The sequence below is a fragment of the Shewanella sp. AC91-MNA-CIBAN-0169 genome (genome assembly GCF_040310165.1).
Lineage (GTDB): Bacteria > Pseudomonadota > Gammaproteobacteria > Enterobacterales > Shewanellaceae > Shewanella.
Genome location: NZ_JBEOPM010000030.1, coordinates 1 through 55,525 on the forward strand (window position 1 = coordinate 1; position 55,525 = coordinate 55,525).

Here is a 55,525-nt window from a genome sequence, read left to right on the forward strand (position 1 = left end):
AAGTAACTGTGCGGTTCAACAACAGTTTGGCGCATTGACGCCGTATTAGGGAGCGTCCATCTCATCATCCATGGCCACCGAAAGCTAGCCTGACGTCCTGTCAGGCTAGCTCTATTTTCTTCAACGTCCTCAAGTTCTGAGTTGAATCACACCAATCGCGAGCAAGGTATGCAAATCATTTATGCCCCATTACTTGTTAGAGAATATCCAATTTAAACTATGCTTGAACATAGTTATCGCTAGTTTATGAAAGCACCATTTTGAGGTAAATCTATCTACGATAAACATCATAAAAAGCTTTTCGATTGTACACTGTCTTTTTATACAGTTATAATTCATTTGTGTTAAAACAACAGTGTTGTTTCTCGTTATGTAATTGCGAAAATTCTCGGTTTTACCTAAAGAATAATGCTATCTAGTGGTTCTTCGCAATCAAATCTAGCGATTAGCTTAAGGCTACGAATATCCCGCCAGTGCCGTTTATTTCCGTTTTTTGATTCACCGCCAAAACGAGTTAACGCTCTGGCTGCCAGATAGCAAGTAAAATCAAAGGATTATTTATATTCGCTATGCTTAATGCTATAAATAACCTTTGTTTTAGTTTTAAGCGTTATACGCTTAAATGGAGAGTCGAGTGAAGTCGAAGCCAGGAATCCTATATTTAGTTGTTGTTGCCTTAATTGCTGTGGCCACTGCTATTGCCCATATGTCTTGTATATTCCTAGGGCCTGAATGTTTTTCTGCTCAAATGGCTCCCCCTCAAGTTATTGAATCCGCTAAAAATGGGACTTGGTTAGCGCCAGTTGGAACCATATTTATATCGGCCATCTTCTTGGTTGTCGGGCTATATGCGTTATCTGGTGCAGGCATTATTAGAAAGTTACCTTTGCTAAAGCTTGGTATTTATACAATTTCAACACTTTGTATTATTCGTGGAGTATTACCTTTACAGCTTTGGATACGTCACCCAGAGAAGGTTAATTCAATTGTTTTTTACACTGGTGTAATTTGGTTAGTGACAGGTTTGTTATTTTTATTTGGCTATCTTTTAGTGCAAAAGTCAGCGTATAACAAACAAATTATGGCAGGGACGCGCAAACAACGCGCGCCCCATATTTGAAGCGTTATAAGCCTTTAGGATACCGATGAAACTTTTCGAGTTTTTAGCTCAAATGAAAGAAGAAAAATTTCCACTTCGCATAGATTACCGTGAAAATATCGGGTGCGTTGATGTGGAAGTGGAAGCATTTTCAGAACGTTGGGTTGTCTCCTTCGATGAAGACGGTTTCGTTGATTTTGTCATTTATAAAGATATAAATGCACCCGACAATGAAAATGCTGATTTACTAGAATCTTTGTTTAATCGTCCCCAGCAAGCTTGGATAAATGCAGCAAAAGACTTGGGTATAGAATTTATATCGCCATACGAGTTTATTGGCTCAGATGGTGAAGAATATCAAATTACAGGTTTACTCCCCCAGTTTGGTGGTAAAAACGGTACATTGATTACATCTCGTAAAGATGATGATGAAGCTTGTTTTGAAGCAAGCAAATTAGATGGCTTTCAAGGCACGGGACTTAATCCTACATACTACGATAAATATGATCGTGACAATGTCATTGAAACTTTGCGAGACTGGGCATGGAACTCGAAAGAATCAAAACCAGAATGGTATGGTGAATAGGCTTATAATTTATTGGAATCAGGGTAAACTTTTATAAAAAGTAAATTGAAACACTGGCTTTTCTAAATCATTTCTGTCCACAAACGAGTTAGTAACGCTTGCAAAAGTCTAAACTCAACTCTGAACTTGAGGCCGTTGAAGAAAATAGCGTGAAGCACACATGGATGTGAGCTTAGCTTTCGCGGTACAGGATGTACCATCGGAAGCGTTAGCATTTTCGAATAAGGCCGAGGCAAGATTAAAAAGAGGCCAAAAGCTGGATTCAACCACGTCGCGAAATTACCGCTTTTCAGATAATTTTGATGTGGCGGCTGGGAGTTCCAAGAGGGAGCAGCCGTTGGTTTCCTCTTGGTCTGGTGTGGGTGAAGCGCCACGACTTTAGTGGCCGCAGGCCATAAAACCTAAATCAAAATCATAAAAAACAGCTGGATTCCGGCTCACAAGCATTACCGGAAAGACGTAAAATAGAAAAATAGAAAAATAGAAAAATAGAAAAACTAACTGCTCACATTCAAAAGCTAAAAAACAAAAAACGAACAACAAAAAAGCGAATCCGAAGATTCGCTTTTTTAGCCAATACCACTAATTACTTGTGGTATTTACCAGACAACTCATGCACAGAATTGATAAATGCACCAGCATGTTCAGGATCAACATGTTGATGAATACCATGGCCTAAGTTAAATACATGGCCAGTACCTTCACCGTAACTCGCTAGAATTTGATCAACTTCTTGATGAATACGCTCTGGCGTAGCATACAACATTGATGGGTCCATGTTGCCTTGTAACGCCACTTTATGACCTACGCGACGACGAGCATCACCAATATCAACAGTCCAATCTAAACCTAATGCATCACAGCCTGTTTCAGCCATAGACTCTAACCATAATCCGCCGCCCTTAGTGAACAAGGTAACTGGCACTTTACGGCCATCAGCAAAACGAGTTAAGCCATCAACAATTTTTTGCATATAACGTAATGAAAACTCACGGTAAGCGTGGTGTGATAACGCACCGCCCCACGAGTCAAATATCATTAACGATTGTGCACCGTTAGCCACCTGAGCGTTAAGATATAACACTACTGAGTCTGCTAACTTATCTAATAACATGTGTAATGCAGCAGGTTCTGCATACGCCATACGCTTGATTTTTTCGAAGGTTTTGCTTGAGCCGCCTTCAACCATGTAAGTGGCCAAAGTCCAAGGAGAACCCGAAAAACCAATTAACGGCACAGAGCCATTCAGTTCACGACGAATCGTACTCACTGCACGCATTACATAACCCAATTCATCTTCTGGATCTGGAATACATAATTTTTTGATTGCATCGATAGTATCCGTTGGACGTTCAAAACGCGGACCTTCACCTGCTTCAAAATACAAACCTAAGCCCATTGCGTCTGGCACGGTCAGGATATCTGAGAATAAAATCGCAGCATCTAAGTCATAACGACGTAACGGCTGTAAAGTGACTTCGCAAGCCAATTCGGCATTACGGCATAAAGACATAAAGTCACCCGCTTGAGCACGAACTTCTTTATACTCAGGTAAATAACGTCCTGCTTGACGCATCATCCATACTGGAGTGACATCAACAGGCTGCTTTAGCAACGCACGTAAATAACGATCATTCTTTAATTCTGCCATGTGGACTTTGTTCCTAGACTGTTATGATTTTTGCTGGGCGTTAGTTTAGCACTTACGCGATTAATGTAACCACTCATGCAGAATTTATGTGAGCTATTCCTAAATCTATGGTCGATTTTATTAACACAACCGCCACTATGCTCACAAAACACACAATACTGATGTGTAAATCGCAATTTATTGGATTAAAAGTTGCGTCGCGTTAAGTGGTTTGGTATAAAAAGTGTGCGCTAGCAAGAACAATCAAGAAGCCCGACAAATCGAGCCTTTGAAAACTTCGTTACCCCGTGATGGCATGCCATCACGGGGTTTTTTATTATCCCACTCCAAGACCCCTGTCCTTTTCATCCCCAAAGCAAGCTCGTCGATAAGCAAATAAAAATAAAACAGTTGATCGCAATACACTTTGTCCAATACATTAGTTGTAACAGAATGGCTGCCAATTAGAGAGAAGACATGCTAACAAAACTAGAAAAAGCAGAAAAACGCTGGGGCGGTTCTCATAATTTAATCGATCAATGGCTTAATCATCGCCGCAAATTATTAATCCAATATTTTATCGTTGCCGGATTAGCACCCTATTCTCGTAGCGAAAAATCACTTCCGAGCATGGATCAAGTGAAACAATTTTGTGCCCAATTAGTTGATTATGTCTCAGAAGGTCACTTTGAGGTTTACAACAACGTTATTAAAGCTTGCGAGAAGTTTGGTGAAACGAGTATCGAAACAGCCAACGCCTTATTACCGCTGATTAGCGAAAGTACTGACACGGCATTGGATTTTAATGATAAATATACCGACGCATCTGACGAACAAGTGCTGTATCAACTCGACAACGATTTATCACATTTAGCACAAGCGATGGAGTCTCGTTTCGAATTAGAAGATCAGCTGCTAGAATTGCTATATCAACGCCTTCCTTAATTGAGCCAGCCCATTAAAAAGTGCGATGAATTGACGCACTTTTTAATACGGTTAACTTGATTGCAGCAAACATTATTGCCGTTTATGCCAGTTTTCAGGCAACTCAACTTGTGACCACAAATGTTGACATAAATCTTGCGGCTGATGCCAATCGCCCATTTTTAACCACTCCACTAATGCATCGCCTACCTGTGGATACGCAATAGGCTTAGGTGACGGGCTTTTTAACCAACGCTTGAGCACGGCAGGATCTAAAGTTTGCATACTTTCTGCCGCAGCAAGTAATTCTAACGCCGCAACGTTAGCAGATTGCTCAAACTGCCCCTGTAACGGTTTCACCAATAACTTTTTACCTAACGTCATCGCCTCACTGGCCAACTCAAAGCCAGCATTGCCAATCACCCCACCACATTGAGCCATGTGTTGTTTAAAGCCTTCACGATTAAAACCATGCCAATGAATATGCTCTGCTAATGGTTTCAATGGTTTAGTGCTGTGGTAAACAGAAAAGTGATATTGATCAAATGGGGCTAAAAAGGCAGCTATACGATCAGGCTCTTCAAAGGGTAAATAGACTAAAATTTGGTGGCTATGATCACCACCATTGGGCCACACCTCCACAAATGGAGGTAAAATAGGAAAGCCAAAATGATGCCAATGACAACCTAAAGCGATGTCAACGGGTGCAAAATGGTTGAGCAGAAATTCATTAAACCAGCTGTTACCTTGTTTAGGGACTGGATACTGTAATGCTGCTTGATGACTAATGGCGATTGACGGCACATTTTGTTGTTTGGCCGCCCAAGCACTCACAGGTTCAAAATCGTTTAAAACTAAATCATAACCCGTTAAATCGAGCTGCTTAATTTCAGATAAAATGGGAGTGGTTAAATTGTATTTGGCGGTTTTAACACAATTAACACGACCATTTTCGGTTACGAAAGTCATACCATTACGGGTCTGATAATCGCCAAAGCATTGCATATCAAAGTAGTGCTGTGGTGTTCGGCCTGAAAAAAGAAAATCGACATCGATATTATGTTGCTTAAGCGCAGTAGACATTACGCGTGCGCGGCTGATATGGCCATTCCCTGTGCCTTGAACTCCGTACAAGATTTTCATATTGCCTTACATCCCTCAACGGCTTAATGATCAAGATTAAAACGCTGTGCTTCTTTCTACATGAACAGTTACTACATGAACTGCTAGTACATGAACGATTACTACATCAGTTGTCATAAAATAAGCTTTACAGCATCAGTTGATCGACCAGAAATACCGAGCCGATCCCCAACCCAGCGCCAGCCATAATATCCACAGGATAATGAACTCCCAGAGCGATACGCGATGAGCCAACAAAACAAGCCCAAGCAAACGCAATCGGTGCTAAGGCAGGAAACACCAGATTCACCACGCTAGCAAAGACAAAGGCGCCAGCAGTGTGCCCTGAAGGTAAGCTAAATTTATCCGACGGTTCAAAACCAGACTCAAACCCAGCTAACGCATGGCAAGGACGATGACGTCGAATGCTATTTTTCAGCAGTAAATACAACGGAAACTCAACCAAGAAACTCCCCAACACTAAATTAAAAAAGTGCTGGCCATTGGGATGAAAAAACAATAGCGCAACAGATAAATAAGCATAATAGTGGCCATCACCGGTTGCAGATACACGTTTAGCAGCCTGACTTAGGCCGTTATCTCGACTAAATTGCACTATCCAATAAAACCAATATTTATCTAACTGGCTGATACTCTTCATGCCTGACTCCATGTCAAACGTCGGTAATATCATTTAGCTAATATTCATCCGACTAAAGTTATGTATTTGTTAACAGTTTAGATAATAGACAGAGGTAATGAACACGAGGTGACAGTTAGCCTAAAGTTTTATGACACAGCCCATAGTTGAGTTTCACGTTAGAAATAACCATAAATTCGAGAATAAGCATAAATTAGCGTATAACCATAAAGAAGCTTAACGGCTGATGTTTACCCGCGAGGTCACTTCAACTGAGAATAAGAGATGGGATAAATCGATAACAACGGTTTTATTTAAAATCGGTACTATGTGCTTGCCATTGATGTTACTCACAAGATGTATTGACTCGTCAATAGAGAGCTTATTGTGGGCCATTAAAACGCAGACAGGGGAATACAGAGCGGTTTGATAGCCATTTATTGCTTTAAATCAAAGCGATTTAAAGCAATAACCCCTCAAGTTTGGCTTGAGGGGTTATTAATCGCGACCGTGTTATCGTCATTCACTAACACGATAACTTAATATGACTCGTGCAATTATGCAGTTTGTGGCTGTGCACCTTTATTACGATAAATCTTAATTAAGTGAAAAATGTTAATGCATGCAACAAAGGCATTCATGCCCGCTACTGGCCATGCTTCGATTGCATATCCGTAGGCGACAAAAAAAGAACAGCCAATAAAGTTTAACCATCTTAGTAAAACGATGTCTTTCATCATTAGTGAAATGGCAACCATAACGGATGCGGCATAGCCTAATACTTCAATAATATTGATATTTTCCATAAGAACCTCTGTTTCAGGCTCTCTGCCTTCCGTATGCGTAACGGGGGTTCCGTGCCCCTAAAGCTAGTATTATTTTGTAAACTAACATTAATAAATCTAGCAATATGCTAACAAACTGTAGAGCAAAAATGTAATTAAAAAACGTATTAGGATGACCTAAATCAACATATATCGACTAATTGGTTCAATTTGAAAGAAAATTACTTACAAATTTGATCCCTGTTCTCTATTTAGGCCAATGCGTCATCTGCGCATAAGTCACACCATAAGTTGATTTATAACAATCCAGTGATTGATAAGGCTTTTATTTTCATAAAAAGCTCATATAATTCATTTAACTTTGCTTTACCCAGCAATTTACCTTTGCTGTCCAACAGGAGTGAAATATGGAATACAACACCTCAGAACTCTGCGACATGTATATAGATGTAGTCGATGTCGTCGAACCAATGTTCAGTAACTACGGTGGTTGCAGCTCCTTCGGTGGCTCAATCAGTACAATTAAGTGTTTTGAAGATAATGGCTTGATTGCTGATGCTTTAGAAGAAGACGGTGAAGGTAAAGTCCTATTAGTCGATGGTGGTGGATCGTTAAGACGTGCGCTACTCGATGCTAGAATTGCTGAAATTGCTGTAGCCAATAATTGGGAAGGTATTCTCATTTACGGTTCAGTACGTGACGTTGACGCTCTTGAAGAACTTGATATTGGTATCCAAGCGCTTGCTTCGATTCCTGTCGGTGCTGAAAGTAACGGTGTGGGCGAAATCGAAATTCCAGTTAATTTTGGTGGCGTGACCTTCTTACCGGGTGATCATATCTATGCTGATAACACGGGCGTTATTCTGTCTCCAGAACCATTAGATATTGAATAACCCCGTCATAGCCAATTTAGCTTTGTAAAAAGCTGGCAGACAATTCCTTTAAAAACCAGCTATGCTGGTTTTTTTGTGGCTGTAATTCGGAGAATCACCATGTTTAGCGCATTTACTCAACAGCATTGCGATGCATTATTAAGTTTACGCCCTAATGAAACCAAAATAGGCCAACAGGTTTATCTGGCATCGGCTGAACTGTCATTAGCACAAAATGCACAACAGGCTAAATCCAGTGGCGCCCAGTTTGCCATTATTGCCATTGCAGAAGATGTGGGACCACGAGCTAACCTCGGCCGAGGCGGCGCTGATGATGCCTTTATCGCTAGCATGAAACAGTTGATTAATTTACAGTCCAATCGATTTCTTAATGGTAACGAATGTGCCATTTTAGGCCAAATCAGTCTTGATACATCAGTATCCACAACCGCTACCGTTGAACAATTACGCCAAGCAACCGCACAATTGGATGACATCGTCATTGCTGCAGTAAGTGAAATCATGCAAGCAGGATTAGAACCCATCGTTATCGGCGGCGGCCACAATAATGCTTATGGTTTATTAATGGCAACAAAAGCCACTACAGGCCTACCTGTCGCAGCCGTCAACCTCGATCCACACAGTGATTTTAGACCACGAGAAGGTCGCCACAGCGGTAATGGATTTAGTTATGCCGCCGCCAATGGCGCACTCGACCATTATCATATTCTCGGCTTGCATGAATTAAAAAATAGTGAAGAAACCCTAGAACAACTGAGCCTGTTTGGCGCTACATGGAACAGTTTGCAACAAATTTGGATCCGGCGTGAACTGTCACTAGAAACCGCATTAAAACAAATCGCTAAAGCATTAAATCAAACCCAACTGCCCGTCGCATTAGAGCTCGATGTCGATGCGATTGCCAATATGCCCAGCAGTGCAGCGACTTTTGCCGGTATATCGATACTCGATGCCTGCCATTATGTGCATTATATTGCTAAGCATTGTCCATGCCATTACGCTCATTTTGCAGAAACTGCCCCAGCATGTCATCACGCGGGTTTAGAAGCGGGTTACCGCGATGCAGGTCAAGGTCTCAGTGAGTTAATTTATGCTTATCTTCAGGGTCGATTAACCGGTCTGAATTAGAATCAGCTACGGCTATTCATTAAAGGCTAATTTTATGCTCTAATGCAGGCAATTTTTTAGCCTTAACTGCTGCTTTTTATTGGGGCTAATCGACGCGAAGCTCATTGCGGCGTTCAAGTTGAAGTGAAATGTATATTAGGTGCAAGGTAAGACAACTAATTGATTGTTGTCACACTCTCGCACCGCAGCATTTCAGCAATCATTCGCAATGGCATACACTCGCTATTAATTATCGCACATTATAGGAATATACCGATGTCTGAAGGCGAACCGAAAAACACTCATTTTGGATATAAAACTGTCGAAGCCGATAAAAAAGCAGACTTAGTCGCTGACGTGTTTCATTCCGTCGCGGCAAAATACGACATTATGAATGACGTGATGTCTTTTGGCGTTCACCGCTTTTGGAAGCGCCACACCATTGAAGTCGCGGCTGCAAGACCGGGGATGAAAGTGCTTGATTTAGCCGGTGGTACTGGCGATCTCACGGCTAAGTTTTCACATTTAGTCGGCGATAGAGGTCAAGTCGTTCTTGCTGACATTAATGATTCCATGCTCAAGGTCGGTCGCACTAAATTACGTGACAAAGGTATCGTCAATAACGTCAGCTATGTTCAAGCTAACGCTGAAGCACTGCCGTTTCCTGATAACCATTTTGATATCATCACTATCGCGTTTGGTTTACGTAATGTTACCGATAAAGATGCGGCGTTACGTTCAATGCAACGAGTATTAAAGCCGGGTGGAAAACTACTCGTGCTTGAGTTTTCAACACCTAAACATGAATTAATGCGTAAAGTTTACGACATGTATAGCTTTAAGGTGTTACCTAAAATGGGCGCATTAATCACTAAAGATGCTGACAGCTACGAATACCTTGCCGAATCAATTCGGATGCATCCTGATCAAGAAACGCTTAAACAAATGATGGTAGATGCAGGATTTGAACAAGTCGACTACACCAACATGACAGACGGCGTTGTCGCATTACATAGAGGTTATAAGTTCTAATGACCCCTAATCACTTTGCTTTGTTAACTTGTGCTGCCATTGAAACCGCTTTTAACCAACTGCCAGCACAGGCTAAAAGTGACTATGCTCGCCAAAAGTCATTGCACGGCAAAGTATTTTGTATCCAGCTGAGTCAGTTAAATTGGCCCATTTATTTGGTGTTTGCCAAACAAATTCAAGTGCTGAGCCATTACGAAGGTGATGTAGCAGTAACCGTACGTGCTGATGTATCAACATTATATCAGCTGACTGAAGGCGCTAATTTAACTGAGCTTATCAAACAAGATAAACTCAGTTTGGAAGGCGATATTCAATTACTGCAATCGTTAAGCCATTATTTACAGAATATTCATGTTGATTTTGCCGAACCATTATCACGTTATATTGGTGATGCTCCGACGCATAAACTCGTTGCTACAGCAAAACAATTTAACCATGATATCAAGCTAGTCTTACAAAAAACTCGCTCACACATCAGCCAGTTAACCACTGAAGAATATCGTCTCGCGCCGCATAAAATCGAATGGCTACATTTTCGTGATAATCTGGACGAACTGGTGAGTCAAACCGAACGTATCGAAGCCAAAATAGCCCAAATAAGAGATCAAATAACGCAATGACAACTGCAAGTATCAGGCGTGGTTACCATGTCATTAAAACCATTCTGCATTTTGGCTTAGATGACTTAATACCTAAACACAAAAAGCCCTGGTATTTCGCCATTGTGCGCAACAGCTTATTTTGGATCCGTAATAAGCATAAAACTAAATCGCCTGCAGAGCGCTTAAAATTAGCGATGCAAGATTTAGGGCCGGTATACATCAAATTAGGACAAATGCTGTCGACTCGCCGTGATTTACTTGACGACGAATGGGCGTATCAGTTGGCCATGTTGCAAGACAGAGTGCCACCATTTGACTCAGCCTTGGCACGCCAAGCAATTGAAGCAGAATTAAAGGCACCGATAGAAACCTATTTTGATGACTTTAATGACACGCCATTAGCCTCCGCCTCAATATCGCAAGTACACACCGCTACCTTAAAATCTAACGGTAAAGCCGTGGTGCTTAAAGTGCTGCGACCTAATGTTGAGCAGCAGATATTAGCTGACTTACAGTTAATGACTCAAACGGCTAACTTACTCGAAACCTTATTAGGTGACGGTAATCGTTTACGCCCAGCAGAAGTGATTGAAGATTACCGCACCACCATTTTAGGCGAGCTAAACTTAAAGCTCGAAGCGCTTAACGCCATCAAACTGCGCAATAATTTTCTGGATTCTAATTCGCTGTATGTGCCTTTTGTTTACGAAGAACACAGTTATCAACGCCTTATGGTCATGGAACGCATTTACGGTATTCCAGTCTCTGACACCGAAGCGTTACGAGCTCAAGGTACCAACTTTAAACTGCTTGCTGAACGCGGTGTAGAATTGTTTTTCACCCAAGTGTTTCGCGACAATTTTTTCCACGCAGATATGCATCCAGGCAATATTTTTATCAGTCGTGAACATCCAGACGACCCATTTTATATCGGCCTAGACTGCGGCATTATGGGCACATTAACCGAAGTGGATAAACGTTACCTAGCAGAAAACTTTTTAGCCTTTTTTAATCGCGATTATCACCGTATTGCCCAGCTGTATATTGAGTCAGGTTGGGTATCTGAACACACAGATATTATTGCGTTTGAACAAGCTGTAAAAGTAGTTTGCGAACCCATGTTTAATAAACCATTGGATGAAATTTCATTCGGTCATGTTCTGTTAGAGCTGTTTAGGACTGCGCGTCATTTTGATATTGTGGTGCAGCCACAATTGGTGTTACTCGAAAAAACCTTACTGTATATTGAAGGTTTAGGCCGTCAGTTATATCCACAATTAGATTTATGGCAAACCGCCAAACCCTTCCTAGAAAATTGGATGTCAGAACAAGTTGGCCCTAAAGCCATGTTCAATAAAGTAAAATCAAATGCGCCATTTTGGGCTGATAAACTCCCTGAGTTTCCTGAATTGATTTACGACAATTTAAAACTAGGGCGTAAATTACTCGGCACTCAACAGCAAATGTTAGATAAGTACTTGCGCTACCAACAGAAATCGCACAAGAGTAATTATCTACTTATCACTTCGGCTGTATTATTGATCTGTGGCACAATTTTATTTACTCAAATAGCTACACTATGGCCTGCATATACCTGTATAGGTGCAGGCATATTGATTTGGGCAATAGGATGGCGATCTAGGCCAAAGAATCGTAAGTTTTAACTAGCACTAATTTATTAGAGGTTCATAATACTTAAAGAATTGGGTGTTATTATGGATTTTGAAATAACTTTTTTACAAAAACCATTTTTACTTTAAAGAGGAAAATCTTCATGGGCGGCATCAGTATTTGGCAGCTTCTAATCGTAGCGTTAATTGTCATTCTATTATTTGGGACTAAAAAATTGCGTTCTTTGGGCGGTGATTTAGGTGGAGCAGTAAAAGGCTTTAAAAACGCCATGACTCCAGAAGATGAAAGTAAATCACTAGAAGACAAAGACCAAACGGCAGCGACTTCGCAACAGGCTGCAGAAAAGCAACCTGAAACAGAATCTAAAGATAAACAGGCGTAATTTATTATGTTTGACGGTATCGGCTTTATGGAGCTGCTGCTGATCGGTATTTTGGGGCTAGTGGTACTAGGCCCCGAAAGACTACCGGTTGCAGTACGTTCGTTAACAGGTTGGATCCGTGCGCTTAAGCGCATGGCTAACTCTGTCAAAGATGAACTTGAGCAAGAGCTTAAAATTGATCAGTTACATGCTGATTTAAAAAAAGCTGAAAGCAAAGGTTTAGCCAATTTGTCGCCAGAGTTACAAGAGTCGATTGATCAGCTGAAAAAAGCCGCTGAATCAGTGAATCGTCCTTATAAGGTTGAAGACACATCACCTGTCGAGCCAAAAAAATCAGCTGACGAGTCTCCTTCAGTCAAAGAAGCTAAGTCATCTGAAGTGACTAGCGAAAACAGTTCAAACCCTAAATCAAACGGATAATCCATGTCGCAACAGCAACCGCTTATTAGCCATTTGCTTGAATTACGTAACAAATTGCTTAAAGCCATTGGCAGTGTGTTATTGGTATTCATTACTATTGTGTATTGGGCTAACGATATTTATCACTACATAGCTTTGCCTTTAATGCGCTCGCTTCCAGAAACGGGCAGTATGATTGCAACCGACGTAGCCGCGCCTTTTTTTGCACCCTTTAAATTAACACTAGTATTAGCATTCTTCATCGCCATTCCCTATGTGCTTTATCAAGTATGGTCTTTTGTCGCCCCTGGGTTATATAAACATGAAAAACGCTTAGTTGTTCCCTTGTTAGCCAGCAGCACTCTGTTGTTTTATCTTGGAATAGCCTTTGCCTACTATATTGTTTTCCCAGTTGTATTTGGGTTTTTCACCAGTGTCGTTCCAGAAGGCGTACAAGTTGCTACTGATATCAGCAGTTATTTGAGTTTTATTCTAAAATTATTTTTTGCCTTTGGTTTAGCTTTTGAAATACCTGTAGCAGTCGTTTTGCTTTGCTGGGCTGGTGTTACAACACCCGATGAGTTACGCCAAAAACGCCCTTATATTGTAGTAGGAGCTTTTGTTGTTGGCATGGTACTCACACCGCCCGATATTATCTCGCAGACTATGCTAGCCGTACCAATGCTGTTATTGTTTGAAGGTGGACTAATCGCCGCACGTTTCTACAGCAAAAAAGAAGATGAGCCAGAGAACGAAGAAGCTGAAAATTAAGCGATAAAGAAAGGCTCTACAGACTAAAATAATAAGGAAGAATCAATGCGTTTAAGTTTAATTGCCGTCGGGATCATATTGATCTCGGCTAATGCATATGCCAATACCAATCTTGGCCAGCAACTGTCTATATGTGCCGCTAAAACGGACAAAACTGTGCGATTAACTTGTTATGACGAATTAGCTGCTAATGCTAAACCCAGTGCTCACATAATGACGACGGCAAATACAACTAAGATTGCCCCATCTGAGGCTCCAAGGCCACCCGCTACACCAAACGTTGTGTTACCTTTGGTTGCAACAAGTCCTCAAGTACTCAGCGTTGATGATTTTGGTTTACAAAAGAAAGTCATAGAAGATGAAGTCGATAAGATTTACTCTGAAGTCATTAGTGTTAAGAAAGATGCGTTAGGCGCATTTGTGATAACACTCAGCAATGGTCAAGTCTGGAAGCAAAGTAGCTCAAAGTATTATAAAATCAAAAAAGGTCAACGCATCTTTATTGAAACAGGTGCATTGAATTCATTTTTATTGGGTAGCGATGATCGCAATGCTACTACCCGAGTTAGACGATTAAAGTAACTACAGTACTTTTATTACATGACTCAATACATCGACATTGCTGTTAATCTGCTTAGCGACAGGCTGAAGCACGATATTGACACTATTATCAATGACGCGGCGAAACATCATGTTTCGCCGTTAATTGTTATTGGCAGCGATCTCGATGAAAGCTCCGACTCAATATCTCTCTGCCAACAATACCCGCAACAACTATACTGCACGACAGGTGTACATCCGCATCATGCATCATCTTGGGATCAACATAGCAAAGCACGTTTAACTCAGCTGGCCAAACAAGACACCGTGGTAGCTATTGGTGAATGTGGGCTTGACTACAATCGTGACTTTTCACCACGCCCGGTACAAAGAAAGGTATTTGCAGCGCAATTAGAGCTAGCTTGCGAACTCAATATGCCAGTGCTGATGCATTGTCGTGAAGCTCATAGCGATTTTATCGCCATTGTAAATGAGTATCGAGCTCATCTCCCTAATGCCTTACTACACTGCTTTACTGGTAGTAAAGATGAGTTAATTGAGTGCTTAGCCGCTGATTTATATATTGGCATTACTGGGTGGATTTGCGATGAACGTCGAGGGCAAGACCTTGCTCAATTAGTACCATTAATTCCTAATCATCGCATTATGGCAGAAACCGATAGTCCTTACTTATTACCTCGCAGTATGCGACCTAAACCTAAATCGAGTAAAAACTTACCCCAATACTTACCTTATATTGTCGAATACATGGCCAATTTACGCCAACAATCAGTACAATCATTAGCGCAAGAATGTTATAAAAACAGTTGTGAATTTTTCCAATTGCCAGTTCATTTTAGCGTGAATAATAACTCATGATGGCCATCATATCGCATCATTTACAACAGTTATGCCAGTATCAATTTAGGATACTCCTTGGATTTTTTTTGCTGTTTATTGGCCAAAATTGTTGGGCTAATACACTCTCTGGGATACCGCTTAGACTGACATCAGACTCCATAACGAAAATTGAATTACACGACTGGGTTTATGCCAATCAAAGTAATGATATTGAAAACCTAACCACATTATTACAACGGCCAGAAAACAGCTGGAAAAAACTTGATACCAATCAACCATATCAAATAGGCATTAAAAACTATTGGGTGAGTTTTAGTATATTTAATCCCAACGACCATCTATCACGCATTATTGCCTTAGATAACCCATTGCTCGACAGTGTTAAAATATACCACCTGATCAATGGGGAACTGGTCAGTACTGAAATAATGGGCGACTCCTTACCGTTTAAGCAACGACCACTACAAAGCAATATCTTTTTATACCCAGTTAATTTTGAACCTGGTGATACACATACTTTTTATTTAAAAATAGACAGCAAAGGTAGCATCAGTTTGCCATTAGTGTTGTGGTCATCAAACGACCTAACCCAACTCACTGAAACTAAGAATTTGTTTAATGGCATGCAAATAGGATTATTACTCGCTATTTGCTTGTTCAGTTTATTTATCGCGCTCGCGTCGGCATCTTATAGTTACAGTTATTACAGCGGCTATGTATTAGGGCTTACGTTACTCACGGCGACAATTCATGGCGTATCATTTCGCTATTTGTGGCCTCAATGGCCCATTATACAACAGTATATTTTTATTATTATTATCCCATTAACATTGGGTTTTTCATTGATGTTTACTGAAAAAGTATTGCAACTAAAATATCATAATCTAAAAATGCTGCGTATTTGTCGCATCATGGCAGTGCTTTGTTTTGGCTTAACGATCATCATTCCATTTATTAACTACAGTTTTGCGCTGTATATTTTAGCATTTGTGGTGTTAACTATCAGCACAATCCTAATGGCTTTCTCATTAATCCAAGCTTTTAGCGGCCAACGCAATGCCCCTTTATATGCCATTGGCCGTATGGGCTTAATGATTGGGTGCATCATCACAGGGCTAATTTATCTCGGTCTAATCACCCTAAGCATATCGCCACAGATCCCCGTAATGATAGGACTCACTTTTGAAGTCATCACCATGGCGGCAGTACTCGCCTTACGTTATAACGATGAACGAAAGGCTAAATTTGAGATCCAGCAACAGACATTAGAGCAAGAACAACGGCTGCGAGAAATCCGTGAAGAAGCACTGCGTAGTGAGGCTGGAAATAGTGAAAAACTTGAGCAAATGGTTCAAGAACGGACACTTGAATTAGAAATTACCTTACGTGAACTCAATGAGGTGAATCAAAAGCTGACAGAACAAAACACCATAGACAGCCTTACTGGAGTGAAGAATCGTAGTGCTTTTGATCGTCGCCTCATTGCAGAAGGCCGTATTAGCCGACGCCAACAGACACCGATGTCTTTGTTAATGATTGATATCGATAAATTTAAAAATATCAATGACCAATATGGTCACCTTAGTGGCGACTACACCATAAAGATGATTGCAAATACATTATGTGAATACATTAAACGTCCAACGGATCTCGTATCACGTTTTGGTGGTGAAGAATTTGCTATTATATTACCGAGTACAGATATAGAAGGTGCTCTGCTAGTTGCGGAGCAAATTCGCCAAGCTATCAGCGATCTTACCATTGCCCATAATGGTTACACGATACCCTTAACGGTCAGTATCGGTGTGAGTGAGACAATTATCGACAGTGATGAGCATCCAATGCTATTACTAGAACAAGCAGATAAAGCCCTGTATAAAGCCAAACGCAGTGGCCGTAACAAAGTCTGCTATTACCCGCTCGAAACAGACGAGATCTAAACCAGGAGTCGAAATTGAATATTATTACTAGTGCCTTTCCACAGCGCAGAATGCGCCGCATGCGTAAACATGAATTTAGCCGTCGTTTAATGTCTGAAAATACCTTAACAGTTAACGATCTCATTTATCCAATGTTTGTGTTAGAAGGTTTTCAACGCTCAGAAAAAATTGCTTCAATGCCAGGAATTGAACGATTTTCAGTTGATCTATTGTTAAAAGAAGCCGCTGAGCTGGTTGAGCTTGGCATTCCGCTTATTGCATTATTCCCCGTGACGCCAGCGGATAAAAAGAGTTTACTGGCAGAAGAATCTTACAATCCTGATGGATTAGTGCAGCGTGCCGTGCGTGAATTAAAGCAAGCATTCCCACAGCTTGGTATCATGACTGATGTAGCTTTAGATCCCTACACGACTCATGGTCAAGACGGTATTATCGATGACACTGGTTATATCATGAATGACATCACCACCGAGATCCTAGTCAAGCAGGCTTTATCTCATGCCGCTGCAGGGGCAGATATTGTCGCGCCATCAGACATGATGGACGGTCGTATAGGTGCAATTCGCCAAGCCCTTGAAGAAAATGGCTTTGTGAATACTCAGATCATGGCTTATTCCGCTAAGTATTCCTCAAGTTATTATGGTCCTTTTCGTGATGCTGTCGGATCGGCTAGTAATTTAAAAGGTGGCAATAAACACAGCTACCAAATGGATCCGGCCAATAGCGACGAAGCATTACACGAAGTGGCATTAGATATCCAAGAAGGTGCTGACATGGTCATGGTTAAACCAGGGATGCCTTATTTAGACATAGTACGCCGTGTCAAAACTGAATTAGCAGTGCCAACATTTGCTTACCAAGTCAGTGGTGAGTACGCCATGCACATGGCTGCTATTCAAAACGGTTGGTTAGCAGAAAAAGCCATTGTGATGGAGTCATTACTTTGCTTTAAGCGCGCTGGTGCAGACGGTATTTTAACCTACTTTGCTAAACGTGCTGCTCAGTGGCTTAAAGAACAAAACTCATAAACCTCCGATATTGAGTGGTTATAAAGCCAATCCATCTCGGGTTGGCTTTGTTAATTTAACACTGCCTACTTTGCGTCGGTTTAATTCAATTACCTCGTGGGACAAGTCACATACACCTCATTATCGTGATCAGCTCTACATCATAGCTCATAGTCTCTTAACAGCCCTGTTTAAGCATGCTTGAATACACTCAAGAACAGTATTTTCTTCTTAAGCGAGACATTATCATGCACAATAACGTTAGAACATTATTGGCCACCACGGCATTCTTTTTCAGTGCCCAAATGCTGCCTATGGCCGCATCTGCGAATTCAGGTTGCGCATTTGAAAAAGATCAACAAGGCTTTATGGCAACATGCAGCGAGGAGAAACAAGAAGTGATTTTAACTGGCGTAATCCAACCACAAACTCTAACGACTGAATTACCAGGCTATACTGAAGGGTTTACCAATTACCAAGTTGATGCGCAAGCAATCGATGTACTCAAAGCCATTAAAGAACCGACGCAAATAGTCGTGATTATTGGCACTTGGTGCCCTGACTGCCATCGCGAAACACCGCATTTTATGCGAATTATTGAAGCGGCAGCCAATCCCAACATTGAAGTTGAATACATTGGTGTCGACCGAAGCAAGCAGGACCCTGAAGGTTTAGCGGCAAAATATGCGTTCAGCCGCATTCCAACGTTTATCGTTAAACAGCAAGGCAATGAGCTAGGTCGTATCGTTGAACGCCCTCAAGCCACACTGGAAGCCGATTTAGTTGAGATTTTAAAGTAGTTATGTAAGAAGTTATTGAAAATGTTTGTTTAAACAACTAAAAGTAATAACTTAATAATCAAAAAAATAGGTCGCCAATGGCGACCTATTTTTTATTACGCTTATGTCAGTAACTACAACGAGACTTTAGCGGCTATGCGATCGGCTAACAGTTGTAATACGCCTTCGCGAAGTGCGCCACCAGCAAGATGTAAACGACTCATTGATAGACTTTCAAACAACGCGATTAAAATCGCAACTCCCGCAGCAAATGTAGGAGCTTGTTCGGCATTTAAGCCGTTAATACCACTAAGCCTAGCATCCGCTTGCGATAATATTTCATCACGAAAAGCATACAAAATCTTAAGGGTAATCACTTCAGAGCGTTGTCGATGCTGTAACACCGATACCACTGATTGAACCGCACCAGAAGCCCCTACAACACTTTGCCACCCTAAATTGAGTAAGTGAGGACGATGTTCTGCCAAAATCATATTAACGTAATCTACGGCCTGTTCAAAATCGATGCTTTGAAGCGGCGCATGACTAAAAAATCGTTGATTAAATAGCACGCACCCCATTGGCAAACTGGTTTTAAACAACACCTGATTGCCGTCACCAATAATAAACTCGGTACTAGCGCCGCCAATATCAATCACTAACCGGCGTCCCTCACCTTTAGTGGTGGCCACCATACCTTGATAAATCAGTTCAGCTTCGCGCAATCCCGAAATGACCTCGATTGGATGCAACAATATTGGCATCGCTCGCTGGTGAAATTCATCGGCATTACGGATAACACGCAAAGTAGCGGTAGCAAATACAGCCACATTAGCGCTATCGATATGGTGCTGCGCTAACATGTCGGCAAACATGGCTAAGCATTCTAAACCACGCAGCATAACAGGTTCAGACAACATACCGTCATCACCTATACCTTCGGCAAGGCGTACTTTGCGTTTATATTTAGCGATAACAATCGGCTTATTACCCACCGAATTAGCCACTAACATATTGAAACTGTTAGAACCTAATGTTATCGCCGCATACGGCTGAGATACAGTTAACAATGGCATTGACTATGGTCTACGAGTCCTATGGCGTGGCGGACGCGAAGTATTTCCACCACTACGATGCGCACCTTTACTTCCACCATCACGAGTCCGAGATGTAGGAGGCTTACGATGAATACGCGCCGGAGGCGGAATATCATCTAGTAACGCATCTTTATCGTAATTAGACACTGGAATTGAATGATTAATATAAGTTTCAATTTCAGGTAAATTCAGTGCATATTCTTCACAAGCAAAACTGACTGAAATACCTTTCTGTCCCGCACGACCTGTTCGGCCAATACGATGCACATAATCTTCACAATCATCAGGTAAATCATAGTTATATACGTGTGACACATCAGAAATATGTAACCCACGAGCGGCCACATCTGTTGCCACTAAAACATCGATATCACCTGAGGTAAATTGCTCAAGAATGCGAATACGCTTCTTTTGCGGAACATCGCCGGTTAACAAACCCACACGATGACCATCACCTTCTAAATAAGACCACAACTTTTCACAGCTGTGTTTTGTGTTCGAAAACACAATCGCTTTATCTGGCCAATCTTCTTCGATTAGACTCAGTAATAAACGCATCTTGTCTTCCATCGACGGATAGAAAATTTCTTCTTTGATATTTTTAGAAGTTTTTTCTAATGGTTCGATTTCAACTTTTTCAGGATCATTCATATGATCGTATGCTAATTCCTGCACTTTCATTGAAAGCGTGGCAGAAAACAACATATTCAAACGTGACTTAGCATCAGGCATTCTGCGGAACAAAAAGCGAATGTCTTTAATAAAACCAAGATCAAACATACGGTCGGCTTCATCAAGCACAACGGCTTGAATGTGGCTTAGACTAATGACACCCTGACGTACATAATCAATAATACGTCCGGTGGTACCAATCAGAATATCAACGCCTTTGTCTAATACAGCGCGTTGGGTTTCATAGCTTTCGCCACCGTAAACAATACCAACTTTTAAGCCTGTATGTGCCGCTAATAACTTGGCATCTTTAGCAATCTGAATTGCTAATTCTCGCGTTGGCGCCATAATAATAGCGCGGGGTTCGGTTGCTTTGCGACTCTCAGGTGCAGCAACATTGAGTAAGTGGTTAAATGTGGCCACTAAAAATGCCATAGTTTTACCGGTGCCGGTTTGGGCTTGTCCGGCAATATCTTTTGCATTAAGTAAAATAGGTAAAGATAACGCCTGTATTGGCGTGCAAAACTCAAAGCCGTTCTCGTTCAATGCCGCGAGTATTTCGGGCTTTAAAGGGAAGTCGGCGAATTTCTGGGTCGATAAATGTGTTTGGCTCATAGCACAAGCATACCTGTAGGGGTTGCAAAAAAAGATTCGATCGTTTGAAATAGCTACATTACTAAAACGGTCTCTTGAAAAGCTATTTAACTGACCCAATATACATGGTAAGCCATTAATAAACTAGCAATGGAACCAAATCTGGAGAACTACATGAGCGATAAAATTGTATACCTAAGCGATGACAGCTTTGAAAACGACGTATTAAAGTCTGAAACACCAGTATTAGTCGACTTCTGGGCTGAGTGGTGTGGTCCTTGTAAAATGATTGCCCCAATCCTAAACGATGTTGCCGAAGAGTACGCAGGCAAACTAACCGTCGCAAAACTAAACGTTGACCAAAACAACGTTTCACCTGCGAAATACGGCGTACGCGGTATTCCAACATTGTTAATGTTCAAAGGTGGCGAGCTAGTGGCAACTAAAGTTGGTGCACTATCAAAGACGCAACTAAAAGAATTCATTGACGCTAAAATCTAACTAGAAATAGCCTAGAAATGTTAAACGGCACAAGTTTTGAACAATTTGTGCCGTTTTTAGATTTTATTTACGCTAAATTTCTGGACGGCCAACATATAAAGTGCTAATTTATTCATCAGATTTTTTCAATTAACCTCTTCTCGTTTATCAATCATAAAATATCTTTTCAAACTTGCTGATTGATTGCGGTAAGCTTCGTCGCGCAAAACAAGACTCCCATACATGAATTTAACAGAATTAAAAGACACGCCAATTTCAGATCTAGTTTCGCTTGCTGAAAGCATGAATCTGGAAAATATGGCTCGTACCCGTAAACAAGATATCATCTTCTCAATTTTGAAAGCTCACGCTAAAAGCGGAGAAGACATCTTCGGTGGCGGTGTATTAGAAATCCTCCAAGACGGATTTGGATTTTTAAGAAGTTCAGATGGCTCATACCTTGCGGGTCCTGACGATATTTATGTTTCTCCAAGTCAAATTCGTCGATTTAACATGCGTACTGGTGACAGTATTTTTGGTAAAATTCGACCGCCGAAAGAAGGCGAAAGATATTTTGCACTGTTGAAAGTCAGTGAAGTCAACTTTGATAAACCAGAAAGCTCTCGCAACAAAATCCTGTTTGAAAACTTAACCCCATTACATGCAGAAGAACGCCTTCGCATGGAGCGCGGTAATGGTTCAACAGAAGACATCACCTCGCGTATTCTTGATCTTTGTTCTCCAATCGGTAAAGGCCAACGTGGTTTGATTGTTGCGCCGCCAAAAGCCGGTAAAACATTGTTACTACAGAATATTGCTCAAAGTATTACTTACAACAACCCAGATGTGGTGTTAATGGTATTACTTATCGATGAACGTCCTGAAGAAGTGACCGAAATGCAGCGTATGGTAAAAGGCGAAGTGATTGCTTCTACCTTTGATGAACCAGCCAGCCGTCACGTTCAAGTAGCCGAAATGGTTATCGAGAAAGCAAAACGTTTAGTTGAGCATAAAAAAGACGTCGTCATTTTGTTAGATTCGATTACTCGTTTAGCCCGTGCTTATAACACCGTCATCCCTTCATCGGGTAAAGTGTTAACCGGTGGTGTTGATGCTAACGCACTGCATCGTCCAAAGCGTTTCTTTGGTGCTGCACGTAACATTGAACACGGTGGCAGCTTAACCATTATCGCCACAGCCTTGGTTGATACAGGCTCGAAAATGGACGAAGTAATCTACGAAGAATTTAAAGGTACTGGTAACCAAGAGTTACACCTTTCTCGTAAAGCTGCTGAAAAACGCGTATTCCCTGCGATTGACTTCAATCGCTCTGGTACTCGTCGTGAAGAAAAGCTAACGACAACTGAAGAACTTCAAAAAATGTGGATTTTACGTAAAATCTTACATCCAATGGATGAAGTTTCTGCAATGGAATTCTTAATCGATAAATTGGCTATGACCAAAACTAACGAAGAATTCTTCACAGCAATGAAACGCGCTAAGTAATTAATTACCTAAACGCAAAATAATCGCAAAAATGCCGCTAATTTAGCGGCATTTTTATATGTATATCAAGGTTACTAACCAAAGCCATGCCTAGAATCTAGAGCGGACTTCGTCCTGATAGTACGCTTCGCTGCTATAAAAGCTTTAGCTTGTATCGTCTGTAGCTGCGTAGCACTCTAGCAGCGCAGCGCTCTAGCATCTAGTCTTTCCACTTGCCATCGCCTGTTATCGTTTTACCGTTCGTTATCGATCCCCCTGCTTTTAAAGCTTTAGCTTGTATAGCATCTAGCAGCGAAGCGCTCTAGCATCTAGTCTTTGTACTTCTATCGCTTGCCATCGCCTGTTATCGCTTTACCGTTCGCTACCGCTCTTTCAACCTAAACAGATGCCATTTTCCGACGTAAATACGCAATTTGCTGCATATGCGGTAAATCTTTCGGGCAAGTATCTTGGCAGCCGAGTAACGTCATGCAACCAAACACGCCATCTTGATTACCTATGACATGGTAAAAATCATCAGCGGTTCGAGTATCACGGCTGTCTAATTCAAAACGGGCAATTTTCATCATACCGACTGCGCCAACAAAAGTGTCACGCATTTGTTTAGTCGCACAAGCAGAAACACATACACCACATTCTACGCATCGCTCTAACTCATAAAGCTTGGTTGCTTCTTCCGGTGACATCGGCGTTTCGATACGATGAATATCATTATCTGCACTATTCGGATGCAACCACAACGATAAACGCTCAGATAATTCGCGCATAAATTTACCGGTATTTACCGACAGATCGCCAATTAAATCAAAGCCAGGTAATGGCATCAATTTAATATGTCCATCTGGATAATTAGCGGTTAAGGTTCGACAAGCTAACGTCGGAAAACCATTGATCACCATGGCACAACTGCCGCAAATACCAGCACGACAAACAAAATCAAATTGTAGTGATGGGTCTTGTGTTTCACGTAGCTGATTCAACGCGATAAACACCGTCATTCCGGGTGCCTCTGTTAAGCTGTAACTCACCATTTTAGGTTTGTCGCCAGGCTCTTGCGGGTCATATCGAAAAATTGAAAAAGTTAACGTGCGTGCTTGGCTCATATTACATTTCTCCAGACTCAGCGTTGGTTTTGGCTACAGTATCAGTGAAGCGCTGATTACGTGGTTGATATTCTTCAGGTAACTCATAAGGCATTAATGCCGCTTGCTTGGCATACCTATCTGCATCGTCACCGAGTTCAGCCAATATAGCTTCAACCTGTTGCTGACGTTTTTGGGTATCAGGATGAGCAATCGCATTATCAACACCATAACCTCGATAACCAGGCGGTAATTCCATTCGCATCACATCGAGCGCTTCATAACTCATTTCTGGTCGTAAACTATTAGCATCTGGCCAACGGGTTAATGTACGATTCAACCAGTCTTGGTCATTACGCTGTGGAAAATCTTCACGAGAATGCGCGCCTCGACTTTCGGTACGAGCAAGCGCCCCGCATGCAACGGTCACTGCCACTTTCAACATTCGTTTGACGCGTAACGCTTCAACAAGCTCAGGGTTAGCGTGACGTTTTTTGCACTTTAACCCGAGGTTTTTTGAACGTTCAAGTAATTCGGTTAATTGGTTAACAGCCAGTTCAAGTTCAGGCCCATTGCGGAAAATACCGACGTAATCCATCATAATTTTTTGCATTGCAGCTTTAAGTTTAAATGGATCTTCTGTTCCTTCGCCCTCAATAAGCTGATCAACTTCTGTTTGTAACTGCTTACCAAACTGGGCGATTAAATCGGTATCCACGACCAAACTATTTTGCTCACCAAAGTCAGCAACATACTTACCGATAATCATTCCGCCAACCACAGTTTCTGCTAGGGAGTTGCCACCGAGTCGATTAAAGCCATGCATATCCCAACAAGCCGCTTCTCCAACACTAAACAGCCCTGATAATTGTGGACTTTCGCCATTGGCTTTAGTACGAATACCGCCCATAGAATAATGTTGTGTAGGCCGAACAGGGATCCAATCTTTAACCGGATCAATACCTAAAAAGTTCTCACAAATCTCTTTAACTTCACGCAAATTGGTATCAATGTGCTTTTGACCTAATAAGGTAATATCCAGCCATAAATGCGGCCCATAAGGGCAATTTACGCCTTTTCCTTTGCGCATATGCTCAGTCATTCTACGAGACACAACATCTCGCGAAGCCAGTTCTTTTTTCTCTGGTTCATAGTCGGGCATAAAGCGGTAACCGTCTTTATCACGCAGCACACCACCATCACCACGGCAACCTTCCGTCGTTAAAATACCCACTGGAACAATAGCCGTAGGGTGAAACTGTACCGCTTCCATATTGCCCAGCGTCGCGACGCCAGTGTCTAGCGCCAATGCTTGACCAATCCCCTCACAAATAATGGCATTGGTCGACACCGCATAAATCCGCCCATAGCCACCTGTGGCAATAGTGGTAGATTTAGCGATGTAAGTGCGTAATTCACCCGTAATTAAGCAACGAGCGATGACACCATGGCAACGCACTCCATCATGAATAAGCGTTAATGCTTCCATCCGCTCATGCACAGGAATACCTAGCGAAATAGCCTTATTATCGACGGCATACAATAAAGAATGACCAGCACCGTCTGCGGTATAGCAAGTACGCCACTTTTTGGTACCCCCAAAATCACGCGCGTTAATGAGTCCATGAGCAGCTTCTGCTTCAGTGATAGTCACTTTTTCCGCATTAACAATAACTTGTCTATCGCCTTTAGTTACTCGAGTCCAAGGAACGCCCCACTGAGCTAACTCTCTTACCGCTTTGGGTGCACAGTGAGCAAACATTCGAGCAACATCTTGATCGCAGCCCCAATCGGAACCTTTTACCGTATCTTGAAAATGGATGTCTTCATCATCACCTTCACCTTTTATGGTATTGGCTAAACTGGCTTGCATGCCACCTTGGGCAGCGACAGAGTGCGATCTTTTAGCGGGAACAAGCGATAACACCAAGGTATCGAGGCCACGTTCTTTTGAGGCTATCGCGACTCTTAACCCTGCCAGTCCAGCGCCTACTACCAAGGTGTCGGTATAAATAATTTTCATTTTAATTCCTTATAACATCGACACATATGGCACCACAGGTAACGCCAAAGAACGGCCAATAAAAATATAAGTCAGCAAACTCGCTACTCCTAGCACCATTAAATACGCTAACAGCACCTTAGCAAATTTGAGCATGGCAAAGCGTTGCTCAACTAAGCCCCATTTCACCACTACTCGATATAAACCAAATACGCCATGCACTGCTACAACAGGTAATAGCAGGATATATAAAACCCAAGCATTAAGGTGGTACACACGCTCGGCCGAAAGATGTGGGCCTATTTCAGGATTGGTTATCATGGTGAATAAGTGCGTTGGCACGAGGAAGAACAATAAAAAACCAGTGATCATTTGCCAAAACCAGATTTTGGTATCTTCATGAGGTAAAAAACGCATTTGATTTCGTAAGGCGCGCCATTGGCCTAATTGAGTCGGAAAACGCCGTAATGCAAATACCGCATGGATCAGTACTACCAATAACATAAAGCATGAAAAAATTTGAGTTACCAGTGGGTAACCATGACCAGTTTCACTGAATATTCCACCCTCAAGAAACTGTGCCACTTGGTAGAAGGCTTCTTTGCCAAACAAAATACTCGACTCAAAATGCAAATGCATCACTAGAAAAAGTCCCAGTATTACACCAGACAAACTTTGTAGTTTATCCGCTCGAGCAGCCCAAAGAGGGTGAGCAAAACCTTTGTCGGTATTTACCGCACTGTCGACTTTCGTTTGCAAAGAATTCGCAGTCATAAAGCATCATATCCTGTTAAGCACAATAACAAGTATTGACCATATCAAGAGTTTTTGAATAGCGGCAATGAACAATGATCAAACCGTGATAGTGTTCACCTATTATTAAGCGGGAGTTAGAAGCATGTCACACAAACTAGCAAATAAAAACTTAAACAATACTGATAGTTAACTAAATATCGAAACGAGTATTCGGTAGATAAAACAATCTAACGTGTATCTAAAAAGGTGTCGTTACGCTAATAATTACGGGCAATATTGACGTAACTTATCGCGTAATAGCAACATGACCTGAGTGATATTTTCGCGACCAGGACAGATCAAATTTAACGCAACTGACTCACCAACACATTCAGTAAGTTTCGGGACTAACTTACCTGTTTTCTAATCATCAGCAATATCCTGGGCGATTTTTAATATAAACGTGACCGAAAATGGTCCATCTTCATCTAGTAAACAACCAATAAACTCTCACCTAAACGAGCATCTTAAAATAACTTGGGTATAATAAGCGCCAATTTGATATTACTTTTACCACAGTTAGGAAAATCCCATGGCTTGGATCCAATTACGCATTCACACTCATCGCGATAACGCCGACTTGCTTGGCGACTTATTAATGGATCACGGTTCACTTTCCATCACCTACGAAGATGGCCAAGACGAGCCTATTTTCGAACCTAAGTTAGGTGAAACACCGCTGTGGCAAGATACCGTAATGATTGCATTGTTTGATGCAGGTACTGACTTAGCACCCACAATCGAATTTTTAGAATCGATGCCATTTTTAGGCAAAGGCTTTAATCATAAAATTGAACAAGTCGAAGATAAAGACTGGATCCGCGAATGGATGGACAGCTTTCACCCAATCCAATTTGGTACACGTTTATGGATTTGCCCTAGCTGGCGTGAAATTCCTGATCCGACTGCGGTTAACGTCATTCTCGATCCAGGTTTAGCCTTTGGTACAGGTACTCACCCTACCACCGCCTTATGTTTAGAATGGTTAGACAGCCTAGATTTATCAAACCAAGAAGTCATCGATTTTGGTTGTGGATCGGGTATTTTGGCTATTGCCGCAATCAAACTCGGCGCCAAGAAAGTAACAGGTGTTGATATTGACTATCAGGCTATTGACGCTTCAAAAGCCAATGCTGAACGTAACGACGTAGTGGATAAATTGGCCCTATATTTACCAGAAGATCAACCAGCCAACTTACAAGCAGACGTATTAGTCGCCAATATTCTTGCCGGTCCGTTAAAAGAGCTAGCGCCGCTGATAGCTGAAAAAGTCAAAATTGGTGGCAAACTGGCGCTATCGGGTTTATTGCAAGAACAAGCACAAGAAGTATCCGACTTCTACAGCCAATGGTTCATCATGGATCCAGTATGTAACAAAGAAGACTGGAGTCGCTTAACAGGAATACGTAAGTAGCCTGCCCACAAGCCTAAAACGCACTCAATTATGGGCTATATTATGAACGAATTGCGTGCGTAAATTCTCGTTTACAGGTTGTTAACATCAATAATTGACACTGGTATATATGAAAACGTCTCTCTGCAACACGCACCAGTGCTCAAAAATGGCCGAAAAACGCCAATTATTAGTCAAAGATGTGACGGCTAATAAAAGTCAAGCAAAAAAGTTGCATTTAGGTCATTTATTGACCTTTTCACGGCCGTAAAAAAGGGCTACTATAGCGCCCCTTTGGAGAGCAAGGTGAAGTCCGAAATGCAAATTGGCCCGTATCAACTGTCTAATCAGCTGATTGTGGCACCAATGGCAGGTGTCACCGATCAGGCCTTCCGAAATCTCTGTTTACGCTATGGCGCAGCTTTAGCCGTATCAGAAATGCTTTCATCGAATCCCGACGTTTGGGACAGCGACAAAAGCCGCCAGCGCATGATGCATTCTGGTGAAGAAGGAATACGCTCCGTACAAATAGCAGGTGCAGATCCTGATTTAATGGCCAATGCCGCTAAGTTCAACGTTGAACAAGGTGCGCACATCATTGATATCAATATGGGCTGTCCAGCAAAGAAAGTGAATAAAAAATTTGCTGGTTCTGCGTTAATGCAAAGCCCCAGCTTAGTAAAAGAGATTTTACAAGCCGTGGTTGCTGCAGTAGACGTACCAGTAACGTTAAAGATACGCACAGGTTGGGAGCCTGAACATCGTAATGGTGTTGAAATAGCCCAAATTGCTGAAGATTGTGGCATTGTCTCGCTCGCCGTTCACGGCCGAACCAGACAATGCATGTACAAAGGCTTTGCCGAGTACGACACCATAAAAGCAATTAAACAGAATGTCTCAATTCCTGTTGTCGCTAACGGGGACATCGACACACCAGAAAAAGCCAAGTTTGTACTTGACTACACTGGCGCCGATGCCCTGATGATTGGAAGAGGTGCACAAGGACGGCCTTGGATTTTTAAAGAAATCCTACATTATCTGGAAACAGGTAAAAAGTTAGCGCCAATTAAGGCAGAAGAGCAACGCAGTGTGATGCTTGAACACCTTAAGAAACTTTATGACTTATATGGCGAATACAAAGGTGTCCGATTTGCTAGAAAGCATGTCGGGTGGTACCTAAACCATGAGGAACAGCGCCAATTTCGTGCTGACTTCAATCGGCTTGAAACCGCTGCCCAGCAACATTCCCTCGTAGAATGTTATTTTGATGAATTAGTTTAGAATTTAATAAAGAGCAGAATAGAATGTTTGATCAGACAACTAACACAGAAGTTCACCAGCTTACCGTAGGCAAAATCGAAACAGCAAACGGCACTATCAAGCCGCAGTTATTACGTGACGCAGTAAAACGTGCCGTGACTAACTTCTTCTCTCAGTTAGACGGTCAGGAAGCTTCTGAAGTATATGAAATGGTATTGTGCGAAGTTGAAGCACCTTTACTAGACATCATCATGCAACACACTCGTGGCAACCAAACGCGCGCTGCTAATATGTTAGGTATCAACCGTGGTACTTTACGTAAGAAATTAAAGAAATACGGCATGAACTAAGACCTAGCGTCTAAGTGATTGTAATGAAACGGGCTTATCAGCAATGATAAGCCCGTTTTGTTTTATCAGTTACACTCGTAGTAACACATCATTTATCAGCAAGTGTTATATACGAGTAGAAACAGTCATCCATTTCTAAGAACTACTGCACCTGTTGCGGAGAGATTTTGGCTTTATCAATGGTATTGCTACAACTAGGCACGCGGTTACCTCGATAATTTTTACAGCCCCAAAAAGCCCCTCTAGCACTTTCTCTTAAGTTCATATCACCGCCACAGACGTTACATATCGGCGCCATATGGCTACAACTGTCATTGAGACATACCTTGAAACCGATAAAACGTTTACGTGTCATCGGACTGCCGCATTCGTCACAGCCTGCTTCTTTGTGATCGCATAATGGAAAGTGTGAGCAAGAAAAGAATGATGTGAACTTGCCCACTCGTGGTTTTAATATCCCAGTGGTACATCGGACACAGTTAATTTGTTCAAACAAGGATTGCACCAAAGACGTACTAAATTCTTGTTGTTCAACGGCATAATCTTGTTGGATCAGTTCCACAATAAATGGGCTCACATTGGTCATATCGGCGATAACGTAAACTCGGTGCTTTGCGCGGGTTAGCGCGACATAAAATAAACGCCGTTCTTCTGCAAATTCAAAGTTTTCGGCTTTAGGTAAAAACGCATCAAGTAAAGGTGGCGTTATTTTTTTCGACGGAAATCCATGTATGCCTTGGGTCATTCCCATAATCACCACATAGTCGGCCTCTTTACCTTTGGAAGCATGAAACGATAAACACTCAATCACGAACATCGGGTATTTAGCCGTTAACTGACGCAACATGTCTTTATCTGGCAACTGAAACCAGAAACGGGCCAGCAAATATACTGTCGGTTTAGCTTTAAGCTTATCAGCAGCTTGAGTAACACGGACGGACAGAGCATTTAAGGCTTGCTCTAATGCGTTGTTACTCAGCTCATCTTTAGTTGCGCCCTCATTGGTACCACGACAAAGTATTGATACTGCAGGCTTGGCAACTTGTACCAATGAATGGATATCTTTGTTGAGTTGATGCGGGTTTTTACTCACAAAAGCGCTAGCCACTTCACCGATACGGTTATTAAATCTAAAAGTAAGATCCAAATGCGTTTCGCTGGCATGGCCAAAATAACGTTTAAATTGAGTCGTTAAACGGACATCTGCACCACTAAAGCGATAAATAGCCTGCCAATCGTCGCCAACACAAAATAATGAAGTATCGCTGTTACCTTTTTTCGTGCGCGAATCTCGCAAGGCTCGCACTAAACGTGCTCTGGGTTCTGAAATATCTTGAAACTCATCGACCATGATATATCGCCATGGGCTGACATATTGACCACTTTGCAGGTATGCGAGCGCTTTGGCTATCATGTCCTCAAAGTCGATATCACCGTGAGCTGATAAGTACTGTTGGTACTGCTGTAAAATGGGTTCGAGTAATTCAAATGCTTTACGCGTTTGGGCCGCATCAGCAGCATTGGCAAATACCTTTTCCAGCCCAGCCTCGTCAATACAAGCTGCTTTGTATAAGCCAATGAGCTGACTAAACAATTTTGCCAGCTCAGTCACTCGCCCAAGCTCATAAAGAGTTGCCAATATCGCGTCATCGGGTAAAGGTGAGTAGTTAACTTTAAATACCGTTAAAGCTTGCTCAAGCTTGTTGATTAACTGATTTTTCTTGTGCTGATAATAAAATAATTCGATGCAGTTGGTTTGGCGCTGATGATGTAACAGTCGTTTCCATTCCATTGATGCTAAATAGGCTGCTTGATCGATATAAGGAGCCGTATTATTGGCTTCATCAATGCCATAATATTCAATATAAACCTCATATTCAGGTAGATAAAAATCAGCTTGGTACTGGCGAAAATCAACCGTGCTGACATCAAATTCATACTTAGCTTCATATTGATACTCTATGCCATTGGTAAACAGCCAATTAGCGATATACAGCTCGCCAAAGCTTTTAACTCTTTCACCTTTCAATGAGCGAATGTCATTATCATTTAAATATTCAAAATACTCACCTTGTATTGAAAATTCGAATGGGCTTTTTTCAACGTAATAATAACGACTGAAATAGTCAAAAAGTTGTTTACGATAAGATTCATTTTCAATCAAAACTTCTAATCTATCGTGCACCCATTTGTCTTTGGCGGGTTCATCATTTACCCACGCTGATAAGCTAGGTTTCACACCTTCAACATCGGCAATAATTTTCAGGCCTAAACTGTGAAAAGTACTGGCCTTAATATCATCACTGCCCAGTTTGTGTTTAATTCGCAGATCCATTTCCATGGCGGCTTTTTTGCCATAAGCCAGTAATAGAATGTCATTAGCTTTAGCTTGGCCACTATTTAGTAAATAGCCTGCACGGCCTACCATTACACTGGTTTTCCCCGTGCCAGCGCCCGCGAGCAGTAGATTATTATCATCATCGATAATACATGCTCGGCGCTGCTTATCGGTTAATGGCTGTGACTCCACATGATCAAAAAAGTCTGCAAATGCGAGTAACTGCGATTGAATATAGCCTTCACGTAGGCGATCTATATCAGCTTTATTCCAGTGGTAAAAACCGTGTAGTTGAATTAATGCGGTACGTATATTGGCGGGTAACTCGACCCCTTCACTCCAGGGAAACCAGCGAAAATACTCACGCTCGATTCTAGCGCGCATTTTTTCTAGTAATGACTGGCGTAAATACCGGCTTGATATGGCTTTTTCAACTCGTAATATCAAATCGCACAGCGATTTTTGATGAGATAAAGCCCAGAGTATTTCGACCTGTTGCTTAAAATGAGATTTAGCCAAATAACTTAAAAATGGAATTTGATAATGAGCACCAGCTGCCTTAAAACTCAGTAAGTTACCGAGTAAACTGGCACTAAATAGTGGCGGATGATCTAATTGCTGCCATGATAATTGCCCCATAATAAGCGGTTTATTGGTATGCCGAAATCTTGCTAAAAATCGGCCTTGGCTAGGCATAAAAGTCATCCCCTCTTGCGTCAATTTGATCGCATTTACGTCACGCTGATACAAATGCCCAAACCAACTATGAGGGATAAAGTTAACTGAATTTTCTAATGACAAAGTAAAACCTACGACTCAATGGTTTCAGGGGTAACCGGCTTATATTTAAGATAACTATATCGTAATTAAGCATTCATTACGGATAATACTGGGTGTGCGAATGACTCAATGGGCTTTCGCGCTGACACCAATGATAATTGATTTACATTAACCATAAAAGTAAACATATACACAGCATTTAACATACTGAGCATGACATTTGTCCGCGGCTCAATCGCTAGTTCTGCCGACAAATCCCAGCGGGCGACAAAACCACTATTTATTTTCAAGCAACAACGCTAAACGATGGTTATATTTCAGTAGAGATGTCTATCTAAGCATCATTTAGTCTTTTTACATCAATAAAGATAAAAATAAAATAACAATATTAAACAATCACTTATTAATTTCATATTCACCTCGCAAGACAATAATGCCAATTAAGAAAAAATAAATGGAATAGAATCGACGACCGCCTCGTTATCACAGTGTCAATCACGACATTACGAGGGAATTAAAAATGAAAACATTACTTAAACCAACGATTATTGCTCTTGCTTGTTTCTCAACCATGGCAATAAGTGCCGAAATGTCAGCATCGACAACCGTATCAGCCCAAGCTGATGTTCAATTAAGCCAAAACCAACAGAATAGCCCAAATGCTAACGCTGAAACACAAAGCAATAATGAGTCAACAATGGCCTCAAGCGAGCCGACCAACACCGCCTCAGATCAAACGGCTTCAAATGAAGCAGAGTCAGACGGCTCGAGTGACTCCACGCAAACTTCATCAACTGAAATGGCAGCCACAACTGACAACCAAGTTGCGATAACCATACCCACAACAGAAATGCTCACTACGGTAACGTCAGCACTTGATACATCAATCACCAACGCTGACTCAGCAACAACACTTGCTAATAACCAATTAGCCAACACCACAACTGTTGGTGCTGGCATAGCTAATAGCCTGATTAATAACGCCTCGACGGCTGCGCAATTGGTGTCAACTCAAGTAATAGCATCTGGTTCTGCCGGATTATCTGCAGCAACAGAGTTATCGGTTAATCAAGCAGAGACATCACTCAACACCGCCGCAGCGACAGTAAACGCAGCACAACTTGGTGCAAACACCGCCGCAGAAGAGATTCAATCACGTATGAGTGCCGATACACTGTTTGCCACTAGCACAGCAGTATCTGATTCAGTAAGCGCGGCAGTTTCTGGGACAACATCATCGGCCATCAATGCCGCAGCAACCAGCGCAGTGCAACAACAGTTACAGGCAAGTGCAAGTGAACTCATGCAGCAGAACACTCGCGAACAAGTGACGCAAGCGGTGAGCCAAACAGTGAATGCAGAAGTCACTCACACCATTCAAAATACCATTCGCTTATCAAGCGGTCTTTAAGTCGAATACTCCATATGCCGGCAATACTGCCGGCCTATCTTTATTGTTAGGAGTCCTTATGATGACTTTACACTCTCGCGTTACCTGTACATTATTTCTGCTGGCTTGCGCTCATATGGGAGTAGCGGCAGAAACCCTATCCGTTAACGGTAAGCTAAAAGCAGGTATGGAATACCAGTCTAACGTCAACATCAGTGAACTTGAACAAGCCAGTGGTGAGTCGGATACGGCGACGGTTTTAGAGGGAGAAATCGATGCAGCTTGGCAAGTTAGCGACAATGTCCGCCTAGACAGTGGCTATAGTATTAATGACAAACGCTATCGAAATGCCAGTGCTTATGACAGTCGCTTACAGCTGGCTTTTATCGATGCGAGCTATGCCTTTGATAATCTAACACTGGGCAGCAGTGTCTATCTGGCTCAAGCTGATTTAGATGGCAGCGATTTTTTAGCGCTCAACCAATTTAGCGTGTATGCCATGCATAATCTTAGCGACAGCTGGTTTATTCGTCCCAGTGTAGTGTATGCCGACAAAGATTTTGCTCAGTTTGAATCGCGTGATGCTAGCAATAAAAGTGCTAATATCGATTCATTTTGGTTTTTTCAACAGGGCCAACGCTTTATCTCATTAGGCGCAACTTATGAGGATGAAGATACACTTGATAAAGCCTTTAGCTATCGCGCTAAAAGTATGAATATCCGCTTGTCTAATCAATTTGATTTATGGCACGTTGTACAAAAAATTCAACTAGGAATGAAATTAACTCAAAGAGATTATGCTTTGGCCATTAACGATAATAAACGTAACGATATACATCAACACATTGATGCTAAGTGGGAGTTAAATATTAATTCCACTTTTGCGCTGCTGACATCCGTTGAATATGGTTACTATCAGTCAATCTTGACCAGTGCAGATTATGATGAAACACGAGCAGGACTGATGTTACAAGCCAGTTTTTAAGGGCGTGTTACTACCCCATAACCAAATTGTGGATCTTTACCTGGTGCGCCTAAATCAATCACCTGCTGCTGTAATTGCAGCAACACCTGCTCCAATAGCAGCTCTGGTGTTGCAGCCAGCATACAGGCCACTTTGGCCGATACAACGGGCGTGGCCATTGAAGTGCCACTTTCAATACCCACGCTTCCATCTGCTCGGGTAGTCAACACCTTTACTCCTTGCGCCGCAAAATCAATGTAATCCCCCTGATTAGCCCAACGATATAATCCCAGCTGTTTATCTACCGCAGTGACGGCAATAACGTCTGAATATGCAGCTGGATATAATGGCTTAGCGGCTGGCCCACCGTTACCTGCTGCAGCCACTAAAATGGTCTTTGTTTCAGCTAAATGAGATACGACTTCATGTAATATTGGATTATCTGGTCCAGTCAAACTCATATTGATCACCCGCACCTGTTGACCTATTAACCAATTTAACGCCTGCAAGATACTGTCGAGTGTAGCCCCTTGTTGATACGCATTTTGGGCATAAAAGGCTCCTGCGCTGTATAAGGTTAATGACGGTAACAACGGCTTAAGTTGATCATTGTTACCCGCTAATACGCCTGCCACTGCGGTTCCGTGACTATATGAAGATGGGATATCATCAGTAAGAAAATTTTGTTGGATCAATACTAAGCGATCTTCGGCTATATGCAGCGCTTTATGCCGGGGCACAATCGCGGTATCTATCATGCCTAATCTTATCGGTCTATCGCACATCGCTGTCGTTTCACTTGAAACCACTTGCTGCACTGCCGTTATCTGATCCGTTGTCGCTTTGCCTACTTGGATAGCCGTTTCAGTACTCGCCTGCGCATCCGTAACTGTGTTTGCTTGATTAGCCGCTTGCGACTGGTATATATAATTTCGGCTTAAATAAGGTGCCAGTAGTGTAGGTAAGGTATAGCGTAATGCATCAACGCTATCAAGCTCGATCGGTACTTGTATTTTAACCAACTGTAAGCCTAACATTGCCAGTTCAGTGCGGCTTTGCACATACATTTCCAGCTCAGGAGTCGTCGTTAACAGCTGTTGCCATTGTGCTATGGATATTAACAATAGCCATTCACGCTCAACGGCGCGTAAACCATGTTCAACTTCAATATCGTTCCATACAGGCTGACCTGCGCTATTTAGCACAGGCACTACAGCAGGCAACTGTAATAAGGGGTCTAACAATGTCGCCTTTAGCGCTAATGTTTGCTGTAATTGCTGCTCCAGCAAACGTTGCTGCTTCAGTGCTTGTAAGCGCTCGGCGCTTCGGCTTACGCTTTGATCGAGTTTATCTATCACTGCAGCAGGAAGTGCTGGCACAGACAATAATTGCCCGTAAGACACTAAAGGTATGAGGGTTAAACTCAGTAATGCGAGTGAATATGCTGTCATTGTTCTCATTGATTTATCTACCTGCGCTGATAGTGTGTAAGATAAAAACGTCTGACAACAAAAAAAATTCCCTCCATGTTGGAATAACTTTGCCCATTGAACCGTTATCAGGGTAAAGAGGAGTATACCCTAAATATGAAACCCGAATTAATCCTACTGCTACCAGCATTAAGACGCTTTGCCTACTCATTAACGGGCTCAATGCATGATGCCGATGACTTGGTGCAAAATACCTTATTACGGATACTTAAATCGCCGCCACCGGAAGATGTTCTGTTAGCTAAATGGGCCTTTAAGATATGTCGAAATCAATGGATTGATGATTATCGCTCACAAAAAGTACGCACCTTAGCCACCAGTAAACCAGAACTGCAGGCAGAAAATTACACCGACGGTGAAGCGGACATCATTAACGATATCACCTTAGGTGAGGTGAATAGCGCGATGAACAATTTGTCTGATGATCAGCGTGAAGTATTATCGTTAATTGCTGTACAAGGCATGAGCTACAGTGAAGCGGCTGAGATACTCGCCATTCCAACAGGAACAATCATGAGCCGCCTAGCAAGAGCTCGATCCAACATGGTCAGCTTTTTTAAACAACCTAACGGGAGCATGGCATGAACCTCAGCGATGAAACCTTATCAGCCTTTTTAGATGCAGAACTACCAGAGCAAGACATGGAACAAGTCAGGCAAGCGATTGCCGATAATGAAGCGGTTGCCGAACGTTTAGCAGAACTGGCAATGGTTGATCCTATGGTACAAACATTCTATCAAGCCATTGACCAACAGCCCGTTCCAAAAGCCATTAGCACACTACTTGAAACGCCTAGTGCACCGTTTGAAGAGCCTAGCGCTACAGAGAGTAACATTGTAGCCTTTCCTTGGTGGCGCCAAGCACAGCAACAGGTGCAACATTATGCTGCAGCAGTTGCGGTTATCGCGCTAATAGCGGGTTATGGCGTATATCAACTAGACACGCCACTACTGACCAATACCACAACGGCAGGCATAGACCCAACCATAACAGAACAACTAACGCATTTACCAAGCGGTGTTATTGCATTGTTAGATGATGACAGCATCATGTCTATTCAACTCAGTTTTTATAATCAACAGGGAGATTTTTGTCGCCAGTATGGTTTGCAAGACCTAAGCCTGCGTAGCGAAAATATTGCCTGTCAGCAGCAGGGGCAATGGCAACAAGTCGCTAATATTGAATATACTATTAGCCAAGATCAGCAAGCTGAATACCAAACAGCTAGCGGCGGTTCTGCACTTGATAGCTTACTCGACAATATTATGGTTGGCGCGCCATTAACAACAGCACAAGAACAGCAAATACTTAGCAAGTTAACAGACTAATTCGCTATGAATTTTTACCTAAAAGGTTATGGACATGTATAAACTTGGCGCCATTGTCGCGGTATTACTCGTTACGCTAGTGGGCGGTTGTGTAAATACAACACCTAGAGTCAAATATACTCAAGCAGATGGCTATCGCTATATTGAGCATAAAATAACTGACAATTATTTTATGCTCAATATTGTCAGTAAAAATAAAACCAATATCGATGCTTACGCATTAACACAAGCATCAATGTTAACTGAGCAACAAGGTTACGATTGGTTTATTATTGTCGAACAAAGCGGGCTAATAACCACGCCATCGCGCGTTGAAAAGGTCATCGAAATACGCATGGGCACAGGAGTAAAACCATAAATTGGTTTACACTCTATTGCTATCCATAAAGCACATAAAGGATTTCACACACAATGTCTCGCCTAATCGAGCAACTCTCTTTGCGCATTCGTATCTCCGTTAAACGACCAAAATCGACTAACCACAATATCGCTATGATTAACTCAACATTGGGTAGGTTAGCAGGATCATTGATAGGATTAATAGTTGTTGCTACACCAGCTTATGCAGCAGCAACCGATATAACACCATTGCCACAAGCGGTAACCAACAACGCAATAGCGTTGGTGCAAAGCGATAAACACACTTACTTGTTGAGCTTTATGGGGCTAGGTAAAGCTAAAGATTATCAAGCTGTACATAACAAGGCATGGGCACTAAATTTAAACACCCCTAATGCCCAATGGCAAACTATTAAGCCGGTACCTCATGTTGCGCCTTTAGCGGGCAGGCTGGCATCGATTGCGATTGGCATTAACGATAAGGCGTATGTGTTTGGCGGTTATACCGTGGCCGACAATCATGACGAAATTAGCACAATTGATAATTACCAATACTCGATTAAGACCAATCAATATACTCGTATTGCCGACATGCCAGTGGCTGTTGATGACACCACTGCAGTAGCATATCAACAGCGTTACATCTATTTATTTGGCGGCTGGCACAACGACGGCAACGTCAATTTAGTCCAAGTGTATGACACCCAGACCAACACTTGGGCTCAAGCGAGCCCAATACCAGCACCGGCTGTATTTGGTCAAGCAGTAGGAATGGTAGGTCATCAGCTGGTGTTGTGCGACGGCGTAAAAGTACAAGCTAATATCAACGCGCGCCGCAGTTACCAAGCATCACCCGTGTGTTTGTATGGTGAGGTCAATCCAGATAATCATTTGCGAATTGATTGGCAATTACTGCCGCATTACTCTGTCGCGGCTAATATCAACGTAAGTAAATCTACAATAACTGAATCAAACGTCAACCCATCAATAGCAAACATAGCGGAATCAAACACTGCTGCAACTGCTACGGCTCATTACCGCATGGCAGCTACCGGGATTAAAACAGCAACTGGTGGCCAAATTGTATTTTTAGGCGGAAGTGATAATCCGTATAACTATTCAGGTATTGGTTATAACGGTGAACCTAGCGAACCAAACTCCTATGGTTATCGATTCGACTTGGCTACCAAGCAGTGGCTCGCACCGCAGACACTATCGCAGCCAAGCATGGATCACCGTGGGTTAGTGTGTTGGCAAGATAGCTTATTAAGAGTCGGCGGTATGCTACAGCAACAAAAAGTCAGTTCAAAAGTACTGCTAAGCACTTTGGCGCAAGGCGAGTCTTGTACTCAATAACGTATCAATTTTCGATTAATGTGTGAGTTAGCTAACAGATTAGTGGTGAATAAATTGAGCATTGTTAAAGATGCACATAAAATACATGTAAATTATGTGCACCTTTGGAATTGCCATGTTAACCGAACAAGCAGCACCCGCATTACAGCACTTATCATTAATTGATTTGATAGATCATATTGAAGCGACTCATCATCAATACATTCGTGAAACCGCCCCATTATTAGTGGAATACACAGATAAAATGGTTCGCGCACACGGTGATGATCACAGCGAGATAAAGCCTCTGGCACATGCGGTTAATGAGTTAATTGCCGAATTAATGCCGCACTTAATGAAAGAAGAACGCATTTTATTTCCGGCGATTAAATCGCTCAGCTTAGGCAAAACTGTTGATGGATGCTTTGGTCATATTAGTAATCCTATCAACATGATGTTGCATGAACACGATAATGCAGACCACATGTTGCAAACCATTCGAAACTTAACCAATAACTACACGCCACCTGCAGGTGTTTGCCATACGTGGCAAGCGTGTTATCGCACCTTGGCTGAATTTGATGCCGATTTGCAAATCCATATAGAGATTGAAAACACTTTATTATTCCCAAAAGCTTTAGCACTATAATCCTCCTAGGTTCCCCATTTTGAAGCAACTTCGAGATCATCCTTACGGATTTGCTTCCTTTTTTTTGCGAAACTTCATACAGTACATAATGAGTTTACCGTACTTCAATATGGAGCCTAAATGTCACCTCATCATTACCCAACCTTTGCCCTAGACGACATAGCAAACTTACATGAATCTGCCCAAGTTGAATTTAAGTTAGCAGGTGGAAGAGATGGTAATGGAATGTTGCCCGAAGGCATGTGGGAAAGCTACAGTGCTTTTGCCAACACCTTAGGCGGGGAAATTATTTTAGGGGTAAAAGAGCAGCAAGGTGACTTTACGATTGAGGGAATTATTAATCCGATGCCGATGCTCAGTGAAATTTGGGCAATTTTACATGACCCGAAAAAAATCAGTCACAATATTTTAGCGCCTACCGACGTACAAATTATCGAAATTATGGCTAAAAAGCTGATTCGTATCCATGTGCCCTGCGTGGATGTAAAACTCAGGCCCATCTATGTTGGCACCGATCCTTACAGCGGTACCTATTTTCGAGTGGGCGATGCCGATATGCATGCGAGCCGTGAGCAAGTTGAACAAATGAGCTTAAAAGCCGGTATCGATTTGAAGCTAAAGCAACTGAAGCAGTAAATCTAATTGGTTAATCTCGATATGCGGTAATACTGGTTGCGCCTTTTTATGCCGTTGCTGCATACATGGGTTTAGCCACGCACTTTGACAACCCGCCATTTTAGCTCCAGCGATATCAGACAACGGATGATCGCCCACATGCAATAACGCCGACGGCTTAATATCTAATTGACGACAAGCAAGGCTAAACATGTCGGCGGCAGGTTTCATTTTAACCCCATGGCCAGGATGTAGCACAAACTGCATCACCTTACCTAACCCAATGCGCTGGGTGTCGACATTACCATTAGTGATGCCGATTAGTCGGTACCGTTGGCTTAGGCGTTCTAGTAATCCCAGCACGTTATCATCAATAGTAAAATCACTGCGATGATGATGAAAGCATGTCATGCCATCTTGTGCACCTTGGCTGGCTTCAGTCTCACTATAACCAAAGTGCAAAAGACCTTGATGCAACATGGCATAGCGTGCTGCACTGGTATCATGAGCTAACTCTGGGTGTAGTTTGAACAGTGCATGTTTGAGTTGCTGCCATTGAGCGGTATCCCATGCAGTAGTGGCAGGATAGGCTTGATTAATTAACGAGAACAGCTGCTCACTGGCATGTATTACATAAGGAAGATTATTGTAGAGTGTATCGTCTAAATCAAAACTAATCGCGCTAAAAGGTTGTAGGCGTTGATATTGGATCATCGAAGCTTTAGGCAATTGCAAAGTCATTATTTCCCCCTGTCTTTTTTCGCTCTTGGATGCGCGTTATCGTACACTTTAGCAAGGTGTTGAAAATCTAAACTGGTGTAAATTTGTGTAGTTGATAAGTTCGCATGACCGAGTAACTCTTGTACTGCACGTAAATCTTGGCTTGATTCAAGCATATGAGTTGCAAACGAATGACGCAACTTATGTGGGTGAACTTTTACCGCCATGGCTTGCTCTTGTCCCCACTTAGCCATACGCGCTTGAATACTACGATGAGACAATCGCTTGCCTTGGCTGCTAACAAATAACGCATCCCCAGCTTCTACACAAGGTAACTGGTTACGGCAATTCAACCACGTTTTGATCGCGGTTAATGCCACTTGGCCAATGGGCACAACACGCTGTTTACTGCCCTTACCCATCACTTTAACTTCGCTTTGATCAAACTTAATGTCAACGCAATCTAAACTGGCTAACTCAGCTAAACGTAAGCCACTTGAATAAAATAATTCCATAATGGCTTTATCACGCAAGCTCAAAGGATCATCACCTTCTATGGACAATAAATGGCTGACAGCATCCACATCCATATTTTTCGGTAAGGGTTTATTTTGTTTAGGTGCGCTTAACGTCTGTGCCGGGTTTACGGTGACAGCATCTTCGCGCAGCAAAAAATCAAAAAATTGTTTTAAGGCAGATAAACACAAAGATAATGAACGGGGACTCAGCCCTTTACGGTGTAATGTAGCCAGTACTGCTTGCAGCTGATCACGGCTAACGTCAATCAGTTGAGTTGATTCAGCTAACATGTCTTCGACACGACGTAATTCAAACAGGTAGTTGCGTACGGTATAAGCAGAGAGCTGTCTTTCTGAAGACAAATGTTGGCTAAATATCGCTTGCCAGTCAGTTGGCTTCATCAAGATACTCCCAGATTGTAACGACCAAGACCGCCGTCATTTGAGCTTATTTCATCGTTGAAAAATGCTCATTTAAAACACATAGCTTAACGATTACATTTTCGGCAACATATGATCTAATAAACGACGCAACTGACTGAATAACAATGAGTCCATATCAGGATGGAAATGCGTTGGGTCTTTACTGGCTATAGCAAATATCACTTGGCCATTTTCATCAGATAATTTAGTTAATGCCACAGAACCAACTTCACTACCAAACAAACGTTTAGATTCTGATTGAGTTAACCGGCCAAAATAATAACCACTTTGAACCCGATGACGCCAAATTTTAGCTAATTCGCTGTCGATATCGTGCACAGTAATTAACCTGACATGACTAAAGCCAAACTCGTTTTTTAATCCTTCTGACAACACTAAACGCAGCTCACCCAAATCTTGGCTCGCAAGCATTTTAAACGACAACTCAGTATTATATTTGAATATTCTCTCATTATGAGTGGCGATATTCATTAACGAGGTAATTTCTTCTTCTAGCTGGCTAACACGTTGACGCAACAATTCTTGTCGACGTTCAACTAATGATACCGCGCCACGTTCCGCATGCGGTACACGCATGGCCACTAATAACTCAGGATAACGATTAAAAAAGTCAGGATTATCCAATAAGTATTCGCGGATCAACATTTCATCAAACGGAACTTGTTGTAAGCTAGCCATCATGTCGATGCCAAGATCTTGTCCAATTGAATTAATATCTTTTGCTTGTTCGCTGCTAACCGTATTGTCAGCGGCCACATTAGTCACACTGGCTTTTGAGGTAATGTCACTCATAGTTGTATTTGTCCATCATATACATGTTCTGCCGGTCCGGTCATCCATAACGGCTTACCCTCGCCTTCCCAATTTATGATTAAGCTACCACCTGGTAAATCGACTCTCACCTGTTTATCGAGCTTATCTTGCAATTGCCCAACCGCTGCCGCGGCACATGCTCCTGTACCGCATGCTAAGGTTTCTGCGGCGCCGCGCTCATACACACGTAACTTAATGTGCCCAGGATTAATCACTTGCATAAAGCCAACATTCACGCCTTTAGGAAAGCGCTCATGACGAGTCAAGCTACTGCCAATTTCATCTACGTTAACGGCTTGTACGTCTTCCACTTCAATCACACAATGTGGATTACCCATTGAAATGGCACCGCATAAATAAGTTTGCATCGGCGTTTGCAATAAATAGGTTTTTTCGCTTTTTTTAGCTTTAAATGGAATTTGGCTTGGCTCGATAACGGGAACGCCCATATTAACGGTCACGTTACCATCGCGCTCAATGCGTAAAGTTATTTTACCCGAATTAGTGCTCACGCGAATTTTATTCTTTTGCGTTAAACCTTTATTGCGAACAAAACGAGCAAAACAGCGAGCACCATTGCCACACTGTTCAACTTCACTGCCATCGGCATTAAAAATACGATAATGGAAATCTAAATCTGGATCATAAGGCGGCTCAACCAACAAAAGTTGATCAAAACCAATCCCAAAATTCCGATCGGCAAGACGGCGAATTTGTTCAGGCGAAAAAAACACATTTTGTGTTACGCCATCAACGACCATAAAGTCATTACCCAGTCCGTGCATCTTAGTGAAATGGATCACAAAAGTTTCCTTATAAAACGTTATGCCGCTAGCTTACTGCCTATGGCAATAAATGTTCGCCTTGCCAAAGTTGCTCTAGCGTTTCACGCTGACGAACAACAAAATCATTACCACCATCAACCATAATTTCAGCCACTCTTGGGCGAGAATTATAATTTGAGGCCATCGCAAAACCGTAAGCGCCACTTGAGCGTATCGCTAATAAGTCGCCTGATTTAACCGCTAACTGTCTGTCTTTACCCAGAAAGTCACCCGTTTCGCATACTGGACCTACAATATCATAAGCAAAGGTTGGCGCGTCATTTTGTTGTACCGGAATAATATTTTGCCATGCGCTATAAAGCGATGGGCGAATAAGATCATTCATTGCACCATCAACAATGGCAAAACGCTTATCACTATTTTCTTTCAGATAAAGCACTTGAGTGACGAAAATCCCTGCATTGGCAGCAATGGCACGACCTGGTTCAAAAATTAACTTCAATTTACGGCCATTTAAGCGATCAAGTAATGCTGCAGCATATACGTCTGGATGTGGCGGAGTTTCATTGTTATATGTCACCCCTAAACCGCCACCCACATCAAAATGTTCAATTTGAATGCCTAACTCGCCTAAGCGATCGATCAATGCAAGCATGCGGTCCATAGCATCTAAAAATGGCTTTATTTCGGTGAGCTGTGAACCAATATGGCAATCCACACCTTTAACATGTAAATGGACTAATTCTGCTGCACGGGCAAACACCACTTCGGCTTCTTCCATGGCAATGCCAAATTTATTTTCTTTAAGACCGGTCGAAATATATGGATGCGTACCGGCATCAACATCTGGATTAATGCGCAATGAAACTGGTGCCACTTTACCCAAGCGCCTCGCGACGTCATTAAGTTGTTCAAGTTCGGCACTCGACTCGACATTAAAACAGTAAATGCCAATATTCAGAGCTTGCTCCATTTCGGCAACGGTTTTACCCACACCAGAGAAAACCACTTTTTTAGGATCGCCGCCAGCTTGCAGCACACGCGAGAGTTCACCGCCAGAGACAATATCAAAACCACTGCCTAAGCGAGCCAATACATTTAATACCGCAAGGTTTGAATTCGCCTTCACTGCATAACAAATAAGATGCGGATGGTCAGCAACGGCATTATTAAAAGCATGCCAATGGCGCTCTAATGTGGCACGAGAATAAATGTACAACGGCGTACCGTGAGTGTTGGCCAGTTTTGCTACATCGCAGTCTTCTGCGAATAGTGAATTATTTTGATATGAAAAGTAATCCAAAATGCGGTCCCTTATAAATGCTATTCTTGTTGTGAAGTTGAAGGTTGAGAGTCGAGTTCCTCAGTTTGCTTTGGCACATCAGTGCTAGCAGGTTTTGGGGCGACTTTATTGGCCACCGGCTCGGGAGTTCTGTATAAAACGCCTTTTTGACCACATGCGGTTACGAATAGGCTAGCAAGCATAATAAATAAAAGCAGTCTCATTTTTTTCAACATCTGTGCATCTAGTGAATAATGGTCTTATAATCGCATTCATAACGCAGAAAGCAAAGGATAGAAATACATGGCTATTACAGATACTGAGTTTCATCGATTAGCCGATGAAATGTTTGGCGAAATAGAGAACGCGGTAGAAAAAGCGATTGACGAGCAAGATGCCGATGTTGATATCAACGCCAGTGGCAATGTTTTACAGCTGGCTTTTGAAGACAGTTCGCAAATCGTCATCAATAAACAAGAGCCTCTTCATGAAATTTGGCTGGCGACAAAATCAGGTGGTTATCACTTTAATTACAAAGATGGTAAATGGTTAGATACCCGTAATGGCTTGGAATTTATGTCTTTTGTGATTGATGCCATCAATAAACAAAGTGGCATTTTGCTCGAGATAAACGCATAAACCTCGTAAGAACTTAGTGTGTGATAGCACTAAGTGAGTCATTAAATTGTCATTGAGATTGGGCTTTTGCTTAAAATGCTGAGCCCATCTCATCTACTGACAAACCAAAAGGTATTACCGTTAACTTGCCTTCAATATCCACAAGCTGAAAAAACTGCGGCATATTAAACACAGGGGATCGTTGCTTTTGCTCGTCGAATACATACAAATGACTTTCTTTGGCAACAAAATCATTAATACTAGTGTGTTGGTATTGTAAATGTTCAAGCTGATTATGCTCGTCTGCAATGAACACATCGAGCGTTTGAAGACGTTCGCGTAAAAAATACTGCTTCGCCCCCATGGCGATGAACTTTTGGATCACCGATGGCGCATTCAAATGGGAATGGTCAGCTAAATCAGCATACGGCAACACAGACGAATTAAGATTTTCTGTACCTGTTGTGGAATCAATTTTACGATACATCATACCTAATGAATTGAAATGCATACTATAATGTTGATCGCCTATCGTTATCGGATGCATCAATGTATTTGTCTGATTGACCTTTTTCATTAAACCATAACAACGTAACAGTAAGGTTTTAAGTTGATTAAAAATCGGTTGTTTTAATTTTGCCGAGCAGCTAATAATTGATAAATCAACTTGCTCATTTGAACGTTTTAGCCCCAAAATAATAAATGAAATCGCTTCGAGCAATGCGGTTTTCCCATTAAAACGATGACTCTGCCATTCTCCCCAACTGTTTAAACAAACAACCGCCACCGATGACAACATACTGATTTTTGTCTGGCCGAAGGATAGAATGTTGGCATTAACATGTTCCAACATCAGTTCTTGTTCATTCAATTGAGTGGTCGGATCTTTATCCATATTGGTAATCAACACAATTTTTTGATAGCACCATGGTTCACATAAATCACGCTTATAGACCGTTGGTACATTGTGCATAACAGGGATAAGTTTACGCGTTAGGTAACTTAATTTATCTGTCCGCCTTTTACCTCGTCCAACTTGAAACCATTTAGTCTCTACCGTTGCGAGTCCATTCAACACTGACCAGGCAACTAAACTGCATATATTATCCGCATCGTGAATGGGATGATTATCGAACTCATTTCCTTGATTGTGCACAACAGCTTGAGACGGATCCTGTTCAATATAAGCTTGACGATATAAATAAAAACGTGATGCTTGCTTGCAATGAAAGATAGTCAACGATTTTTCAGCAGTCGATAAACTCCACAAGCGGTTCAGAGGCTGTAATAAATGTTCATCCTCACTAAAATAAGTGTGTAATTTACGCGCCAACAAGCCTAATTCTTCAACCCGCATACGTTCGCTTAGCGTTTGTTTTGAAGCAAATTTTAATAGATTCTTATAACTGACTAATAACAGTTCACTAAGTTGCTGATTGAACCATTTTAACTGACCTGCATGCCAATGAGGGCTATTATCCAATGTGGCCACTAACTCATGACTCCATGTCCACTGCTTAACCAGAGAGCTAATTTTTTCTACCCGCCAGTCCGCTGCACTATGAGGTGATAAACACGATAACGTGACACCCGATTTTAAGTAAAAACAACGCCTGACAATTTCTAAACGATTGTCATCACCTTGAGCAATCAAGTAGGCTTCAATACGCTGATAAAGCAGTAAGTAAGCATCGTTATCAACACTAAAATCTTGTTGTTCACAATATTGCCAAAGTTGTTGGGTAATCAGTGTTGTATGGGGGTATTCCGAGGCATAAGTTTCCAGCAACAACACTTTTAATAATGCTTTATGAGGCTTATTAAGCCCCTTATACAGTTGCCATAATGAGGCGCCAAAATATTCTGCCGCTGGCAAAGAATTGATATCGCCAAGATAAAGTAAATTGACATCAGACTCTGTATTTTGACTGTCGGCATCGGGCCACCAAGCAACAACTTTACCTGTAAGCCGAATGTGAGAACGGTAAAACTCTTCTAATAATAGCCAGTGCTGACTACTGCCACTATGTTCTAATCCTACTGGCTGACAATTATCAAATGCGCTGCATTCTCTAAATTGCATCGGATGCACCAGATAAAAGTTCACTTCAAACTCAAAACCTGCAAACCAGTCACTGATGAGTTTATTCTTATATTCAATTAATTTAAGCTGCTCTTGAGTCAATTGACTATTGTAAACCAGCCATATATCGACATCACTTTGTGGGTTCTGCCCAAAACTAGCGGTGCTTCCCATGGCATATACGCCTTCAAAAACACAATCACTTGGCTGGTTTGTCTCAGGAATAGATAAAGATAAGAAATCACATGCTGAAATTATCGCATCTGATAAGATAAAACCGTGGACACCACACGGTGTGTCAGGATCAATAATACCGGGAACATCAATTTGATTATGGTGTATTAGGAAGGGAATAAGATGAAATAAATGTTGCTGCAAATTAGTAAGTACATTAAGTGCTCGAGCTAATCTGGTGCAATTTAGTTTTTCAGCTAAATCCTTTTGATAATGTGCCGTTTTATCGGTCAAGGCTGACTTCCTTTTTCTTTCTCTAATACAACTATCTGGTAACTACTCATTATAAAAGACTAACCGTTAATGGCCATTATTGCCAATCAAGATCACACTTTTGCTTAAATAGTGATCGTCGCAACATTTGTTTTTGTTTAACTCGTCACTAACAAACAATAGTAATCAAAAATAAGCCCTACACACTTCAAACAATTACCATCGATTTGTTACATCAAAGCTTGAGCGATGATAGCATTACCTTAATGAGGCTATCTGATGGATCTACTACCATGTCTGAAAATATAATTCGTATCGCAACACGTAAAAGTCCACTTGCAATGTGGCAAGCTGAATTTGTTAAAGCTGAGCTTGAGCGTATTCATCCTGGACTAACCGTTGAGTTATTACCAATGAGTACTAAAGGTGATGTCATTTTAGATACTCCTTTAGCTAAAATCGGTGGCAAAGGCCTGTTTGTTAAAGAGCTGGAAGTTGCCATGCTTGAAAATCGTGCCGATATTGCAGTGCACTCCATGAAAGACTTACCGGTAGAGTTTCCAGAAGGTTTAGGTTTACAAGTTATATGTGAACGTGAAGACCCGCGTGATGCATTTGTGTCTAACAGTTATAAATCTATCAGCGAATTGCCACAAGGCGCGGTGGTAGGTACATCCAGTTTACGCCGTCAGTGCCAAATTAGAGCTGCTCGTCCTGATTTAGTTATCAAAGATTTACGCGGAAATGTCGGTACCCGTTTAGCCAAGCTAGACAGCGGTGATTATGATGCAATTATTCTAGCAGCCGCCGGATTAATTCGTTTAAAGCTAAAGGAACGTATCGCTAACTTTATTTCTGCCGAAGAATCACTGCCTGCTAATGGCCAAGGTGCCGTAGGAATTGAGTGCCGTACTGATGATGTGCGCGTTAAAACGTTATTAGCACCACTTGAACATTTAGAAACCCGTTATAGAGTACTTGCTGAGCGAGCAATGAATACTCGTTTAGAAGGCGGATGCCAAGTCCCTATCGGTGCTTTTGCTGAAATAAACGGTGATAACTTAACTCTACGAGGTTTAGTTGGTAATCCTGATGGTAGCCAAATAATTGTAGGTACTGTCTCCGGCTCTAAAACCGATGCGGTTGCACTTGGGGAGTCTCTTGCAGAGGATTTACTGAGTCGCGGTGCTAAAACTATTTTAGATGCCGTGTATGCCAGTTAATCTTGTGTCATCAAGATAACAGACCATGAAAGTCTTGTTAACGCGCCCACAAGGGCGCAATCAAGCAATGCAAGAGCAACTCTCGCAGCGAGACGTTGCTTATCTTGTTACTCCGCTATTATCGGTTGTAGAAACCACAGAACAACTCGATCCTACCCACTTAAATAACACTGACAACTTACTATTTATTAGCACTAATTCAGTGGACTTTGCTGCGCAAAAATTACAACAACAATTTCCGACTCATTGTCGTTATTTTGCAGTAGGTCAAGCTACGGCAGATAGTCTAGCTCAATACAATATCAATGCTTTTACCTCACCTGAAGACAATCAAGATAGTGAAGGTTTATTATCGCTAGCTCAATTACAGAATGTCGATAAACAATCATTTATCATTGTTCGGGGTTTAGGCGGACGAGAAACACTTGCGGAGCAGTTACGACTGCGAGGCGCCAATGTTAACTATTGGCAAGTCTATCAACGAGCCATACCAAAACTTGATGCTAAAGCGATAACTCAGCAGTGGGAATCGTTTGGAATTGACACCATCGTTGTCACCAGCGGTGAAATATTATCCAACTTAGTTGAGCTTGTACCAAAAGAATTATTTGCATGGCTACGTGCATGTCATATTATAGTCCCCAGTAATCGCGTCGAATTACAAGCAAAAGCAATGGGCTTAAGCCACATTACCAATGCAAATGGAGCAAATACTCAAGCTATACTAGCGAGTCTTGCGTTATAATTTGTTATTGTATTGTTATCTTGCATCGACACGCATTTATTAATATTGCTTTTATTGGTTGTATTTTTGCTTTCAAGGACTGTTCATGGAAAACAATAAAAAAGATCCAAACCCGCCAGCTCACAAGGATGAGAAAGTAATTTCTCCTGCACCAAGTCCTGTAGAAAAACCGGCACAGACCAAAAAAGGCAATGCAACCAGCCAAAAATCTGCTGACAGCAAAACCAATAATAACCAGGCAAACTCCTCTGCTAATTCACCTGTAAATAATAGTCGACGCAAAGCGAAACCTAGTTCTTGGTGGATCCGTCTTGGAGTACTGTTCAGTTTACTCGTAGCAATAGTGGCTATTGCAGCTTGTTATTGGCTGTATTTGCAACTGGATCAACAAAGTAATGGCCAAACTCAGTTAGGGCAAAATATCTCTGAGCAAGTAACCCAAAATAAATCGTTAAAATATGAATTACAGCAAACGGCAATGGCAACGAATAAACGCATTGGCACGTTAGAGCAACAACAACTGAATGATACCAAAGCTTATGCGAAATTAGCCCAACTGCAGCAGTCGAATAAACAATTGCAAGAGCGTGTTGCGGTGATTGCACAGCGCAGCCCTAACCATTGGATGGCATCAGAAGCTGAATACCTTGTACGCATGGCGGGTAGAAAACTGTGGTTAGAAAACGATCCACAAACCGCTATTGGTTTATTACAATCGGCAGATGAACGCATTAGTGCGATGAAAGATCCTGCATTAACAGTATTACGCAAAGCGTTAGCAGATGACATCACCAAAGTTAAAGCATTAAAAACGACTGACATCACCAATACTATCTTTGACTTAGATACCCTTATTGATGGCTTAACACAATTACCATTAAATCGTGTTGATGAAAATTTTGCTGACAATAAAAGCACTCAACAAGTAACTGATTCAATTGATGACTGGCAACAGAATTTGGCCCGAACTTGGCACGATTTAACTGATGGATTCATCACTATCCGTAAACGGACTACTGATCTAGAACCACTATTATCACCTGAGCAGCAATGGTATTTGGTCGAAAATATTCGCAACAAATTATTGCAAGCACAATTAGCATTGTACCGATTTGATCAACTGAATTATCAACACTCTATTTCATTAGCAGACAAGTGGTTACAACAGTATTTTGACTTAAGTGATCCAAAGACCAAAACAATGATTGCGTCTTTAGATAAGCTTGCCAAAGTTAACATCGAGAAGATTACCCTCAATAAATTTCAAGCATCGCCACTACTGCAGCAACTGGTTATCTATGGTGAAATTATGCCTACTGGGGAGCCTACGCAATGATTAAGACGCTAGTTTATGTTGTTCTCATTTTAATTGGACTGTGTCTTAGTCCACTCATTATTGGGCAAAGCGGTTACATTTACATCGCGATGGGTGACTATCAGATAGAAACCAGCTTAGTGACAGGTGTTGTTGGCTTAATTGTGTTTTATTTTGCGCTGCAATTACTCGAATGGTTAATCATCTTGTTATTAAATATCGTATTAAGTAGCCGATATCTTCCTGAGCAATGGCGAAGAAAAGCCGCTAAAAAACATACGTTAATCGGCGCTTTAGCGTTGGCAGAAGAAGATTGGTCAGCAGCAGAAAAAGCCATGGCAAAAGGGGCTGAAAAAGGTGAAATTCCGGTATTAAATCTATTTGCAGCAGCTAGAGCGGCACACTATCAAGGTGATATTACAGCTCGCGATCATTATTTAACTCAAGCTGAGAAAAACCCAATTGCAAAAACAGCGGTTTATACTTCGCGTACCCGTTATTTAATGAAACAAGGTGAACTGATTAAGGCCCGTGCAATATTAGATAAGCTGAACCCTACAAGCAAAAGTAGCTCCCCAGTGCTTAAATTGGCACAAGAATTATATCAACAACAACACGATTGGCAGGCATTGAAGTTGTTGTTACCAATTCTTAAAAAGCGTCAATTATTAGCTGAAACAGAGTTCAACCAATTAAATACTAAGACCAACAGTATTTTAATGATCAATGCAGCAAAAGTATCTGAAGCTGAGTTAACTAAATGTTGGCATTGGTTAAATAAGTCAGAACGTAAAGAGGATGAACTTATATTAGCTTATGCTCATGGACTTGTTCAGTATGGTCATAAAGATCAAGCGCTAAAGTTAATTAATAAACAACTCAATGCTTCGCCATCAGCAGCGTTATTTACAGCAATACCTGATTTAATTACCGCTCAAGATCAAGATATACGTAAATTACTCAGTAAATTAGAAACCACTCATGAAAATGATGCTGACTATCAAATGTGCCTTGCAAGACTAGCGATTCAGAGTCGGGATACTAAACAAGCCAAAATTCATTGGCAAAATGTATGTCGCATAGCACCAACCCATCAATCATGGCTGGCTTTAGCCCAAGCACAAGAACAGTTAGGCGAAAATTCGACAGCGGCTCATAGCTATCGCAATGCAGCTAATATTCTGTAAACAATAAGTATTATTTTTGTACACATCCAAAGCCTGCAATCTTGCAGGCTTTTTTGTCATCAATTTGTTCATTTTATGTTATATCTGCCGATATAATGGTGGCAGAGCTAATCCGTAATTGTGAACTTTTTATGACGGAGAAACGTGTGGTATCAGTTTATGCTCTGTGGTATTTATCTATTTTATAACTCTATCTTCAATAATATATTTAACGTTGGTACAACGTCAAAAAATTGACTACTTTAGCAGCGGATGATATTATTAACATATTGTGTCTAAATTAATTTTAATGTTAATACTAGTATTTAATTAAGCATATATTATGCATATTAATGTATTGGTATTATAAGTGTATTAAAGCTGTTGGGAGCTTCAAATGGGATCAATGACTACGTCAAAAAATGGAATACTTTCTGCTTCGGAAGGTTCAGTAACAATAACGATTAACAATGAAACTAAGGAACTACAACTCGGTCAAGTTGTGCCGACTGGTGCAATAGTTGCCAGCAGTAATAACCTTGGTTTCGTGATTACGTTTGATGACGGCACTATTTTTAATAGCGCTAACATTCCTAATGACGAATCGATTAATACATTAGCCGATAACATCGATGATACCGTGGTTGAACAAGTAGCAGATCAACAAGCTTTAGATGAAATCGAAGCTTTACAGGCATTGATTGCGTCTGGAGAAGACCCAACTGCAGATTTACCAGAAACCGCGGCTGGCACCCCAACGGCCAACCAAGGTGATTTTGGTTATGTTGCTGTAACAAGAGATGGTGACGAAACACTTGCGGATTCTGGCTACGACACAACCGGACAAGCTGCTGCCCCAACAGCAGTCATTCAAGAGGAAGCTCTTACTGAAAATGATTCCCCATCAGTATTATTAAATGACACTATTACAGTCGGCGAAGATCAAGTTGCTTCTGGCAATGTGTTAGCTAATGACACCGATGCCGACACAGATTTAAGCGTCGTGACATTTGAAGTTGACGGCCAGACCTATCCTGCAGGCACTGAAGTCACGCTTGAGGGTGGTGTGCTAATCATCAATGAAGATGGCTCTTATACCTTCACTCCAAATGAAAACTGGAACGGTACAGTTCCTGTTATTACTTACACCACCAATACTGGTGTTACCGCTACATTAACTATTGAAATCACCCCAGTTGATGATGTCTCTGTACTTGTTAATGACACCAATACTGTTGCAGAAGATACTGTCGCAACGGGTAACGTATTAGATAACGACGGTGATGTTGATTCAGATTTAAGCGTGGTGACATTTGAAGTTGACGGCCAAACCTATCCTGCCGGCACTGAAGTCACACTAGATGGTGGTGTGCTGATCATCAATGAAGATGGCTCTTATACCTTCACTCCAAATGAAAACTGGAACGGTACCGTTCCTGTTATTACCTACACCACCAATACTGGTGTTACCGCAACATTAACCATTGAAGTAACACCCGCTGATGATGTCTCTGTACTTGTTAATGACAGCAATAGTGTTGCAGAAGATACTGTCGCCACAGGTAACGTATTAGATAATGACGGTGATGTTGATTCAGATTTAAGCGTGGTGACATTTGAAGTTGACGGCCAAATCTATCCTGCTGGCACAGAAGTCACACTTGAGGGCGGTGTACTGATCATCAATGAAGATGGCTCTTATACCTTCACCCCAAATGAAAACTGGAACGGTCAAGTTCCTGTCATTACTTACACGACTAACACTGGTGAAACAGCAACATTAACCATTGAAGTAACGCCAGCCAACGATGCGCCTACCATTGATGTGGTCGCCAATGACTTTACTGAAAACAGCGCCGTTGATGGCGATGTGGCAGCAACCTACACCACCTTTGATGAAGACGGCGATTTACTGACGGTTGACTTTACTCCTGGCAGCAATGACGACGGTTACTACGCGTTGGTTAACGGCGAAGTGGTATTAACCCAAGCGGGTGCTGACTTGGTTAACAACGGCGGCACGCTGCCGGCGGTTGATTTAACCGTCTCTGATGGCAGCTTAACGGGCCAAGACAGTGATACTCCGGTGATCACTCCGACCAACGATGCGCCTACCATTGATGTGGTCGCCAATGACTTTACTGAAAACAGCGCCGTTGATGGCGATGTGGCAGCA

The 55,525-nt window shown here is 41.8% G+C and carries 53 protein-coding genes; 35 read left to right on the forward strand and 18 right to left on the reverse strand.

Annotation, left to right across the window (positions count from 1 at the left end; genetic code table 11):
* Nucleotides 1-634 precede the first annotated feature (634 nt).
* Nucleotides 635-1,120, forward strand: a complete 486-nt coding sequence (locus AAEY98_RS19345; protein ID WP_351011369.1) for a hypothetical protein — start codon at nucleotides 635-637, stop codon at nucleotides 1,118-1,120.
* A 25-nt stretch (nucleotides 1,121-1,145) separates the two neighbouring features.
* Nucleotides 1,146-1,685: a hypothetical protein gene (locus AAEY98_RS19350; RefSeq protein WP_351018935.1), complete on the forward strand. Its 540-nt coding sequence runs from the start codon at nucleotides 1,146-1,148 to the stop codon at nucleotides 1,683-1,685.
* 586 nt (nucleotides 1,686-2,271) lie between these two features.
* On the opposite strand, the gene hemE is transcribed toward AAEY98_RS19350, so the two are convergent.
* On the reverse strand, nucleotides 2,272-3,336 hold the full coding sequence (gene hemE, locus AAEY98_RS19355) for a uroporphyrinogen decarboxylase (protein WP_101086245.1): 1,065 nt from the start codon (nucleotides 3,334-3,336) through the stop codon (nucleotides 2,272-2,274).
* A gap of 456 nt (nucleotides 3,337-3,792) precedes the next feature.
* Between hemE and rsd the strand changes: the two genes are divergently transcribed.
* The gene (gene rsd, locus AAEY98_RS19360) at nucleotides 3,793-4,260 is read left to right on the forward strand and encodes a sigma D regulator (RefSeq protein ID WP_162022219.1); all 468 of its coding nucleotides are present in this window, start codon (nucleotides 3,793-3,795) and stop codon (nucleotides 4,258-4,260) included.
* Nucleotides 4,261-4,332: 72 nt separating this feature from the next.
* Here the strand turns inward: rsd and AAEY98_RS19365 are convergent, their stop codons facing one another.
* The 3 genes from AAEY98_RS19365 to AAEY98_RS19375 form a co-directional block, all read right to left on the reverse strand.
* Complete coding sequence (locus AAEY98_RS19365; protein WP_101086247.1) at nucleotides 4,333-5,382, reverse strand: MJ1255/VC2487 family glycosyltransferase; 1,050 nt, start codon at nucleotides 5,380-5,382, stop codon at nucleotides 4,333-4,335.
* Between the two features lie 127 nt (nucleotides 5,383-5,509).
* Nucleotides 5,510-6,022, reverse strand: coding sequence for a phosphatase PAP2 family protein (locus tag AAEY98_RS19370; protein WP_182745125.1), 513 nt, complete (start codon nucleotides 6,020-6,022; stop codon nucleotides 5,510-5,512).
* A 536-nt stretch (nucleotides 6,023-6,558) separates the two neighbouring features.
* Nucleotides 6,559-6,807: a YgjV family protein gene (locus AAEY98_RS19375; protein ID WP_101086249.1), complete on the reverse strand. Its 249-nt coding sequence runs from the start codon at nucleotides 6,805-6,807 to the stop codon at nucleotides 6,559-6,561.
* A gap of 386 nt (nucleotides 6,808-7,193) precedes the next feature.
* On the opposite strand from AAEY98_RS19375, the gene rraA reads away from it, so the two are divergent.
* From rraA to AAEY98_RS19440, 13 genes are all read left to right on the forward strand, one after another.
* Nucleotides 7,194-7,679, forward strand: a complete 486-nt coding sequence (gene rraA / locus AAEY98_RS19380; protein ID WP_162022217.1) for a ribonuclease E activity regulator RraA — start codon at nucleotides 7,194-7,196, stop codon at nucleotides 7,677-7,679.
* A 93-nt stretch (nucleotides 7,680-7,772) separates the two neighbouring features.
* Nucleotides 7,773-8,807: a formimidoylglutamase gene (locus tag AAEY98_RS19385; protein WP_392341138.1), complete on the forward strand. Its 1,035-nt coding sequence runs from the start codon at nucleotides 7,773-7,775 to the stop codon at nucleotides 8,805-8,807.
* A 255-nt stretch (nucleotides 8,808-9,062) separates the two neighbouring features.
* Nucleotides 9,063-9,818, forward strand: a complete 756-nt coding sequence (gene ubiE, locus AAEY98_RS19390; protein ID WP_011635964.1) for a bifunctional demethylmenaquinone methyltransferase/2-methoxy-6-polyprenyl-1,4-benzoquinol methylase UbiE — start codon at nucleotides 9,063-9,065, stop codon at nucleotides 9,816-9,818.
* Nucleotides 9,818-10,438 (forward strand): ubiquinone biosynthesis accessory factor UbiJ, encoded by a 621-nt coding sequence (locus tag AAEY98_RS19395; RefSeq protein WP_162022215.1) that lies wholly within the window; start codon nucleotides 9,818-9,820, stop codon nucleotides 10,436-10,438. Before ubiE ends, AAEY98_RS19395 begins: the two co-directional genes overlap by 1 nt.
* Nucleotides 10,435-12,084: a ubiquinone biosynthesis regulatory protein kinase UbiB gene (gene ubiB, locus AAEY98_RS19400; protein WP_335692967.1), complete on the forward strand. Its 1,650-nt coding sequence runs from the start codon at nucleotides 10,435-10,437 to the stop codon at nucleotides 12,082-12,084. Before AAEY98_RS19395 ends, ubiB begins: the two co-directional genes overlap by 4 nt.
* A gap of 110 nt (nucleotides 12,085-12,194) precedes the next feature.
* Complete coding sequence (gene tatA, locus AAEY98_RS19405; protein WP_101086254.1) at nucleotides 12,195-12,434, forward strand: Sec-independent protein translocase subunit TatA; 240 nt, start codon at nucleotides 12,195-12,197, stop codon at nucleotides 12,432-12,434.
* A gap of 6 nt (nucleotides 12,435-12,440) precedes the next feature.
* Nucleotides 12,441-12,854, forward strand: coding sequence for a Sec-independent protein translocase protein TatB (gene tatB / locus AAEY98_RS19410; RefSeq protein ID WP_101086255.1), 414 nt, complete (start codon nucleotides 12,441-12,443; stop codon nucleotides 12,852-12,854).
* A gap of 3 nt (nucleotides 12,855-12,857) precedes the next feature.
* Nucleotides 12,858-13,604 carry a twin-arginine translocase subunit TatC gene (tatC, locus tag AAEY98_RS19415; protein ID WP_101086256.1) on the forward strand — a complete coding sequence of 249 codons (747 nt, stop codon included), beginning with the start codon at nucleotides 12,858-12,860 and terminating at the stop codon, nucleotides 13,602-13,604.
* A gap of 45 nt (nucleotides 13,605-13,649) precedes the next feature.
* Complete coding sequence (locus tag AAEY98_RS19420; protein WP_192115386.1) at nucleotides 13,650-14,186, forward strand: hypothetical protein; 537 nt, start codon at nucleotides 13,650-13,652, stop codon at nucleotides 14,184-14,186.
* A gap of 18 nt (nucleotides 14,187-14,204) precedes the next feature.
* Complete coding sequence (locus AAEY98_RS19425) at nucleotides 14,205-15,023, forward strand: TatD family hydrolase (protein ID WP_351018941.1); 819 nt, start codon at nucleotides 14,205-14,207, stop codon at nucleotides 15,021-15,023.
* Nucleotides 15,020-16,945: a sensor domain-containing diguanylate cyclase gene (locus AAEY98_RS19430; RefSeq protein ID WP_351018944.1), complete on the forward strand. Its 1,926-nt coding sequence runs from the start codon at nucleotides 15,020-15,022 to the stop codon at nucleotides 16,943-16,945. The genes AAEY98_RS19425 and AAEY98_RS19430 overlap by 4 nt, the downstream gene beginning before the upstream one ends.
* Before the next feature lie 14 nt (nucleotides 16,946-16,959).
* Entirely contained in the window at nucleotides 16,960-17,973 is a 1,014-nt protein-coding gene (hemB, locus tag AAEY98_RS19435; RefSeq protein WP_101086260.1) for a porphobilinogen synthase, read from the forward strand.
* A gap of 227 nt (nucleotides 17,974-18,200) precedes the next feature.
* A complete protein-coding gene (locus tag AAEY98_RS19440) occupies nucleotides 18,201-18,752 on the forward strand; it encodes a thioredoxin family protein (RefSeq protein WP_351018947.1) in 552 nt (183 codons plus the stop codon).
* Nucleotides 18,753-18,865: 113 nt separating this feature from the next.
* Here the strand turns inward: AAEY98_RS19440 and AAEY98_RS19445 are convergent, their stop codons facing one another.
* Both AAEY98_RS19445 and rhlB read right to left on the reverse strand, forming a co-directional pair.
* The gene (locus AAEY98_RS19445; protein ID WP_335692970.1) at nucleotides 18,866-19,807 is read right to left on the reverse strand and encodes a Ppx/GppA phosphatase family protein; all 942 of its coding nucleotides are present in this window, start codon (nucleotides 19,805-19,807) and stop codon (nucleotides 18,866-18,868) included.
* Nucleotides 19,808-19,810: 3 nt separating this feature from the next.
* The gene (gene rhlB, locus AAEY98_RS19450; RefSeq protein WP_101086263.1) at nucleotides 19,811-21,115 is read right to left on the reverse strand and encodes an ATP-dependent RNA helicase RhlB; all 1,305 of its coding nucleotides are present in this window, start codon (nucleotides 21,113-21,115) and stop codon (nucleotides 19,811-19,813) included.
* A gap of 153 nt (nucleotides 21,116-21,268) precedes the next feature.
* Between rhlB and trxA the strand changes: the two genes are divergently transcribed.
* Nucleotides 21,269-21,595: a thioredoxin TrxA gene (gene trxA, locus AAEY98_RS19455; RefSeq protein WP_011635949.1), complete on the forward strand. Its 327-nt coding sequence runs from the start codon at nucleotides 21,269-21,271 to the stop codon at nucleotides 21,593-21,595.
* Nucleotides 21,596-21,817: 222 nt separating this feature from the next.
* Nucleotides 21,818-23,080: a transcription termination factor Rho gene (gene rho, locus AAEY98_RS19460; protein WP_059747484.1), complete on the forward strand. Its 1,263-nt coding sequence runs from the start codon at nucleotides 21,818-21,820 to the stop codon at nucleotides 23,078-23,080.
* A 377-nt stretch (nucleotides 23,081-23,457) separates the two neighbouring features.
* Here rho and AAEY98_RS19465 read toward each other — a convergent pair whose 3' ends face one another.
* Genes AAEY98_RS19465 through AAEY98_RS19475 form a run of 3 tightly spaced genes read right to left on the reverse strand, consistent with a single transcriptional unit; the run spans nucleotide 23,458 to nucleotide 26,938 of the window.
* Nucleotides 23,458-24,183, reverse strand: a complete 726-nt coding sequence (locus tag AAEY98_RS19465) for a fumarate reductase iron-sulfur subunit (protein ID WP_101086264.1) — start codon at nucleotides 24,181-24,183, stop codon at nucleotides 23,458-23,460.
* A gap of 1 nt (nucleotide 24,184) precedes the next feature.
* Entirely contained in the window at nucleotides 24,185-26,185 is a 2,001-nt protein-coding gene (locus tag AAEY98_RS19470; RefSeq protein WP_351018950.1) for a fumarate reductase flavoprotein subunit, read from the reverse strand.
* Nucleotides 26,186-26,194: 9 nt separating this feature from the next.
* Complete coding sequence (locus AAEY98_RS19475) at nucleotides 26,195-26,938, reverse strand: fumarate reductase cytochrome b subunit (RefSeq protein ID WP_192115381.1); 744 nt, start codon at nucleotides 26,936-26,938, stop codon at nucleotides 26,195-26,197.
* Between the two features lie 553 nt (nucleotides 26,939-27,491).
* On the opposite strand from AAEY98_RS19475, the gene prmA reads away from it, so the two are divergent.
* From prmA to fis, 3 genes are all read left to right on the forward strand, one after another.
* The gene (gene prmA, locus AAEY98_RS19480; protein ID WP_101086268.1) at nucleotides 27,492-28,373 is read left to right on the forward strand and encodes a 50S ribosomal protein L11 methyltransferase; all 882 of its coding nucleotides are present in this window, start codon (nucleotides 27,492-27,494) and stop codon (nucleotides 28,371-28,373) included.
* 297 nt (nucleotides 28,374-28,670) lie between these two features.
* Complete coding sequence (dusB, locus tag AAEY98_RS19485) at nucleotides 28,671-29,633, forward strand: tRNA dihydrouridine synthase DusB (RefSeq protein ID WP_011635943.1); 963 nt, start codon at nucleotides 28,671-28,673, stop codon at nucleotides 29,631-29,633.
* Between the two features lie 23 nt (nucleotides 29,634-29,656).
* The gene (gene fis / locus AAEY98_RS19490; protein WP_011635942.1) at nucleotides 29,657-29,962 is read left to right on the forward strand and encodes a DNA-binding transcriptional regulator Fis; all 306 of its coding nucleotides are present in this window, start codon (nucleotides 29,657-29,659) and stop codon (nucleotides 29,960-29,962) included.
* Between the two features lie 142 nt (nucleotides 29,963-30,104).
* On the opposite strand, the gene AAEY98_RS19495 is transcribed toward fis, so the two are convergent.
* Complete coding sequence (locus tag AAEY98_RS19495) at nucleotides 30,105-33,101, reverse strand: UvrD-helicase domain-containing protein (RefSeq protein ID WP_351018955.1); 2,997 nt, start codon at nucleotides 33,099-33,101, stop codon at nucleotides 30,105-30,107.
* A 499-nt stretch (nucleotides 33,102-33,600) separates the two neighbouring features.
* Between AAEY98_RS19495 and AAEY98_RS19500 the strand changes: the two genes are divergently transcribed.
* Both AAEY98_RS19500 and AAEY98_RS19505 read left to right on the forward strand, forming a co-directional pair.
* Nucleotides 33,601-34,491 (forward strand): hypothetical protein, encoded by an 891-nt coding sequence (locus AAEY98_RS19500; protein WP_192115379.1) that lies wholly within the window; start codon nucleotides 33,601-33,603, stop codon nucleotides 34,489-34,491.
* 58 nt (nucleotides 34,492-34,549) lie between these two features.
* Nucleotides 34,550-35,455, forward strand: a complete 906-nt coding sequence (locus AAEY98_RS19505) for a surface lipoprotein assembly modifier (protein WP_192115378.1) — start codon at nucleotides 34,550-34,552, stop codon at nucleotides 35,453-35,455.
* Here AAEY98_RS19505 and AAEY98_RS19510 read toward each other — a convergent pair.
* The gene (locus AAEY98_RS19510) at nucleotides 35,452-36,885 is read right to left on the reverse strand and encodes a S8 family serine peptidase (RefSeq protein WP_351018960.1); all 1,434 of its coding nucleotides are present in this window, start codon (nucleotides 36,883-36,885) and stop codon (nucleotides 35,452-35,454) included. The two genes, AAEY98_RS19505 and AAEY98_RS19510, sit on opposite strands and share 4 nt — an antisense overlap.
* Before the next feature lie 135 nt (nucleotides 36,886-37,020).
* Between AAEY98_RS19510 and AAEY98_RS19515 the strand changes: the two genes are divergently transcribed.
* The 6 genes from AAEY98_RS19515 (at nucleotide 37,021) to AAEY98_RS19540 (ending at nucleotide 41,211) form a co-directional block, all read left to right on the forward strand.
* Nucleotides 37,021-37,509, forward strand: coding sequence for an RNA polymerase sigma factor (locus AAEY98_RS19515; protein ID WP_101086273.1), 489 nt, complete (start codon nucleotides 37,021-37,023; stop codon nucleotides 37,507-37,509).
* Entirely contained in the window at nucleotides 37,506-38,252 is a 747-nt protein-coding gene (locus AAEY98_RS19520) for an anti-sigma factor family protein (protein ID WP_192115375.1), read from the forward strand. Before AAEY98_RS19515 ends, AAEY98_RS19520 begins: the two co-directional genes overlap by 4 nt.
* 34 nt (nucleotides 38,253-38,286) lie before the next feature.
* On the forward strand, nucleotides 38,287-38,610 hold the full coding sequence (locus tag AAEY98_RS19525; RefSeq protein WP_192115374.1) for a CC0125/CC1285 family lipoprotein: 324 nt from the start codon (nucleotides 38,287-38,289) through the stop codon (nucleotides 38,608-38,610).
* A 53-nt stretch (nucleotides 38,611-38,663) separates the two neighbouring features.
* On the forward strand, nucleotides 38,664-39,947 hold the full coding sequence (locus AAEY98_RS19530) for a Kelch repeat-containing protein (RefSeq protein WP_243756250.1): 1,284 nt from the start codon (nucleotides 38,664-38,666) through the stop codon (nucleotides 39,945-39,947).
* A gap of 115 nt (nucleotides 39,948-40,062) precedes the next feature.
* Nucleotides 40,063-40,575, forward strand: a complete 513-nt coding sequence (locus AAEY98_RS19535; protein WP_432346163.1) for a hemerythrin domain-containing protein — start codon at nucleotides 40,063-40,065, stop codon at nucleotides 40,573-40,575.
* Between the two features lie 120 nt (nucleotides 40,576-40,695).
* On the forward strand, nucleotides 40,696-41,211 hold the full coding sequence (locus AAEY98_RS19540) for an AlbA family DNA-binding domain-containing protein (protein ID WP_011635938.1): 516 nt from the start codon (nucleotides 40,696-40,698) through the stop codon (nucleotides 41,209-41,211).
* On the opposite strand, the gene AAEY98_RS19545 is transcribed toward AAEY98_RS19540, so the two are convergent.
* The 6 genes from AAEY98_RS19545 to lptM all read right to left on the reverse strand — a co-directional run bounded on the left by AAEY98_RS19545 (nucleotide 41,191) and on the right by lptM (nucleotide 45,988).
* Nucleotides 41,191-41,931, reverse strand: a complete 741-nt coding sequence (locus AAEY98_RS19545) for an HAD-IA family hydrolase (RefSeq protein WP_153009457.1) — start codon at nucleotides 41,929-41,931, stop codon at nucleotides 41,191-41,193. The two genes, AAEY98_RS19540 and AAEY98_RS19545, sit on opposite strands and share 21 nt — an antisense overlap.
* On the reverse strand, nucleotides 41,931-42,830 hold the full coding sequence (xerC, locus tag AAEY98_RS19550) for a tyrosine recombinase XerC (RefSeq protein WP_192115373.1): 900 nt from the start codon (nucleotides 42,828-42,830) through the stop codon (nucleotides 41,931-41,933). Before xerC ends, AAEY98_RS19545 begins: the two co-directional genes overlap by 1 nt.
* A 93-nt stretch (nucleotides 42,831-42,923) precedes the next feature.
* The gene (locus AAEY98_RS19555; RefSeq protein ID WP_192115779.1) at nucleotides 42,924-43,550 is read right to left on the reverse strand and encodes a DUF484 family protein; all 627 of its coding nucleotides are present in this window, start codon (nucleotides 43,548-43,550) and stop codon (nucleotides 42,924-42,926) included.
* Nucleotides 43,551-43,660: 110 nt separating this feature from the next.
* Nucleotides 43,661-44,488, reverse strand: a complete 828-nt coding sequence (dapF, locus tag AAEY98_RS19560; RefSeq protein WP_059747101.1) for a diaminopimelate epimerase — start codon at nucleotides 44,486-44,488, stop codon at nucleotides 43,661-43,663.
* Nucleotides 44,489-44,528: 40 nt separating this feature from the next.
* Complete coding sequence (lysA, locus tag AAEY98_RS19565) at nucleotides 44,529-45,773, reverse strand: diaminopimelate decarboxylase (RefSeq protein ID WP_162022196.1); 1,245 nt, start codon at nucleotides 45,771-45,773, stop codon at nucleotides 44,529-44,531.
* 20 nt (nucleotides 45,774-45,793) lie between these two features.
* Nucleotides 45,794-45,988 (reverse strand): LPS translocon maturation chaperone LptM, encoded by a 195-nt coding sequence (gene lptM, locus AAEY98_RS19570; RefSeq protein WP_351018968.1) that lies wholly within the window; start codon nucleotides 45,986-45,988, stop codon nucleotides 45,794-45,796.
* A 67-nt stretch (nucleotides 45,989-46,055) separates the two neighbouring features.
* On the opposite strand from lptM, the gene cyaY reads away from it, so the two are divergent.
* Complete coding sequence (cyaY, locus tag AAEY98_RS19575) at nucleotides 46,056-46,391, forward strand: iron donor protein CyaY (RefSeq protein ID WP_101086282.1); 336 nt, start codon at nucleotides 46,056-46,058, stop codon at nucleotides 46,389-46,391.
* Nucleotides 46,392-46,461: 70 nt separating this feature from the next.
* On the opposite strand, the gene AAEY98_RS19580 is transcribed toward cyaY, so the two are convergent.
* Nucleotides 46,462-48,921, reverse strand: coding sequence for a class I adenylate cyclase (locus AAEY98_RS19580; RefSeq protein WP_351018971.1), 2,460 nt, complete (start codon nucleotides 48,919-48,921; stop codon nucleotides 46,462-46,464).
* 272 nt (nucleotides 48,922-49,193) lie between these two features.
* On the opposite strand from AAEY98_RS19580, the gene hemC reads away from it, so the two are divergent.
* The 5 genes from hemC to AAEY98_RS19605 form a co-directional block, all read left to right on the forward strand.
* A complete protein-coding gene (gene hemC / locus AAEY98_RS19585) occupies nucleotides 49,194-50,123 on the forward strand; it encodes a hydroxymethylbilane synthase (protein ID WP_162022194.1) in 930 nt (309 codons plus the stop codon).
* A gap of 25 nt (nucleotides 50,124-50,148) precedes the next feature.
* Nucleotides 50,149-50,868 (forward strand): uroporphyrinogen-III synthase, encoded by a 720-nt coding sequence (locus AAEY98_RS19590; RefSeq protein ID WP_351018974.1) that lies wholly within the window; start codon nucleotides 50,149-50,151, stop codon nucleotides 50,866-50,868.
* 85 nt (nucleotides 50,869-50,953) lie between these two features.
* Complete coding sequence (locus AAEY98_RS19595) at nucleotides 50,954-52,204, forward strand: uroporphyrinogen-III C-methyltransferase (RefSeq protein ID WP_192115371.1); 1,251 nt, start codon at nucleotides 50,954-50,956, stop codon at nucleotides 52,202-52,204.
* The gene (locus tag AAEY98_RS19600; RefSeq protein ID WP_192115370.1) at nucleotides 52,201-53,370 is read left to right on the forward strand and encodes a heme biosynthesis HemY N-terminal domain-containing protein; all 1,170 of its coding nucleotides are present in this window, start codon (nucleotides 52,201-52,203) and stop codon (nucleotides 53,368-53,370) included. The genes AAEY98_RS19595 and AAEY98_RS19600 overlap by 4 nt, the downstream gene beginning before the upstream one ends.
* Nucleotides 53,371-53,746: 376 nt before the next feature.
* On the forward strand, nucleotides 53,747-55,525 hold a 1,779-nt coding region (locus AAEY98_RS19605), incomplete at its 3' end, for a retention module-containing protein (protein WP_351018979.1).

What these genes read in the sequence shown, in the direction of transcription:
- AAEY98_RS19350 (WP_351018935.1), top strand. Translation starts at nt 1,146, where the DNA reads ATGAAACTTTTCGAGTTTTTAGCTCAAATGAAAGAAGAAAAATTTCCA.
- hemE (WP_101086245.1), bottom strand. Translation starts at nt 3,336, where the DNA reads ATGGCAGAATTAAAGAATGATCGTTATTTACGTGCGTTGCTAAAGCAG.
- rsd (WP_162022219.1), top strand. Translation starts at nt 3,793, where the DNA reads ATGCTAACAAAACTAGAAAAAGCAGAAAAACGCTGGGGCGGTTCTCAT.
- AAEY98_RS19365 (WP_101086247.1), bottom strand. Translation starts at nt 5,382, where the DNA reads ATGAAAATCTTGTACGGAGTTCAAGGCACAGGGAATGGCCATATCAGC.
- AAEY98_RS19370 (WP_182745125.1), bottom strand. Translation starts at nt 6,022, where the DNA reads ATGAAGAGTATCAGCCAGTTAGATAAATATTGGTTTTATTGGATAGTG.
- AAEY98_RS19375 (WP_101086249.1), bottom strand. Translation starts at nt 6,807, where the DNA reads ATGGAAAATATCAATATTATTGAAGTATTAGGCTATGCCGCATCCGTT.
- rraA (WP_162022217.1), top strand. Translation starts at nt 7,194, where the DNA reads ATGGAATACAACACCTCAGAACTCTGCGACATGTATATAGATGTAGTC.
- ubiE (WP_011635964.1), top strand. Translation starts at nt 9,063, where the DNA reads ATGTCTGAAGGCGAACCGAAAAACACTCATTTTGGATATAAAACTGTC.
- AAEY98_RS19395 (WP_162022215.1), top strand. Translation starts at nt 9,818, where the DNA reads ATGACCCCTAATCACTTTGCTTTGTTAACTTGTGCTGCCATTGAAACC.
- ubiB (WP_335692967.1), top strand. Translation starts at nt 10,435, where the DNA reads ATGACAACTGCAAGTATCAGGCGTGGTTACCATGTCATTAAAACCATT.
- tatA (WP_101086254.1), top strand. Translation starts at nt 12,195, where the DNA reads ATGGGCGGCATCAGTATTTGGCAGCTTCTAATCGTAGCGTTAATTGTC.
- tatB (WP_101086255.1), top strand. Translation starts at nt 12,441, where the DNA reads ATGTTTGACGGTATCGGCTTTATGGAGCTGCTGCTGATCGGTATTTTG.
- tatC (WP_101086256.1), top strand. Translation starts at nt 12,858, where the DNA reads ATGTCGCAACAGCAACCGCTTATTAGCCATTTGCTTGAATTACGTAAC.
- AAEY98_RS19420 (WP_192115386.1), top strand. Translation starts at nt 13,650, where the DNA reads ATGCGTTTAAGTTTAATTGCCGTCGGGATCATATTGATCTCGGCTAAT.
- AAEY98_RS19425 (WP_351018941.1), top strand. Translation starts at nt 14,205, where the DNA reads ATGACTCAATACATCGACATTGCTGTTAATCTGCTTAGCGACAGGCTG.
- AAEY98_RS19430 (WP_351018944.1), top strand. Translation starts at nt 15,020, where the DNA reads ATGATGGCCATCATATCGCATCATTTACAACAGTTATGCCAGTATCAA.
- AAEY98_RS19440 (WP_351018947.1), top strand. Translation starts at nt 18,201, where the DNA reads ATGCACAATAACGTTAGAACATTATTGGCCACCACGGCATTCTTTTTC.
- AAEY98_RS19445 (WP_335692970.1), bottom strand. Translation starts at nt 19,807, where the DNA reads ATGCCATTGTTAACTGTATCTCAGCCGTATGCGGCGATAACATTAGGT.
- rhlB (WP_101086263.1), bottom strand. Translation starts at nt 21,115, where the DNA reads ATGAGCCAAACACATTTATCGACCCAGAAATTCGCCGACTTCCCTTTA.
- trxA (WP_011635949.1), top strand. Translation starts at nt 21,269, where the DNA reads ATGAGCGATAAAATTGTATACCTAAGCGATGACAGCTTTGAAAACGAC.
- rho (WP_059747484.1), top strand. Translation starts at nt 21,818, where the DNA reads ATGAATTTAACAGAATTAAAAGACACGCCAATTTCAGATCTAGTTTCG.
- AAEY98_RS19465 (WP_101086264.1), bottom strand. Translation starts at nt 24,183, where the DNA reads ATGAGCCAAGCACGCACGTTAACTTTTTCAATTTTTCGATATGACCCG.
- AAEY98_RS19470 (WP_351018950.1), bottom strand. Translation starts at nt 26,185, where the DNA reads ATGAAAATTATTTATACCGACACCTTGGTAGTAGGCGCTGGACTGGCA.
- AAEY98_RS19475 (WP_192115381.1), bottom strand. Translation starts at nt 26,938, where the DNA reads ATGACTGCGAATTCTTTGCAAACGAAAGTCGACAGTGCGGTAAATACC.
- prmA (WP_101086268.1), top strand. Translation starts at nt 27,492, where the DNA reads ATGGCTTGGATCCAATTACGCATTCACACTCATCGCGATAACGCCGAC.
- dusB (WP_011635943.1), top strand. Translation starts at nt 28,671, where the DNA reads ATGCAAATTGGCCCGTATCAACTGTCTAATCAGCTGATTGTGGCACCA.
- fis (WP_011635942.1), top strand. Translation starts at nt 29,657, where the DNA reads ATGTTTGATCAGACAACTAACACAGAAGTTCACCAGCTTACCGTAGGC.
- AAEY98_RS19500 (WP_192115379.1), top strand. Translation starts at nt 33,601, where the DNA reads ATGAAAACATTACTTAAACCAACGATTATTGCTCTTGCTTGTTTCTCA.
- AAEY98_RS19505 (WP_192115378.1), top strand. Translation starts at nt 34,550, where the DNA reads ATGATGACTTTACACTCTCGCGTTACCTGTACATTATTTCTGCTGGCT.
- AAEY98_RS19510 (WP_351018960.1), bottom strand. Translation starts at nt 36,885, where the DNA reads ATGACAGCATATTCACTCGCATTACTGAGTTTAACCCTCATACCTTTA.
- AAEY98_RS19515 (WP_101086273.1), top strand. Translation starts at nt 37,021, where the DNA reads ATGAAACCCGAATTAATCCTACTGCTACCAGCATTAAGACGCTTTGCC.
- AAEY98_RS19520 (WP_192115375.1), top strand. Translation starts at nt 37,506, where the DNA reads ATGAACCTCAGCGATGAAACCTTATCAGCCTTTTTAGATGCAGAACTA.
- AAEY98_RS19525 (WP_192115374.1), top strand. Translation starts at nt 38,287, where the DNA reads ATGTATAAACTTGGCGCCATTGTCGCGGTATTACTCGTTACGCTAGTG.
- AAEY98_RS19530 (WP_243756250.1), top strand. Translation starts at nt 38,664, where the DNA reads ATGTCTCGCCTAATCGAGCAACTCTCTTTGCGCATTCGTATCTCCGTT.
- AAEY98_RS19535 (WP_432346163.1), top strand. Translation starts at nt 40,063, where the DNA reads ATGTTAACCGAACAAGCAGCACCCGCATTACAGCACTTATCATTAATT.
- AAEY98_RS19540 (WP_011635938.1), top strand. Translation starts at nt 40,696, where the DNA reads ATGTCACCTCATCATTACCCAACCTTTGCCCTAGACGACATAGCAAAC.
- AAEY98_RS19545 (WP_153009457.1), bottom strand. Translation starts at nt 41,931, where the DNA reads ATGACTTTGCAATTGCCTAAAGCTTCGATGATCCAATATCAACGCCTA.
- xerC (WP_192115373.1), bottom strand. Translation starts at nt 42,830, where the DNA reads ATGAAGCCAACTGACTGGCAAGCGATATTTAGCCAACATTTGTCTTCA.
- AAEY98_RS19555 (WP_192115779.1), bottom strand. Translation starts at nt 43,550, where the DNA reads ATGGCTAGCTTACAACAAGTTCCGTTTGATGAAATGTTGATCCGCGAA.
- lptM (WP_351018968.1), bottom strand. Translation starts at nt 45,988, where the DNA reads ATGTTGAAAAAAATGAGACTGCTTTTATTTATTATGCTTGCTAGCCTA.
- cyaY (WP_101086282.1), top strand. Translation starts at nt 46,056, where the DNA reads ATGGCTATTACAGATACTGAGTTTCATCGATTAGCCGATGAAATGTTT.
- hemC (WP_162022194.1), top strand. Translation starts at nt 49,194, where the DNA reads ATGTCTGAAAATATAATTCGTATCGCAACACGTAAAAGTCCACTTGCA.
- AAEY98_RS19590 (WP_351018974.1), top strand. Translation starts at nt 50,149, where the DNA reads ATGAAAGTCTTGTTAACGCGCCCACAAGGGCGCAATCAAGCAATGCAA.
- AAEY98_RS19595 (WP_192115371.1), top strand. Translation starts at nt 50,954, where the DNA reads ATGGAAAACAATAAAAAAGATCCAAACCCGCCAGCTCACAAGGATGAG.
- AAEY98_RS19600 (WP_192115370.1), top strand. Translation starts at nt 52,201, where the DNA reads ATGATTAAGACGCTAGTTTATGTTGTTCTCATTTTAATTGGACTGTGT.